51 protein-coding genes and 1 pseudogene are annotated in these 56761 nt (G+C 60.8%); 28 read left to right on the top strand and 24 right to left on the bottom strand.

What is annotated here, in order from left to right:
* Positions 1-262: 262 nt before the first annotated feature.
* A complete protein-coding gene (locus ACQZ40_RS23450) occupies positions 263-1000 on the top strand; it encodes a sulfate transporter family protein (RefSeq protein ID WP_448748757.1) in 738 nt (245 codons plus the stop codon).
* On the opposite strand, the gene nth is transcribed toward ACQZ40_RS23450, so the two are convergent.
* Positions 962-1744: an endonuclease III gene (nth, locus tag ACQZ40_RS23445; RefSeq protein ID WP_035239600.1), complete on the bottom strand. Its 783-nt coding sequence runs from the start codon at positions 1742-1744 to the stop codon at positions 962-964. The two genes, ACQZ40_RS23450 and nth, sit on opposite strands and share 39 nt — an antisense overlap.
* A gap of 37 nt (positions 1745-1781) precedes the next feature.
* Between nth and ACQZ40_RS23440 the strand changes: the two genes are divergently transcribed.
* The 3 genes from ACQZ40_RS23440 to ACQZ40_RS23430 all read left to right on the top strand — a co-directional run bounded on the left by ACQZ40_RS23440 (position 1782) and on the right by ACQZ40_RS23430 (position 3542).
* A complete protein-coding gene (locus tag ACQZ40_RS23440) occupies positions 1782-2264 on the top strand; it encodes a DUF2244 domain-containing protein (protein ID WP_003523126.1) in 483 nt (160 codons plus the stop codon).
* 217 nt (positions 2265-2481) lie between these two features.
* On the top strand, positions 2482-3354 hold the full coding sequence (locus tag ACQZ40_RS23435) for a methylated-DNA--[protein]-cysteine S-methyltransferase (protein WP_080839795.1): 873 nt from the start codon (positions 2482-2484) through the stop codon (positions 3352-3354).
* Positions 3355-3356: 2 nt separating this feature from the next.
* Entirely contained in the window at positions 3357-3542 is a 186-nt protein-coding gene (locus ACQZ40_RS23430; protein WP_448748756.1) for a CopG family ribbon-helix-helix protein, read from the top strand.
* Between the two features lie 149 nt (positions 3543-3691).
* Here the strand turns inward: ACQZ40_RS23430 and ACQZ40_RS23425 are convergent, their stop codons facing one another.
* Entirely contained in the window at positions 3692-4666 is a 975-nt protein-coding gene (locus ACQZ40_RS23425; RefSeq protein ID WP_448748755.1) for a sugar-binding transcriptional regulator, read from the bottom strand.
* Between the two features lie 206 nt (positions 4667-4872).
* Here ACQZ40_RS23425 and tal point away from each other — a divergent pair, with 206 nt between their 5' ends.
* The gene (gene tal, locus ACQZ40_RS23420; RefSeq protein WP_065656345.1) at positions 4873-5838 is read left to right on the top strand and encodes a transaldolase; all 966 of its coding nucleotides are present in this window, start codon (positions 4873-4875) and stop codon (positions 5836-5838) included.
* Positions 5839-5944: 106 nt separating this feature from the next.
* On the opposite strand, the gene ACQZ40_RS23415 is transcribed toward tal, so the two are convergent.
* Complete coding sequence (locus ACQZ40_RS23415) at positions 5945-6718, bottom strand: IclR family transcriptional regulator (RefSeq protein ID WP_448748754.1); 774 nt, start codon at positions 6716-6718, stop codon at positions 5945-5947.
* Between the two features lie 199 nt (positions 6719-6917).
* On the opposite strand from ACQZ40_RS23415, the gene ACQZ40_RS23410 reads away from it, so the two are divergent.
* Complete coding sequence (locus tag ACQZ40_RS23410) at positions 6918-7649, top strand: SDR family oxidoreductase (RefSeq protein WP_065656346.1); 732 nt, start codon at positions 6918-6920, stop codon at positions 7647-7649.
* Positions 7650-7709: 60 nt separating this feature from the next.
* Here the strand turns inward: ACQZ40_RS23410 and ACQZ40_RS23405 are convergent, their stop codons facing one another.
* From ACQZ40_RS23405 to ACQZ40_RS23385, 5 genes are all read right to left on the bottom strand, one after another.
* Entirely contained in the window at positions 7710-7883 is a 174-nt protein-coding gene (locus ACQZ40_RS23405; RefSeq protein ID WP_003499086.1) for a DUF1328 domain-containing protein, read from the bottom strand.
* A gap of 209 nt (positions 7884-8092) precedes the next feature.
* Positions 8093-8947: a metal ABC transporter permease gene (locus tag ACQZ40_RS23400; protein WP_142845222.1), complete on the bottom strand. Its 855-nt coding sequence runs from the start codon at positions 8945-8947 to the stop codon at positions 8093-8095.
* Complete coding sequence (locus ACQZ40_RS23395) at positions 8944-9804, bottom strand: metal ABC transporter permease (protein WP_125146076.1); 861 nt, start codon at positions 9802-9804, stop codon at positions 8944-8946. Before ACQZ40_RS23395 ends, ACQZ40_RS23400 begins: the two co-directional genes overlap by 4 nt.
* The gene (locus tag ACQZ40_RS23390) at positions 9785-10693 is read right to left on the bottom strand and encodes a manganese/iron ABC transporter ATP-binding protein (RefSeq protein WP_185740833.1); all 909 of its coding nucleotides are present in this window, start codon (positions 10691-10693) and stop codon (positions 9785-9787) included. Before ACQZ40_RS23390 ends, ACQZ40_RS23395 begins: the two co-directional genes overlap by 20 nt.
* Entirely contained in the window at positions 10690-11580 is an 891-nt protein-coding gene (locus ACQZ40_RS23385) for a metal ABC transporter substrate-binding protein (RefSeq protein WP_448748753.1), read from the bottom strand. The genes ACQZ40_RS23390 and ACQZ40_RS23385 overlap by 4 nt, the downstream gene beginning before the upstream one ends.
* 314 nt (positions 11581-11894) lie before the next feature.
* Between ACQZ40_RS23385 and ACQZ40_RS23380 the strand changes: the two genes are divergently transcribed.
* Positions 11895-12797, top strand: a complete 903-nt coding sequence (locus ACQZ40_RS23380; RefSeq protein WP_161987898.1) for a hypothetical protein — start codon at positions 11895-11897, stop codon at positions 12795-12797.
* 52 nt (positions 12798-12849) lie between these two features.
* Here ACQZ40_RS23380 and ACQZ40_RS23375 read toward each other — a convergent pair whose 3' ends face one another.
* From ACQZ40_RS23375 to ACQZ40_RS23345, 7 genes and pseudogenes are all read right to left on the bottom strand, one after another.
* Positions 12850-14589 (bottom strand): patatin-like phospholipase family protein, encoded by a 1740-nt coding sequence (locus ACQZ40_RS23375; RefSeq protein ID WP_448748752.1) that lies wholly within the window; start codon positions 14587-14589, stop codon positions 12850-12852.
* A 306-nt stretch (positions 14590-14895) separates the two neighbouring features.
* Positions 14896-16395: a lysine--tRNA ligase gene (lysS, locus tag ACQZ40_RS23370; protein WP_059759522.1), complete on the bottom strand. Its 1500-nt coding sequence runs from the start codon at positions 16393-16395 to the stop codon at positions 14896-14898.
* Between the two features lie 249 nt (positions 16396-16644).
* Positions 16645-18102, bottom strand: a complete 1458-nt coding sequence (gene gltX / locus ACQZ40_RS23365) for a glutamate--tRNA ligase (protein ID WP_448748751.1) — start codon at positions 18100-18102, stop codon at positions 16645-16647.
* 212 nt (positions 18103-18314) lie between these two features.
* The gene (locus tag ACQZ40_RS23360) at positions 18315-20087 is read right to left on the bottom strand and encodes an SLC13 family permease (protein ID WP_448748750.1); all 1773 of its coding nucleotides are present in this window, start codon (positions 20085-20087) and stop codon (positions 18315-18317) included.
* A gap of 221 nt (positions 20088-20308) precedes the next feature.
* Positions 20309-20530: pseudogene (locus ACQZ40_RS23355) on the bottom strand (GIY-YIG nuclease family protein); the annotation flags it as partial.
* A 178-nt stretch (positions 20531-20708) separates the two neighbouring features.
* Entirely contained in the window at positions 20709-21470 is a 762-nt protein-coding gene (locus ACQZ40_RS23350; protein ID WP_448748749.1) for a TerC family protein, read from the bottom strand.
* Positions 21471-21633: 163 nt separating this feature from the next.
* Positions 21634-22320, bottom strand: coding sequence for a TetR/AcrR family transcriptional regulator (locus tag ACQZ40_RS23345; protein ID WP_065656355.1), 687 nt, complete (start codon positions 22318-22320; stop codon positions 21634-21636).
* 162 nt (positions 22321-22482) lie between these two features.
* Between ACQZ40_RS23345 and ACQZ40_RS23340 the strand changes: the two genes are divergently transcribed.
* The 11 genes from ACQZ40_RS23340 (at position 22483) to ACQZ40_RS23290 (ending at position 38260) form a co-directional block, all read left to right on the top strand.
* Entirely contained in the window at positions 22483-23697 is a 1215-nt protein-coding gene (locus ACQZ40_RS23340; RefSeq protein ID WP_220319263.1) for an HlyD family secretion protein, read from the top strand.
* A 34-nt stretch (positions 23698-23731) separates the two neighbouring features.
* On the top strand, positions 23732-25315 hold the full coding sequence (locus ACQZ40_RS23335) for a DHA2 family efflux MFS transporter permease subunit (RefSeq protein ID WP_065656357.1): 1584 nt from the start codon (positions 23732-23734) through the stop codon (positions 25313-25315).
* Positions 25316-25655: 340 nt separating this feature from the next.
* Complete coding sequence (locus tag ACQZ40_RS23330; protein WP_174040428.1) at positions 25656-26678, top strand: LacI family DNA-binding transcriptional regulator; 1023 nt, start codon at positions 25656-25658, stop codon at positions 26676-26678.
* 105 nt (positions 26679-26783) lie between these two features.
* A complete protein-coding gene (xylB, locus tag ACQZ40_RS23325; protein WP_448748748.1) occupies positions 26784-28238 on the top strand; it encodes a xylulokinase in 1455 nt (484 codons plus the stop codon).
* A 243-nt stretch (positions 28239-28481) separates the two neighbouring features.
* Entirely contained in the window at positions 28482-29792 is a 1311-nt protein-coding gene (gene xylA / locus ACQZ40_RS23320; protein ID WP_448748747.1) for a xylose isomerase, read from the top strand.
* A gap of 715 nt (positions 29793-30507) precedes the next feature.
* The gene (locus ACQZ40_RS23315) at positions 30508-31887 is read left to right on the top strand and encodes a GH1 family beta-glucosidase (protein ID WP_448748746.1); all 1380 of its coding nucleotides are present in this window, start codon (positions 30508-30510) and stop codon (positions 31885-31887) included.
* Between the two features lie 368 nt (positions 31888-32255).
* Positions 32256-32885 carry an NAD(P)H-dependent oxidoreductase gene (locus tag ACQZ40_RS23310; RefSeq protein WP_304983188.1) on the top strand — a complete coding sequence of 210 codons (630 nt, stop codon included), beginning with the start codon at positions 32256-32258 and terminating at the stop codon, positions 32883-32885.
* A 368-nt stretch (positions 32886-33253) separates the two neighbouring features.
* Positions 33254-34294, top strand: coding sequence for a methionine ABC transporter ATP-binding protein (locus tag ACQZ40_RS23305; RefSeq protein ID WP_080857906.1), 1041 nt, complete (start codon positions 33254-33256; stop codon positions 34292-34294).
* The gene (locus ACQZ40_RS23300) at positions 34284-34952 is read left to right on the top strand and encodes a methionine ABC transporter permease (RefSeq protein ID WP_004433403.1); all 669 of its coding nucleotides are present in this window, start codon (positions 34284-34286) and stop codon (positions 34950-34952) included. The genes ACQZ40_RS23305 and ACQZ40_RS23300 overlap by 11 nt, the downstream gene beginning before the upstream one ends.
* 33 nt (positions 34953-34985) lie before the next feature.
* The gene (locus ACQZ40_RS23295) at positions 34986-35765 is read left to right on the top strand and encodes a MetQ/NlpA family ABC transporter substrate-binding protein (RefSeq protein ID WP_004433407.1); all 780 of its coding nucleotides are present in this window, start codon (positions 34986-34988) and stop codon (positions 35763-35765) included.
* A 251-nt stretch (positions 35766-36016) separates the two neighbouring features.
* The gene (locus ACQZ40_RS23290) at positions 36017-38260 is read left to right on the top strand and encodes a bifunctional diguanylate cyclase/phosphodiesterase (RefSeq protein WP_448748745.1); all 2244 of its coding nucleotides are present in this window, start codon (positions 36017-36019) and stop codon (positions 38258-38260) included.
* Positions 38261-38387: 127 nt separating this feature from the next.
* Here the strand turns inward: ACQZ40_RS23290 and trhO are convergent, their stop codons facing one another.
* The 3 genes from trhO to ACQZ40_RS23275 all read right to left on the bottom strand — a co-directional run bounded on the left by trhO (position 38388) and on the right by ACQZ40_RS23275 (position 41005).
* On the bottom strand, positions 38388-39332 hold the full coding sequence (gene trhO / locus ACQZ40_RS23285) for an oxygen-dependent tRNA uridine(34) hydroxylase TrhO (protein WP_080853567.1): 945 nt from the start codon (positions 39330-39332) through the stop codon (positions 38388-38390).
* 292 nt (positions 39333-39624) lie between these two features.
* Positions 39625-40533 carry a CHAD domain-containing protein gene (locus ACQZ40_RS23280; protein WP_448748744.1) on the bottom strand — a complete coding sequence of 303 codons (909 nt, stop codon included), beginning with the start codon at positions 40531-40533 and terminating at the stop codon, positions 39625-39627.
* Entirely contained in the window at positions 40517-41005 is a 489-nt protein-coding gene (locus ACQZ40_RS23275; RefSeq protein WP_065655372.1) for a CYTH domain-containing protein, read from the bottom strand. Before ACQZ40_RS23275 ends, ACQZ40_RS23280 begins: the two co-directional genes overlap by 17 nt.
* A 171-nt stretch (positions 41006-41176) precedes the next feature.
* Between ACQZ40_RS23275 and ACQZ40_RS23270 the strand changes: the two genes are divergently transcribed.
* From ACQZ40_RS23270 to ACQZ40_RS23255, 4 genes are all read left to right on the top strand, one after another.
* Positions 41177-41815: a 2-dehydro-3-deoxy-phosphogluconate aldolase gene (locus ACQZ40_RS23270; protein ID WP_142781354.1), complete on the top strand. Its 639-nt coding sequence runs from the start codon at positions 41177-41179 to the stop codon at positions 41813-41815.
* A 108-nt stretch (positions 41816-41923) separates the two neighbouring features.
* Positions 41924-42619, top strand: coding sequence for a tellurite resistance TerB family protein (locus ACQZ40_RS23265; protein WP_004445183.1), 696 nt, complete (start codon positions 41924-41926; stop codon positions 42617-42619).
* Between the two features lie 271 nt (positions 42620-42890).
* The gene (locus tag ACQZ40_RS23260) at positions 42891-43583 is read left to right on the top strand and encodes a GNAT family N-acetyltransferase (RefSeq protein ID WP_220319298.1); all 693 of its coding nucleotides are present in this window, start codon (positions 42891-42893) and stop codon (positions 43581-43583) included.
* Positions 43570-43845 (top strand): hypothetical protein, encoded by a 276-nt coding sequence (locus ACQZ40_RS23255; protein ID WP_174037686.1) that lies wholly within the window; start codon positions 43570-43572, stop codon positions 43843-43845. The genes ACQZ40_RS23260 and ACQZ40_RS23255 overlap by 14 nt, the downstream gene beginning before the upstream one ends.
* Here the strand turns inward: ACQZ40_RS23255 and ACQZ40_RS23250 are convergent.
* From ACQZ40_RS23250 to ACQZ40_RS23240, 3 genes are all read right to left on the bottom strand, one after another.
* Positions 43842-44891, bottom strand: a complete 1050-nt coding sequence (locus ACQZ40_RS23250) for a nickel/cobalt transporter (protein WP_448748743.1) — start codon at positions 44889-44891, stop codon at positions 43842-43844. The two genes, ACQZ40_RS23255 and ACQZ40_RS23250, sit on opposite strands and share 4 nt — an antisense overlap.
* On the bottom strand, positions 44885-45526 hold the full coding sequence (locus ACQZ40_RS23245) for a DUF1007 family protein (protein ID WP_004433429.1): 642 nt from the start codon (positions 45524-45526) through the stop codon (positions 44885-44887). The genes ACQZ40_RS23250 and ACQZ40_RS23245 overlap by 7 nt, the downstream gene beginning before the upstream one ends.
* Before the next feature lie 107 nt (positions 45527-45633).
* On the bottom strand, positions 45634-46812 hold the full coding sequence (locus ACQZ40_RS23240) for a hypothetical protein (protein ID WP_448748742.1): 1179 nt from the start codon (positions 46810-46812) through the stop codon (positions 45634-45636).
* Between the two features lie 270 nt (positions 46813-47082).
* Here ACQZ40_RS23240 and ACQZ40_RS23235 point away from each other — a divergent pair, with 270 nt between their 5' ends.
* The 3 genes from ACQZ40_RS23235 to ACQZ40_RS23225 all read left to right on the top strand — a co-directional run bounded on the left by ACQZ40_RS23235 (position 47083) and on the right by ACQZ40_RS23225 (position 50054).
* Positions 47083-47370, top strand: coding sequence for a hypothetical protein (locus ACQZ40_RS23235; protein ID WP_004433441.1), 288 nt, complete (start codon positions 47083-47085; stop codon positions 47368-47370).
* A 526-nt stretch (positions 47371-47896) separates the two neighbouring features.
* Positions 47897-48544, top strand: coding sequence for an outer membrane protein (locus ACQZ40_RS23230; RefSeq protein WP_142845210.1), 648 nt, complete (start codon positions 47897-47899; stop codon positions 48542-48544).
* Between the two features lie 328 nt (positions 48545-48872).
* Positions 48873-50054 (top strand): MFS transporter, encoded by a 1182-nt coding sequence (locus ACQZ40_RS23225; RefSeq protein WP_220319302.1) that lies wholly within the window; start codon positions 48873-48875, stop codon positions 50052-50054.
* Between the two features lie 28 nt (positions 50055-50082).
* On the opposite strand, the gene ACQZ40_RS23220 is transcribed toward ACQZ40_RS23225, so the two are convergent.
* The 3 genes from ACQZ40_RS23220 to ACQZ40_RS23210 all read right to left on the bottom strand — a co-directional run bounded on the left by ACQZ40_RS23220 (position 50083) and on the right by ACQZ40_RS23210 (position 53596).
* Positions 50083-51075: a WD40 repeat domain-containing protein gene (locus ACQZ40_RS23220; protein WP_004433450.1), complete on the bottom strand. Its 993-nt coding sequence runs from the start codon at positions 51073-51075 to the stop codon at positions 50083-50085.
* Positions 51076-51557: 482 nt separating this feature from the next.
* Positions 51558-52682, bottom strand: a complete 1125-nt coding sequence (locus tag ACQZ40_RS23215; protein ID WP_448748741.1) for a CobW family GTP-binding protein — start codon at positions 52680-52682, stop codon at positions 51558-51560.
* Positions 52683-52795: 113 nt separating this feature from the next.
* The gene (locus ACQZ40_RS23210) at positions 52796-53596 is read right to left on the bottom strand and encodes a creatininase family protein (protein WP_174040446.1); all 801 of its coding nucleotides are present in this window, start codon (positions 53594-53596) and stop codon (positions 52796-52798) included.
* Positions 53597-53675: 79 nt separating this feature from the next.
* Between ACQZ40_RS23210 and ACQZ40_RS23205 the strand changes: the two genes are divergently transcribed.
* From ACQZ40_RS23205 to ACQZ40_RS23195, 3 genes are all read left to right on the top strand, one after another.
* Positions 53676-54185, top strand: coding sequence for a MarR family winged helix-turn-helix transcriptional regulator (locus ACQZ40_RS23205; protein ID WP_035263256.1), 510 nt, complete (start codon positions 53676-53678; stop codon positions 54183-54185).
* Positions 54186-54319: 134 nt separating this feature from the next.
* On the top strand, positions 54320-55342 hold the full coding sequence (locus ACQZ40_RS23200; protein WP_003505469.1) for a LacI family DNA-binding transcriptional regulator: 1023 nt from the start codon (positions 54320-54322) through the stop codon (positions 55340-55342).
* Positions 55343-55681: 339 nt separating this feature from the next.
* Positions 55682-56644 carry a 2-hydroxyacid dehydrogenase gene (locus ACQZ40_RS23195; RefSeq protein ID WP_448748740.1) on the top strand — a complete coding sequence of 321 codons (963 nt, stop codon included), beginning with the start codon at positions 55682-55684 and terminating at the stop codon, positions 56642-56644.
* Positions 56645-56761: the final 117 nt, after the last annotated feature.

Raw genomic sequence — 56761 nt, 5'->3', positions numbered from 1 at the left:
TGCGCGCGCGCAAACGAGCGTGCGAACCGCAATTTGACGGTGGGGGATAGCTTTTCCGGCCTTGTCCTCCACCGGACCGGAATGCGAAATGTAATAGGTATATTATTATATTTTAGAGATACCTTTTATTCAAGAGAAATTCCATCTGCGGTTTAAATCCAGCCATTTGGCATATTTCCGCCCGTCTTGCAGAGCGGGCTGCCAGCGCTTATCTCTCGTCTGGTAAGTGTGTTTCAACGCGAAAGGCGTCGAGGAGTTCCGGATGATTTTTGATGCGGCGAGGCTTGCCTTCCACAATCTCTTTGCCGCCGAAACCCGGTCGGTCTTCTGGAAGGTTCTGGGGCTCACGCTTCTCGTGCTTGCGGCGCTGTGGTTCGCCATCCGCTCGATCTTCATTTATTTCGCCCTGCCGTGGGTGGATACGCTTATCCCCGGCGTGCCGGACTGGGCGGGCTGGTTGACCTTCGTTTTCGCCATTTTCGCCGGCATCGGGCTGGCGCTGGCGCTCGCGCTGCTTATTTCGCCGGTCACCGCCGTCATTGCCGGCCTGTTTCTCGACGATGTCGCCGAAGTGGTCGAGAAAAAGAGCTATCCGAAGGATCCGCCGGGCAAGGCGATGCCGGTCGGCGAGGCCGTTCTGTCGTCCATCAAGTTCTTCGGTGTCGTCATTGCCGGCAACATTGTCGCGCTGTTGCTGCTTCTGGTGCCAGGTATCAATCTCATCGCGTTTTTTCTGGTGAACGGCTATCTGCTCGGCCGGGAATTCTTCGAATTCGCGGCGATGCGCTTCCGCTCGCCCGCCGAAGCGAGGTTGTTCCGCTCAAAACACCGCACCACCGTCTTCATGGCCGGGCTGGTGATAGCGGCCTTCCTGGCGGTGCCGTTCCTCAACCTGTTGACGCCGCTTTTTGCCGCCTCGATGATGGTGCATCTGCACAAGGCCGTCAGCCGGCGCGATCCCTCATTCGCTAGCGGCCGCACCGAACAGCTGCGCGGGTAATTCCACCAGCGGCGCTGGAATATCGAAGGTCTTTTCCGGTGATTTGCAGATATCGGCAATCACGCAGCGTTCGCATTCCGGCTTGCGCGCCTTGCAGCAATAACGCCCATGCAGGATCAGCCAGTGATGGGCATGGAACAGATATTGTTCGGGAATGATGCGGATCAGCCGGTCTTCAACCTCGTCAGGGGTTTTGCCCGGCGCAAGACAGAGCCGGTTGGCAATGCGGAAGACGTGTGTATCCACCGCAAGCGTGGGCACGCCGAAGGCCATGGACATCACCACATTGGCCGTCTTGCGGCCCACACCCGGCAGCGTCACCAGCTCCTCGCGGGTTTTCGGCACCTCGCCGCCGAAATTGTCGATCAGCATCTGCGACAGGGCAATGACGTTTTTCGCCTTGTTGCGGTAAAGTCCGATGGTCTTGATATAACCGATCAGTTCTTCCTCGCCGAGCGCCAGCATCTTTTCCGGCGTATCGGCCACCTTGAACAGCGCGCGCGTGGCCCGGTTCACGCCCACATCGGTCGCCTGCGCGGAAAGCGCCACGGCCACCAGCAGGGTGAAGGGATTGGTATGTTCCAGCTCGCCTTTCGGCTCCGGCCGCTGAATGGAAAAGCGCCGGAAGATTTCGGTGAGCTCGTCCTTCGAATAGGCCGTTTTCACCCGCGCCGGCTTGCGCGCGGATGCCGGATTTGACTTTTTCAATGTTTGGGTGCTGGATCGTTTTTTGGCGACTGTCATGGACTATCTATAGCCAGCCCGCCTTGAGGAAAGCAACGTGGATACGCTCAACGACCAGCCGATTTTCGCGGCGGAACTCGTTCCGCACCGTTCGCTTGGCCGAAGGGGTTTCCGGCTGCTCCTGCTTTTCTCCGGCCTGGCCTGCCTTGTCTATGGCGGCTTCTTCCTCGCCACCGGGGCATGGCCGGTCGGCCTGTTCTTCGGGCTGGATTTCCTGCTGCTTTATGCCGCCTTTCGCGCCAATTACCGGGCGGCGAAGGCGCGGGAAGAGGTCAGCGTCTCGCGCACCAGCCTGTCGATCCGCAAATTTTCTCCCGCCGGGCGGATGGTGGAGCATCGCTTCAATCCCTTCTGGGCGCGCTTCAGGGTGAGGCGGCATGACGAGATCGGCATCGTCTCCATGCATGTGACGGGCGAAGGCCGGGCGACCGATATCGGTTCGTTTCTCAATCCGGATGACCGGGAAAGTTTCGCGAAGGCGTTTGGCGGTGCGCTGGCGACTGTCAGGCGGCGGATGTAAGAGGATAATCCAGCTCTCCCTCCGTCATTCCGGCCCTGAGCCGGAATCCAGCCGACGCGCGTCCGCGCGGCGGAAAAGACTCCTTTCAGCCCAAGGACTTGGGCTGGCTGGATACCGGCTCGAGGCCGGTATGACGGTAGAAATGGAGCAGGGCGCAAGAAACGGGTGGAGACGAAGTCGCTTTAATGGTTTTCTCCTACCCGTTAGGAGATTTGCGATGAACGCCAATATTACGCTGAACGAAGACATCACCCCCATCGGAACGGATTACGACACGGTGCGCGGGGTTATCGAGCTTTTGACGCTGGATTATCGCGAGCAACCCTCCCTCGAAGCCATTGCCGCAGAGCTTGGCCAGTCGCCGACGCAATTGCAGAAGACCTTCACCCGCTGGGCCGGCCTTTCGCCCAAGGCATTCCTGCAGGCCGTAACGCTCGATCATGCCAAGCGGCTGTTGCGCGAAGAGGATTTACCGCTGCTGGAAACTTCCATCGAGGTCGGTATGTCCGGCCCCGGACGCCTGCACGATCTGTTCGTCACCCATGAGGCCATGTCGCCCGGCGAATGGAAGGCCAAGGGCGGCGGGCTGACGATCCGTTACGGTTTCCACACCTCGCCCTTCGGTCTTGCGCTGGTCATGGTGACCGATCGTGGCCTTGCCGGCTGCGCCTTTGCCGATCCGGGCGAAGAAAGGGCGTGTTTCGAGGACATGGCCGGCCGCTGGCCGAATGCGGACTATGTCGAGGATCGCGAAGCGACGGCGCCCTATGCCGCGCGCATCTTCGACCCGTCCATGTGGTCGGCGGACAGGCCGCTGCGCGTCGTGCTGCTCGGCACGGATTTTCAGGTGCGGGTCTGGGAAAGTCTCCTGAAAATTCCGATGGGCCGCGCGGTTACCTATTCGCACATCGCCTGCGATATCGGCCAGCCCACAGCGTCGCGTGCGGTCGGTGCGGCGGTCGGCGCCAACCCGGTGTCCTTCGTCGTTCCCTGCCATCGCGCCGTCGGTAAAAGCGGGGCGCTGACGGGCTATCACTGGGGCCTGACCCGCAAGCGGGCGATGCTCGGCTGGGAAACGGGGAAGGTGTGAGTTTGGTCGACCGTTCCAGCCTCGCAACAAAACGCACCAACGAAGATGCGCTGCCGCGTGGGCTTTCTCCGGCATGGCATGAGAAATGGAGGAGCGGCGTGAGGGCAGGGTTGGCAGAGGCCGCTGCCGGAGAGTTCGTTACTGCAGAAGAGATCGGCGTTGTGTTGAGTAAATATGCCAAGGCATGAAATGCCCGGAGTTCTCGCGTATCGTCATCCTCGGCCCTGTGCCGAGGATCTACTCACGTCGAATAAAATCAATCGGTTGCAGATCCTCGGGACAAGCCCGAGGATGACGGCGGAGGTTGGATGACTGCCCGCGAATGGCCCGACGAGGCCTAAACCAGCTCCATCAACGCTCTTGCCGCCGCCTCGTCTGTAATCAGCGTATTACAGCCGATCCGCTTGATCGTGGCGCGGATGGCGATGGCGCGGTGGGCGCCGCCGGAGGCCAGCACGATGTGTTTGGCCTTGCGCAGCGTGTCGAGATCGATTGCCATGGCGCGCTGGTTGATCGAGTGATCGACCGAGCGACCTTCGGCATCGATGAAATTGAACATGGTGTCGCAAACGCAGCCGGCATCGATGAGTTCCTGCAGCGTCGCTTTCGAAATGAAGCCTTCCGACAGCGAGGTCGAATGCGGGCCGATATCGCCGCAGGAGACGATGGCGAGATCGAGCGTTTCGGCGAGATCGTAAAGCGTCGCAAGCCCGCATTTTTCGATCAGCGCCCGTTTTGTCTCGACGGAATCTACCAGAAGCGGCGCAAGGAACATGTAACATTCCGCTCCGAGCGCGCTCGCCAGCCGCCAGGTGTAATCCAGCGGGTTGGTCTGGTGCACGGCGACGATACCGCCGAGCAGCGAGACGACCTTGCAATTTTCCCGGCGCGGCGGGCGAAAGCTGGAAAGCGAGGCGGTCATGGTGCGGCCCCAGCCGACGCCGATGGTGGCCTCATTCGGCACCGCTTCTGAGAGGAATTGCCCGAGCGCCAGCCCGACGGCTTTGGCCGTGCCTTCGGCGTTCGCCTTATCCGGGGAAGGGATGATCACCGCCTCGTCCAGCCCGTAAGCCGCCTCCAGCCGGCCAGCCAGCTCGACGAAATCCTCAATGCCTTCGTTGATCCATATCTGCACTTCGGAGCGCTTCATCGCCTCGTCCAGAAGGCGGATGACGGTGGAGCGGCTGATGCCCAGTTTCTCGGCGACATCCTTCTGCGTCATGCCCTGATTATAATAGAGCCATGCGGCGCGCAGCCGCAGAGACGCCGCTTCCGAATAGGCCGTATGGGTTTCTCTTCTCAGTTTCGCCACGGTTTCCGCCATTCTTTATGAGCGACCGAGTATCGCAGGCGTGAAACTTATGTCAATTGCGATGCGCAAATGTCTTGACTTTCGACCGTGCCGCTTGCGATAGTCGGAGCCGGACAAACCGCGATTTCGGCCTTGGGCGCACCCCCGGTGCGGGAACGAAATGACGGCTGAGCAAGTTTTCAAGAGATCATGAAGGATCATCAGATATGACATCCAAACTCGAACAACTTCGCGCCATCACCACGGTCGTTGCCGATACCGGCGATATCGAGGCGGTTGCGCGCCTGAAGCCGGTGGATTGCACCACCAACCCCACCATCGTTCTCAAAGCGCTCGGCACACCGGCCTTTGCGGATGCGGTGAAGGAAGCCGTCGCATGGGGCAAGAAGCAGGGCGGCCAGTCTGACGCCGTGGTTGCCGCCGTTGCCGACCGTCTTGCCATTTCCGTAGGCGCGGCCCTTGCCGGTCTCGTTCCCGGCCGTGTGTCGACTGAAGTCGATGCCGACCTTTCCTTCGATACGCAAGCCTCCATCACCAAGGCGCGCCACATCATTGCCGCCTATAAGGAGCGCGGCATCGAGCGTGAACGTATCCTCATCAAGCTCGCCTCCACCTGGGAAGGCATCAAGGCTGCCGAGGTTCTCCAGTCCGAAGGCATCGACTGCAACCTGACCCTGCTGTTCTCGCAGGCACAGGCGATTGCCTGCGCCGAAGCCAAGGTCTTCCTCATCTCGCCCTTCGTCGGCCGTATCCTCGACTGGTACAAGAAGTCCACCGGTGAGACCTACACCGCCGAGACCGATCCGGGCGTCGTTTCGGTGCGCAGCATCTACAATTACTACAAGGCCAATGGCATCAGCACCGTCGTCATGGGCGCCTCCTTCCGCAATGTCGGCGAAATCGAAGCGCTGGCCGGTTGCGACCGCCTGACGATCAGCCCGGCGTTGCTGGAAGAGCTGGACAAGGACAGCGGCAAGCTGGAGCGCAAGCTTTCGCCCGACAATGTCAAGGCAGAGCCGCTGCAGTCGCTCGACGAGAAGGCATTCCGCTGGGCGCTCAACGAAGATGCGATGGCCACCGAGAAGCTCTCGGAAGGCATCCGCCTCTTCGCCAAGGATCTGGTGACGCTGCGCGAAATGGTCCGCAAGGAACTGACGCTGGCTGCGGCCTGATACAAAAAGGGGGAACCATCCACGTTCCCCCTGCGTTTAAGAGATATAAATCTCCAGTCACTCAAAACGCGATCGGATCCCTGCCGGTCGCGTTTTTTTGTGCGCTTCAGAAATTTCCGTTTCCCGTCGCCACTTCGGAAATCCGCTTTGCCGCCTCGCGGATCAGCGCTTCACAGGCCTCGCGTGTCGGGGCCTTGCCGCCAAGCGGGGTAATATAGGGGCAGGTGATGACGGCAAGCGCCGTGCCGTCCAGCGTCAGCACCGGGGCGGAAATATTGCGCACGCCGGCGGTCTGAAGGCTGTCCATGGATTCGAAACCGTTTTTGCGCACCTCCGCCAGCCGCCCGGCAAGGTCCGGCGGCACGGTTTCGCCGCTGCCGCGCACCTGTTCGGTTATCATGATCTGGCGCTGCGCTTCCGTCTGGAAGGCCAGAAGCACATGGCCGGAGCCGGTGTGGAACAGGCTCATCTGCGCGCCGACCCGCATGGACATGGCCCAGTAGGTGGACGATTCCTGTTGGGCGATGACGACGACGCTGCCGCGATCATAAACCGCCAGATGACAGGCCTGCTCGGCGCTTGCCGAAAAATCGCGCATGACCGGTGCGGCGAAAGAAACCAGCCGGCGGATCGGCGCGTGGAAATGCGCCAGCCCGAACATCTTCAGCGTCAATGAGAAGCGGTCTCCCTCAAGTCGCTGCACATAGCCGCGGCGCACCAGCCGGTCCAGCATGCGATAAAGCTCGTTCGGGCTTTTGCCGATAGACTTGGCGATCTCGATCTGCGTCAGCCCGCCATCGGTACGGGCCAGAAGTTCGAGAATGTCCAGACCCTTGTCGAGGGCGGGAGCGCGATATCTTTCGCTGTCGTCGTCGGTCATCTGGCCTCGATGGTGTTTTGCGCGGTCGCCGGGTGGGCAGCCTGAAAATATGGTTGCCCGATAGCCGACATCGACGCAAGTTTGCTTGACGCCATATGAATACCGCGTTTACATATGAATTGTCGATCCATATTTGAGATCATCGAAATTCAGCGGTCCGGTGCCTGAAGGACGGGCGGGCCTTAGCGGGAGGCTATTCATGGTGCAGGATTTTAACGGCCGGACAGTGGTGATCACCGCCGCCGGTCAGGGTATCGGCCGGGCGGCAGCAGAGCGGTTCGTCTCGCTCGGTGCACGCGTCATCGCCACCGATATCAATGAACAGGCGCTTTCGACGCTGAAGGGTGCGGAAACCCGGGTTCTGAACGTGCTGGATGGCGATGGCGTCAAGGATTTCGCCGCCGATATCGGCCATGCGGATGTGCTTTTCAACTGCGCCGGTTTCGTTCATTCCGGCACCATTCTCGATTGCGAAGAGAAGGACTGGGATTTCTCCTTCGATCTCAACGCCAAGGCCATGTATCGCACCTGCCGCGCCTTCCTGCCCGGCATGCTGGAAAAGGGCAAGGGCGCAATCGTCAACATGTCCTCCGTCGCTTCCAGTGTGAAGGGCGTGCCGAACCGTTTCGCCTATACTGCCTCCAAGGCGGCCGTGGTGGGTCTGACCAAGGCCATCGCCGCCGATTTCGTGACAAAGGGCATTCGCTGCAACGCCATCTGCCCCGGCACGGTCGATAGCCCGTCCCTGCATGACCGCCTGCGCGCCACCGGCAATTACGAACAGGCGCTGGCCGATTTCATCGCCCGCCAGCCGATGGGCCGCATCGCCACGCCGGAAGAAATCGCGGCGCTGGTTACCTATCTCGCGTCGGACGAGGCAGGCTTCACCACCGGCCAGATTCACGTCATTGACGGCGGCTGGACTGGCTGAATCTTTTTTAAGGGAGAGAGGAGAGGCGACCGGCGTGGAAAACCGGTCGCCTTTTTTCGTTCAGACGACGGCGCTTCCGGCCATCAGTGCAAGCACGAGGAAGACCAGGAAGATCACCACGGCGATGAAGAACAGGATTCGGGCCACGCCCGCCGCGGCTGCCGAAATGCCGGTAAAGCCGAATACGCCCGCGATCAAAGAGATAACAAAGAAAATAAGAGCCCACTTCAGCATGGCGCTTCCCCTTTTGCATAATTTCCCGAGCCCGCCGCCCCGCGACAGGCTCGGTAAAATGACGCGCAAAAGGCGAAAATGTTCCATACGCCCGCAAAAATCGTTATTTTAGAGTGTTTTCGCTTTTCTTCGAATAGCGAAAACACTCTAACTCTTGTTTTGGCGCATTTCTGGACGGAAAACCGGGGTCCACTTTTCCTGGGAATGCTCTAGAAGCCTGTTTCCCCTGCCGCATCGATCCTCCTCGCCTTCAAGGTGGTGCGGATGAAGGTGGCAACGAAAGCAAGGCTCATGAACATGACGATGGTGGGGGCCGGCGCGCTGTCGATGAGGAAGCTCAGCCATATGCCTGCCAGCGATGAGGTTATCGCCACCGCAATGGCCACCAGCAGCATGGCGGAAAAACGCCGGGTCAGCAGGAAGGCGATGGCGCCCGGTGCGACCAGCATGGCAACCGAAAGGATGATGCCCACGGCCTTCAGCGCGCCGACCACGGTGAGCGACAGAACCATCAGCAGACCGTAATGCAGCACTCGCACCGGCAGGCCGATGGCTTTCGCATGCTGCGCATCGAAGGCGTTGACCAGCAGATCCTTGCGCAAAATGCCGAGAAACAGCGTGGCGAAAAGCGCAATCAGGCCCGTCTCCAGCATATCCGACGGCGCAATGCCCAGCATGTCGCCGAAGAGAATGTGGTCGAGATGCACATCGCTCTGCACCTTCACATAAAGCACCAGCCCCAGCCCGAACATGCCGGAAAAAACGATGCCCAGCACCGTGTCTTCCTTGATGCGGCTGTTTTCCTTGATGAAACCGGTGCCGAGCGCGCAGATCATGCCGGCGATGAAGGCGCCGATGGAAAGCGGGATGTTGACGATATAGGCCAGCACCACGCCGGGCAGCACGGCGTGGGAAACCGCATCGCCCATCAGCGACCAGCCCTTCAACACCAGAAAACAGGAGAGCATCGCCATCGGCACCGCGATCATCAGGGTGATGACGAAGGCATATTGCATGAAGGGCAGCTGAAACGGCAGGATGGCGAGTTCGAGATAGTCGCTCATGGCGTCTCCTCCAGCGCCCTGCGGGCCTTGGCGCGGGAAGCAAGCAGGCCGTGCTTGGGCGCAAAAACGAAGGCAGCAAGGAATATCGCCGTCTGCAGCACGACGATGACGCCGCCGGTCGCGCCATCGAGGAAATAGCTGAGATAAGCGCCAACGAAGCTGGTGGCCGCGCCGATGATGAGGCTCATCAGGATCAGCCGTTCGAAACGGTCGGTCAAGAGATAGGCGGTGGCGCCCGGCGTCACCACCATGGCGACGACGAGGAAGGCCCCAACGGTCTGGAGGGCGGCAACCGTGGAAGCGGCCAGCAGGGTGAAGAAGATCACCTTCAGCACTTCCGGCTTCAGCCCCACGGTGCGGGCGTGGTTCTCATCGAAGAACACCACCATGAAGTCACGCCATTTCAGCGCCAGCACGATGAGGCTGATGCCGCCGATCAGCGCGAGCTGGATGGTGTCTTCGGCGGTGATCGCCAGAATATTGCCGAGCACGATGGTCTGGATATTCACCGAGGTGGGCGACAGCGACACCATGAACAGGCCAAGCCCGAAAAACGAGGTGAAGATCAGCCCGATGATCGCGTCTTCCTTCAGCCGCGTCTTCTGGTTCAGGAACAGCATGGAACCGGCCGCAAGCCCGCCGGAAAGGAACGCGCCGAGCGAAAAGGGCAGGCCCAGCATATAGGCGCCCGCCACGCCCGGAACGATGGCATGGGAAAGCGCATCGCCGATCAGCGACCAGCCCTTCAGCATCAGATAGGCAGAGAGAAAGCCGCAGACGCCGCCCACCAGTGCGCTGACCCAGATGGCATTCAGCATGTAACCATAGGTGAAAGGCTCAAGAAGGCTGTCTATCATCGACTTTTTCTTTCGGAGCCTCAGGGTCGCGCGGGTTCTGGCCGTTCTTGCCGTAGATCACGAAAGGCCGCTCGTCATCGGTAATGACCTTCACCCGGCGCGGATCGGCGTCGTTATGCAGGTCTGCCCCGCCCAGCACGAAGTGGCGCAGGCTGCCGCCGAAGGCTTTTTGCAGGTTCTCCTCGTTGAAGGTATCCACCGTCTTGCCAGATGCCAGCACCGTGCCCTTGACGAAGACGGCGCGGTCACAGAATTCCGGCACGCTGCCGAGATTATGGGTGGAGACCAGCATGACGCGGCCCTCGTCGCGCAGCGCCTTCAAAAGTGCGACGATCTGCTCTTCCGTCGTTACGTCGACACCGGTGAAAGGCTCGTCCAGCAGGATCACCTGACCCTCCTGCGCCAGCGCGCGGGCCAGAAACACCCGCTTCTTCTGCCCGCCGGAAAGTTCGCCGATCTGGCGCTTGCGATAGTCCAGCATATTGACGCGTTTCAGCGCCTCTTCGACCATGTGATGGTCGCGTTTCGAGGGGATGCGCAGGAAATTCATGTGGCCGTAACGGCCCATCATCACTACATCCTCCACCAGCACCGGAAAACTCCAGTCCACCTCCTCGGCCTGCGGCACATAAGCGACGAGGTTTTTCCTGAGCGCTTCCTTCACCGGCAGGTCGAAAATAGAGACGGAGCCAGCGGCGAGCGGCACGAAACCCATGATCGCTTTGAAAATCGTGGACTTGCCGGCGCCATTGACGCCGACAAGTGCAGTGATCGTTCCGCGGGGGATGGAAAAGCTGGCATTTCTTAATGCGGTGTGGCCGTTTCGATAGGTCACTGTCGCATTTTGAACCGTCAGGCCGCCGCCTGATTTTTTACTGCCCATTCTCATGAAGACAGCCCCTTGGCAATGGTTTCGCTGGTCACGCGCAAAAGGTCCAGATAGGTCGGAACCGGGCCGTCCGCCTCGCTCAGCGAGTCCACATAGAGGATGCCGCCATAGGCCGCGCCGGTTTCCTTGGCCACCTGCTCTGCGGGATCGGCGGAAACCGTGCTTTCGCTGAAGATGACGTGGATATTGTGCTCGCGCATGGCGTCGATCACGCCGCGCACCTGCTGCGGTGTGCCCTGGCTGTCGGCATTGACCGGCCACAGGAACAGTTCCTTCAGGCCGAAATCGCGGGCGAGATAAGAAAACGCGCCTTCGCTCGTTACCAACCAGCGCTTGTTTTCCGGCAGAACGGAAAGCGTGTCGCGGATTGGCTGCACGGTGGCTCTGATCTTGTCCGAATAGGCCTTGGCATTGGCGGCATAGACATCGGCATGGGCAGGGTCGATTTCGGTCAGGCCCTTGCGGATATTTTCCACGTAGATCAAGGCGTTATCGGGCGACATCCAGGCGTGCGGATTGGGTTTTCCCTGATAGGCGCCGCCGCTGATGGCCATCGGTTCCACGCCGTCGCTCACCGTCACGCTCGGCACGCCGGAAAGGTTGGCCAGGAACTTTTCAAACCACAATTCCAGATTGAGGCCATTGCGAAGCACCAGATCGGCCTTGCGGGCTTTGAGAATATCGCGCGGCGTTGGCTGGTAGTTGTGAATTTCAGCGCCCGGCTTGGTAATGCTTTCCACCTCGGCCGCATCGCCCGCCACATTGCGCGCCATGTCGGCGATGATGGTGAAGGTCGTCACGACAGTCGGCTTTTCCTGAGCAACGGCAGCGCCGGGCAGAAAAAGCGAAAAAGCGAAAATCGCGTGGCGGATTTTATGGACGTTCACGGGGCTCACCAGATTTTGTTGCGATTAATTCGCAATACCATCTGTTATAAAATCACGCTTGTCAACGCTATTGCAAATCATTCGCAAATTAGTGCATTTCGCAAATGTCCGAAAATGGTGCGTTTTTGCCGGTGTTGCACCGGCGGGATTAAACTTTTTTCAATGAGAAAGCGGCACTATCGCAAGGCTCGGACAGCGTGGTCCGGAGCTTGTCCCGCGTGTGTTCCTCATCCTTCGAGCCACGTTTGGGGGTGAGGGCGTAAGACGGGGTACTTGATGTCAGGATGTTGCGGGTGAAAGCTGTATTCGGACGAATGCGGTTTTCGCGCAAGCTCGTTATGATTGGAGGCGGGATCCTGCTTTTGGCGGGTGCGACCGGCTCTGCTGCCGTATTTATCGGCAGCGAGCGGCTGCTCGGCCCATCCTATGCCTCCACCAACGGGCTTTCCTGCGACGCGGTCCAGACGGTCAATATCCGCAAGAACGGTTCCCTATGGGTCCGCAAATTCATTCGTACCCAGGGCGGTGACGGCACAGAGCGGCTGAAGACTGCGCTTCGTGTCGCAAGGGCGGTTTACGATAAGCAGAAACCCGATCTGGTTCAGGTCTCCGTGCTCGACAAGAACGGTCCGCAGCTGCGCTCGGAAATGCGTGGCCGTGCCATTGCCGCACAGGTGGTTTTCATTCCCGATCCGGCAAAAATTCCCGAAGGCGCGGATGCCCATCGTTATTCGGCCTTTTATTACGATGGCGCCGCCAATGCCAGCGGCCAGTTTTACGGCTTGCGTATCGATCTGCCGCTGGAAGATGCCGAGGCGCTGGCGGCAGGCCTCAGCGATTCGGCCGATTGTGCGACCCCGGCTCTGGATGCCGGTTCTGAAGGCCATGAAGGAAAACCCGCGAAAACTGCGACGGGACACGGCGAAACCAAAGATGACGGCGCGGGCGGCCATGGCGGCGCGCCGGCGGAAGCCAACGAAGGCGGGGCTGCCCATGGCGAAACCCCGTCTCCCGAAGCGCATGGCGAACCGGCTGCCGACGAACTTCTCACCTCGACGCCGGAAGCCGATGGCGGCAGCATCTTCAGCCTGTCCTATCTGAAATCGCTGATCTTCGGCAAAGGCTCGACGACCGCACAGGCGGCGGAAGAAAAGCCGGCTGCCGAAAATGCGCCGGCGGAAGAACCCGGTGCGGAGAAAAAGGCCGCGAGCCACTAAGCGGGCGAGGGCGGTTTCTCCCCGAACCCTTCCGTGGCTCGCATCTGACCTGTCATATATCCGGCCCGATCCGAAGTCGGCCAGCCGGATTTGGAAATTTCTTCCGTTTGTTGACGATTGCCGGAGAGAAACTCTGCGACAGGGCGGCAAAGGCGGCAATGCGGGCGATCAGCTTTTCCCGATCGCCCTTTGTCACGGCTTCGTAGCTCTCGATCTCGTCGATATAACCCGTCAGCCAGTCTTGATATTTGCCTTCGTTCCAAAGGCGCTCAGTCGCAAACACCGTGTCTTCCAGCCGATCATAGGCAACGAGCGTCCGTCGCCAGCGATGCTCGTCGAAATCCAGCGCGCCGTTGGCGAAGAGCGATCCGACCTCGAGGCCGTAGCTCATCAGCTTCGCAGAGCGTTCCGGCGGCATGGTGAGGTTCAGCCCGCCTTCCTCCTCGTTGAGGAAAACGCGGGCGATGCGTTCTCTCTGGCCCGGCATGGTGGCGAGCGACTGATCCTGCCAGTCCTTCGCCGAGCTTAGGATGCTGCCGAGAAAGCCGCTCATTTTTTCCATCTTGTGAACGGGCACGCCGATCCCTTCGCCGGCCGCCTGCGGGATCGTGACGCGCTTACCGCTGCTGGCGATGGATTTCGGCAATTCATCGAGGCTAAGCGCGAAAGTGGGACGCGACGGAAGCAGGGCATCGAAAAGATGAATGGGGAAGTTGCTGCTGATGCCGCCATCGGAGAACCAGATTTTCGCCTTCATGACGGGCCGCGCTTTGCCGCCGAGACGCTGCACGATATCCAGCGTGCCGCGATCGTTGGTATAGGCCGGAATGGCCTTGAACAGCACCGGGAAGCTCAGGCTCATGCGCGTTGCGATGATGACCGGCAACTGGGCGGGCTCCGGAAAAGCCTTGAGTTCGGGAAAGGGGCCGCCCGGTGTTGCGACCTGCTTCAGCCAGTTCATCACGGCCGCGGGAAAGAGCTGGCTCCATTCCGTCGGGTCGTAAGCCACCATGAGACTGGTGGTCGGAAGCGTGTGCGGCCGCCGCATCGACAGGTTCGTCGTCACCATCTTCAGGTTGATGACCGGCTTCTCCGGCTCCGCGCCGATGAGATCGCCGAAGGTCAGCGGTGGCGCGGTTGCTGCGTCGCTGCCGAAAGCGATGTCCTGGATCGATGCATGAAGCCATTCCGTCAGGCCCGGAACCTCGGCATCGGAAACCGTCAGTCCCGAGCAGAAACCGAAGCCGTCTCTTGGCAACCGGTAGAAAACCAACCACAGGATCTGGCCGAGGATGCCGGCCAGCATTCCCACCAATCCCCCGAGAACCGACCCGGCCCAACCGCCGCCCAGAACCCACAAGGCGCCGGCGCCGATGACAATGCCAACTATGGCTGCCAGCGGAAAAGCCAGGAGCAAGCCCAGGACCTTGCCCGGCCAGCCGCCGGCCTGCGCCCACAGCAGGTAACGCATCAGCGGGCGAAAACGGCGCTGCGGCTGGAAAAGCCTGTCCAGAATGGTGGGTATCGTGTCGCAATGAGCCTGCAGGCGGGTGAAGCCATCCGGATCGTTTCTGACGGTGCGGGAATATTCCGCCGCCGCCGCAAAGGCGGCGGCAATCGCCCCGGCCGATGTGCCGCCTATCGAGCGGAAGCGATACCGGCGCGCCAGTTCCAGAACCGCATAGGGATAAACGACGCCGGAGGTGATGCCGCCTTTCATCACCACGTCGCATTCCTTTTCAGGTGCGGCAAACATATCGGGCTGGTATTTGGGAAGCTCATTCTCGGGCATGCGTATCTTCCCCCCGGCGGCTCCTGATCGAAAGCCGTCAAACACAATGCGAATGATGGAGAATGGGTATCACAAGTTGAGGTGAGGTCGCCAGTATATTCTACTAAAAGTTAAATAAACTTGCGCGATCCGTTCGCTGAAAGCCGGATGATTACTTGCGGGCGTCTATCTATGGAGGGGAAAACCGGCAGACAAACGGGCGAAACCTCGCCACACTCCCCGACGTCAAGAAAATACGCCCCTCCCCACCAGCGAGAAAATCGGGGCGCGGAAGGCGGCCGTGAGGCCGCCCCGGGTTTCGTCCGATCAGTCCGCCTTGTTGCGGCGGGCCGGGAAGAGGATGACGTCGCGGATCGACGGCGCGTTGGTCAGAAGCATAATCAGGCGGTCGACGCCGATGCCGAGGCCGCCGGCGGGTGGCATGCCCTGGTCGATGGCGTCGAGGAACTCGTCGTCCAGCTGCTTGTCCTTTTCGCCGCGGGCGTGCGCCTGTTCCAGCTGCTCCACCATCCGGCGGCGCTGTTCTTCCGGGTCGTTGAGTTCGGAGAAGGCATTGCCCACTTCCCAGGCGTTGCAATAGCTTTCGAAACGCTCGACGAGGCGCGGTTCGCCCGGCACTTCCTTGGCGAAGGGCGAGATGTCCTTCGGGAAATGCGTGACGTGGCTCGGCTGGATCAGCGTGCCTTCCACCTTCTCCTCGAAGATGAAGGCAAGGCATTCGCCCCAGGTCCAGTCCTTCTCCACCGCAAAACCGGCAGCCTTGGCGGCGGCGCGGGCTTCTTCGTCGGTCTTGATGGCGAGGAAATCGATACCGGTCGCTTCCTTCACCGCATCAGGCATCGGCACGCGCTTGAACGGACCCTTGAAGGAGATCGTCTGGCCCTGGAATTCCACTTCGGTCGTGCCGTGAAGGGCAATCGCCAGCGTCTCGAACAGCCGCTCCACGAGACCCATGATGTCTTCGTAGTCGGCATAAGCCCAGTAGCACTCCATCATGGTGAATTCAGGATTGTGCCTGGTGGAGACGCCTTCGTTGCGGAAGTTGCGGTTGATTTCGAACACCTTGTCAGTGAGGCCCGAAACCAGCGTGCGCTTCAGGAACAGTTCCGGCGCGATGCGCAGATACATGTCCATTTTCAGCGTGTTGTGGAAGGTCTTGAACGGATCGGCCGTCGCGCCGCCATAGATGGTCTGCAGCATCGGCGTCTCGACTTCGAGGAAGCCTTCGGCCTCCATGAAACGGCGGATGCCAGAGAGGATCTTCGAACGCTGCAGGAAGCGCAGCTTGGATTCCTCGTTGGAGAGAATGTCGAGGTGGCGCTTGCGGTAACGCAGCTCGATGTCGGAGACACCGTGCCACTTCTCGGGCATCGGCAGCAGCGACTTCGTCAGCATGGTGATTTCTTCGGCGTTGATCGTCAGCTCGCCGCGCTTGGTGCGGCGCACCTTGCCGGTCACGCCGATGATGTCGCCGATATCGATCATCGGAAGCAGGTTGCGCGCCGCTTCCGGCGTCGTATCCTTGTGGGAGAAGATCTGCACCTTGCCGGATGCGTCATGGATATCCATGAACATGCCGGAATTGCGCGAGGAATAAACGCGACCGGCCACCGTCACCGTATCGCCGGTTTCGACGTCGGCTTCGATATCGGCATATTTTTCCGCAAGCTCCGCATTGGTCAGCGTGCGGTGGAAATGCGCCGGATAGACATCGCCGATCTGCTCGCGCAGCAGCGCAAGTTTCTGGCGGCGCACTTCGGTGGCGTCGGAGGAGAGGGCGGTGGTTTCGGTCGTCTTGTCGTTCATCGTAATCGCCTTCAGCGGCTTTGTTCGTTGCGGTTACCCTGTGCGCTCCGGGCTTACCCCCCTCTGTCCTGCCGGACATCTCCCCCTCAAGGGGGGAGATCAGATGCCGCGCCCGCCCGTTCCATGGGCAAGGTGTCAGCCGCTTGTCGATCTCCCCCCTTGAGGGGGAGATGCCCGGCAGGGCAGAGGGGGGTACCCCGAGCAGAGGGGTATATTCAGAATGCTGCCGTCACCGCCAGCACATAACTATCAGCTTCCGCTGCCCACCATCGTGGCCACAACGGTAATCGCAGCCTTCAGGCGCTGGCGCACGACGGAGCGGCCGAGCAGCGCCATCGAGTCAAACAGCGGCAGCGAGCGCGAGGAACCGGACATGGCCACAAACAGCGGCGGCGTCACCACGCGCAGCTTCTTGCCTGTGCGTTCGGCGACATCGCGCAGCTCCGCCTCGATCGCTTCCACATTCCAGTCCGTCATCTTCTCGAGGTCGGCGGCAACCGTGGTGAGGATTTCGTGGATTTCCTCGGGTTTGCTCTTCAGCCCGGCGAAGGAAGCCGGCGTCAGGCCGACATCGCTCGCCAGCAGGAAGCCGGCGAGGTTCGGCAATTCGCCGAGTCTTGAAATGCGGCTCTGGGCAAGCTTCAGGCCTTCGGTCAGGCGGGCATTTTCCATCGCCCATTCCAGGGTGCGGGAAATGAACTCCTCCGGCGAAAGCTTTTCGCGCAGCCAGCGGCCGTTCAGCCAGTCCAGCTTCTGGATGTCGAAGATGGCGCCGGCCTTGGACAGCGCTTCTGGGTCGAACTTCGCCGCCAGCTCGTCCATGGTCAGAAGTTCTTCGCCTTCGGCGATCTGGATGAAGAACAGGCCAAGGAAGTTCATCAGCGCTTCCGGCAGGTAACCGAGCGCGGAATAATAGGAGATCGAGGTCGGGTTCTTGCGCTTGGAAAGCTTCGACTTGTCGGCGTTGCGCATCAGCGAAAGATGCATGAACGTGGGCTGGTCCCAGCCGAAATAACGGTAAAGCAGAATGTGCTTGGGCACAGACGCCAGCCATTCCTCGCCGCGCGCCACATGGGTGATCTTCATCAGATGGTCGTCGATGACGTTGGCCATGTGATAGGTCGGCATGCCGTCGGCCTTGATCAGCACCTGCATATCGACCGAATCCCACGGGATCGAGACATCGCCATAAACGCCGTCATGGAAATCGCACGAGCCTTCGGTCGGGATTTTCATGCGCACGACGTTGGCTTCGCCGGCGGCGACGCGGGCGGTGACTTCCTCGGCCTTCAGGTTGAGGCAATGGCCGTCATATTTCGGCGGCTTGCCGGCGGCGCGCTGGGCTTCGCGCATTTCTTCCAGCCGCTCGGGCGTGCAGAAACAGCGGAAGGCATGGCCTTTTTCCAGCAGCTCTTCGGCATAGGGCCAATACATGGCCTTGCGCTCGGACTGGCGGTAGGGACCGTAAGGGCCGCCGACATCCGGGCCTTCCGACCAGGTCAGCCCGGTCCAGCGCAGCGCTTCCAGCACCTTCTGCTCATATTCGAGGGTCGAGCGGGTGGCGTCGGTATCCTCGATGCGCAGGATGAACTCGCCGCCATGTTTCTTGGCGAAGAGATAGTTGAACAGCGCGATATAGGCAGTGCCGACATGCGGCTCGCCGGTGGGGGAAGGTGCGATGCGGACGCGAACGCCGGAAGTGGTCATGAAATTCACTCGTCGTGACGTGGCAGTGACATCGGGGCGGTTTCACCCGTCTGTCACGATGTTTTCGTTTGGATGCGGCAGGAAATCATGTTGGAAGACGCAATGAAAGCGCCTTTTGCACATTCCCGTTCGGCTTCGGCTTAGGCCATATTCTGCCGCAGGCGTCAAGGAAATACGAAGCCCGCGCTGGTTCAGCGTCCTAGCCGAGAGCCCTAGCTCACTGGCCAGACGTAAAGCAGCATGGGAATGCTGGCGATGACGATCATGATCGACAGCGGCAGGCCGAGGCGCGGATAGTCGCTGAAGCGATAACCGCCCGGACCCATGACCAGCGTGTTGCACTGGTGGCCGATGGGGGTGAGGAAATCGCAGCCCGCGCCGATCGCCACCGCCATCAGAAAGGCCTCCGGCCGAAAACCGAGCGTGGTGGCGAAACCGGCGGCGATGGGGGCCATGACCAGCACGGTGGCGGCATTGTTGAGAAAGGGCGTCACCGCCATGGCGGTGAGCAGGATCATGCCCAGCGCCGCAAAGGGCGGCAATCCCTGCGCGGCATGACCGAGCCAGGCGGCGATCAGTTCGCTCGCCCCGCTGGTGCGGAGCGAGTCGCTGACGGGAATAAGGGCGGCGAGCATGACGAGGATCGGCCCGTCGATGGATTTATAGACCTCGGTGAGCGGGATGGCGCCGACCACGATCATCATGAAGGCAGCGGCGAAAAAGGCGACGGAGACCGGCACCAGCCCGCTGCCGGCGGCGATCATGGCGGCGGCGAGCACGATGACGGGCAGAAGCGCGCGGCGCTGCACGCCCAGCAGGATTTCCCGCTGCGCCAGCGGCAAGAGCGAAAATTCCTGCAATACCTGCGGCAGGTTCTTGCGGCTGCCCTGCAAAAGAATGACGTCGCCCGCCTGCAATGTCAGCTCGGAGAGCCGCTGGCTGACGCGCTGGCCGCGCCGGCTCACCGCGATCAGATTGACGCCACGCGTATAGGACAGCGCGAGTTCACGCGCCGAAATGCCGTTCAGAACCGATTCATTGCTGATGACCGCTTCCATGGAAATGAGATCTGCGGTTTTTTGGCCGTTTTCCATCAGCGGCTTGCCGGAAAGCAGAAGCTTCGCCTGCGAGACGATGCGGTCCAGCCCCTCCGGGCTGCCTTCGAGGAGAATCGTGTCACCCGCCTTCAGCGTCACGTCGGGGAAGGGGGAGATGCGCCGCGGCCCGCGCAGGATGGTGCTGGCGATCACATCGCCGTCGGCCTGTTTCAGCAATTCGCGCAGCGGCTTCTCCGCATGGGTGCTGTCGCCGGGCAGGGTGGCTTCAGCGGTATAGGCGGACTGGTCGAGAATATCCTCCACCGACGCCTGCTGGCGGTTGCGCACCGGCAGCAGCCGGTAACCGAAGGTCAGGAAGATGATGCCGATGACGGTCAGTCCCGCGCCGACGGGCGTGAAGTCGAACATCGAAAAACTCTGCCCGGTCATTTCCTCGCGCAGCCGCGACACGACGATGTTGGGCGAGGTGCCGATCTGCGTCATCAGCCCGCCCAGCAGGGCGGCAAACGCCATGGGCATCAGATAATAGGAGACCGGGCTGCCGGATTTGCGGGCGAACTGGAAGGCGACCGGCATCATGATGGCGAGCGCGCCGATATTCTTGATAAAGGCCGACATGACGGCGACGACGATCATCAGGAAGGCGAGCTGCAGGCTCTTGGAGTGCATTTCGGGAAAATATTTCTTGATCGTCATATCGACGATGCCCGACCGCGCCACGGCCGAGCTGACCACCAGCGCACTGCCGACGATGATGACGATATCGTCCGAAAAACCGGAAAAAGCTTTTTCGAAAGGCACGACGCCGAGCGCGACGGCCACGAGCAGCGCACTGCAGGCGACGACATCGTAACGCAGCCTGTCCCAGATGAACGCGACCATCATGCCGGCGATGACGGTGAAGGCGAGAATCTGGTCTGTCGTCATGCTGGCTTATGCTTTCGAAGGAGAGTCGGCGGGAATGACTCTATCGATGAGGATATCGAAGAACGCAAGCCGGGGTGAAGCGGTTCCGGGCTGGATGTCATTCCTATCTCTTCGTCATGCCGGCCGTGAGCCGGCATGACGGAGCGGAGGCATCGTCAGAGAAGAAAATGGGCAATGTCGTCCCAGGCTGGATTGAGATCTTCAATCAACTTGATCTTCTATGCCCGCGGCCAGTTTTTTATCGTCTTTTCTCTCGCAATTGCGTCCGTGACGAGATCGTATGTTTCGAACCACACAAGCGTCTTAACGCCATAACGCGTTGTGAATCCGGGGGTCAGGTTGTTCTGATGTTCATATAAACGGTGAGAAAGGTCGCTTGTTACGCCAGTATAGAGCGTCCCGTTTCTTTTGGATGCAAGAATATAAACGTAACCTTGGCGCATGAGAAAAGCATGCGCAAAGGTCATTGTTTTGGCAAGAGGCGAAATTATTTCCGTCATACCGGACTTGATCCGGTATCCAGCCGCCGCGCGTCTGCGCGGCGAGAAGAGTCCTTTCAGCCCAAAGACTTGGGCTGGCTGGATTCCGGCTCAAGGCCGGAATGACGGTGGCGAGATGCCGTTAGTGCGTATCGCCTGCCGCCTCCGCCTTCTTCCGACGCTTCGCATTGCGGGCCAGCATGTTGAGCAGTTCCACCAGCGCCGAGAACGCCATGGCGGCATAGACGTAGCCCTTCGGAACATGGAAGCCCATGCCTTCGGCGATCAGCGTCGTGCCAATCATCATCAGGAAGGCGAGCGCCAGCATGACGATGGTGGGGTTGCGCTCGATGAAGTTGGCGAGCGGCGTTGCGGCCAGCAGCATGACGGTGACGGCAACGACGACGGCGACGATCATGATCGGCAGATGCGGTGTCATGCCGACGGCGGTGATGATGCTGTCTACAGAGAAAACAAGGTCGAGCAACAGGATCTGGCCAATGGCGGCTCCGAAATTCATCGCGGCCGGGCCACCCACCATGTCTTCCTTGTGATCTTCCGGGTCGACATTGTGGTGAATTTCCTTGGTCGCCTTCCATACCAGGAAGAGACCACCCGCTATGAGGATCATGTCTTTCCACGAGAAGGGGTGGCCGAAGGCTTCGAAAACCGGCGTGGTGAGCTGCACGATCCATGCGACGGTGCCGAGCAGGCCGAGGCGCATGACGAGCGCAAGGCCTATACCGATCTTGCGGGCTTTTTCGCGCTGTTCGGGCGGCAGCTTGTTGGTGAGGATGGAGATGAAGATCAGGTTGTCGATGCCGAGCACGACCTCCATGACGATCAGTGTGACGAGCGCCACCCAGGCGGCGGGGTCAGATAGAAGAGGGAGAATGGACTCCATCAGGTAGGTTTTCCTTTCAGCAACAAGGCCAGCCGAAACATTCGGTGGGTGGAATTTATAGCGCAATACGCGAGAAACAAGGAGTTGATGGCTCCGGGGCGCAAGATTTCATCGAAATTTCGCGCAGGCCGCGTATTGGCGTTCACGCCGTTGCTGAATGATCTCAGGCCTTGTCTGTTCCGTAAGCCGCCATGAATACGTTGATGGCGCTGCTGATAACCCGGTCCAGTTCCTCGTCGGGAACCGGGCCTTCCAGTTCGCCGAACAGCCGCAGCTTGAAGAAGGTGCCGGTGGAAAGCTCGATATATTGCCGGGCGGCCAGCTCAGGATCGTCCACTTTCAGATGGCCGATCTCGACCTGATGTTCGATGAAGTCCAGGAGCACGGTGCGCACGTTGTTCGGAGCCGAAAGGAAAAAGCGCTGCGCCAGTTTCGGCATGCGATCGATGACGCCGAGCACCGAACGCATGGCGGGAATCATGTCCGAACAGATCATCTTGTTGGCAAAGGCCTTGCCGAACTGTTCCAGCCCCTCGCGCACCTCCTCGGTGCCCTCGAGAATATGGCGCATGGAGGTGGCGAATTCGTTGCGATGGTGGTCGACGAGCGCGACGAACAGATCCTCCTTGTTGGAGAAATAGACGTAGATCGTGCCCTTGGAAACGCCGGCTTCACGCGTGATGTCGTTCATGCTGGCCGCGTCGAAACCCTTGCGCTTGAACACACGCCAGGCGCCCGCCAGAATCTGCTCGCGTTTGGCCGGGTCTTCACCCGCCGCAAAACGCCCGGCGGCATTGCCCGGACAGCCCGTTTCCGTTTCCGTCTCCATATCCCTGTCTTCACCTGCCATCGCTACCGTCTCTTAGCATCGCAATGGCGTAAAAAAAATTAACCGAACGTCGAACCAATCGGTTCGATAACACTTGATATGTGTCAGGAAAGAGATTATGTCAATCGAACCGAACGGTTCAGTTCGAAAAACTTTCTTCAATTTATCACGGTAAGCTCTCTCATGTCGGCCCAGAAGAATAATGCGGTTCGCGCCGTCAACGATGCGGAAGAGGCGGATATCTCCGCCAAGGCCGAGACCTCTCCGGCAAAGCCGGCTGAGGCCGCGCCGCCGCAGCAGCCCCAGACCATTGCGGCGCCGAAGCAGAAGAAGCGTTCGAAGCTTCTGCCGGTCATCGCGGTTGCCCTTCTCGCCGGCGCCGGCTGGTACGGTTACAACTGGTGGGTTGACGGCCGCTTCATGGTGTCGACGGACGACGCCTATATAGAAGGCGATATCGCCGTCATCGCACCGAAGGTTTCGGGCTATGTCGCCAAGGTGAACGTGGTCGAGAACCAGGAAGTCAAGGCGGGCGATCCGCTGGTGACGCTGGACGACGGCGATTATCGCATCGCGCTCGATCAGGCCGAAGCCCAGATCCGCACCGAGCAACTGTCACTGAAGCGCATCGATGCGCAGATCGTCGGCGGCGAAGCTTCGCTGGAACAGGCCGTCGCCCAGAAGGGTGCGCTGGATGCCGCCCTTCGCGGTGCCGAAATCACCCAGAAGCGCGCCAGCGAGCTGCAGGCGAAGGATGTCGGCACGGTTGCCGCTTCCGACAATGCGCAGGTCGCGCTCGATCAGGCCAAGGCGAATGTCGTGGCCGGCGATGCCGCCATCTCCTCGGCCAAGGCCAATGTGGAACTTCTGCGCGCCCAGCGCGAGGAAGCCGAAAGCACGATCCGTTCGCTGCAGCTTTCCCGCGACAAGGCCGCCCGCGATCTTTCCTTCACGGTTCTGAAGGCGCCCTATGACGGTGTCATCGGCAATCTGGCGGTTCAGAACGGCGATCTGGTTTCGGTCGGCAAGCGTCTGGCTTCGCTGGTGCCGATGAACGAGCTTTATATCGACGCCAATTTCAAGGAAACGCAGCTTGCCCGCGTCGTGCCCGGTTCGAAGGTGCGCGTGCATGTCGACGCCTTTGACGACGCGACGATCGAGGGCACGGTGCAGTCGATTTCGCCCGGCTCGGGCTCGGTTTTCTCCATGCTGCCGCCGGAAAATGCGACCGGCAACTTCACCAAGGTCATCCAGCGCGTGCCGGTTCGTATCGTCTTCTCAAAGGAAGACCTTGCAAAGCACAATCTGCGCGCGGGCCTCAGCGTCGTTGTCGATGTCGATACCCGCACGGCGCCGGAAGGCACCAGAACGGCGCAAGTTAACCCGGAAGCCAAGTAAGGCGCATCGCTGATGCGCCGTTGAGGTCAAGATCATGGCGGCTACGGTTGTCGGTACGGGCGGGGCGTCCATCCCCGCCGATCCCCCGATGGACAGGCGCAGGCTCATCGCGTTTTTCGCGATGGTCTTCGGCATGTTCATGTCCATCCTCGACATTCAGATTGTCTCCGCGTCGCTCGCGGAAATCCAGGCGGGTCTCGGCGCGGGTTCCGATGAGATCGCCTGGGTGCAGACCTCCTATCTGATCGCCGAAGTCATCATGATCCCGCTGTCGGGCACGCTGGCGCGCATTCTCTCCACGCGCGTGCTCTTCGCCACCTGCGCGGCCGGTTTCACCATATCGAGCGCGCTCTGCGCCACAGCCACCAATATCGACCAGATGATCGTCTACCGCGCGATCCAGGGCTTTATCGGCGGCGGCATGATCCCCTCCGTCTTCGCCGCCGCCTTCACGATCTTCCCGCCCTCGAAGCGTTCGGTCGTGTCACCGATCATCGGTCTCGTCGCCACGCTTGCGCCCACCATCGGCCCGACGGTCGGCGGTTATCTCTCCAATGCTTTTTCCTGGCACTGGCTGTTCCTCGTCAACATCATCCCCGGCATCATCGTCACCATCCTCACCTGGAGCCTGATCGATTTCGACAAGCCGGAAAAGTCGCTGTGGAAGAAGTTCGACTGGTGGGGGCTGATCTCCATGGCCGTCTTCCTCGGCTCGCTGGAATATGTGCTTGAAGAGGGCAACAACAAGGACTGGTTCAACGACGAGCATATCGTCATGGGAACGGTCGCCATGGTCATCGGCGCGGCCGTGTTCTTCTGGCGCGCCTTCAAGGTGGAATTCCCTGTCGTCGATATCCGCGCCTTCGCCGACCGCAACTTCTCCATCGGCTCGCTTTTCTCCTTCGTCATGGGCATCGGGCTATACGGGCTGACCTATCTTTACCCGCTCTATCTCGGCCGGGTGCGTGGTTACGATGCGCTGATGATCGGCGAGACCATGTTCGTCTCCGGTCTTGCCATGTTCTTCACCGCGCCGATTGCCGGCAAGGTCTCCACCAAGCTCGATCCGCGGGCGATGATGGCCATCGGCTTCATCAGCTTCGGCTGCGGCACATGGATCATGACGCATGTGACGACCGACTGGGATTTCTACGAGCTGCTGATCCCGCAGATCCTGCGCGGTTTCGGCCTGATGATGTGCATGGTGCCGATCAACAACATCGCGCTCGGCACCCTGCCGCCGGCCCGCATCCGCAATGCGTCCGGCCTGTTCAACCTTACCCGTAACCTCGGCGGCGCGGTCGGTCTTGCCATCATCAACACCATGCTGTCGCAGCGCACGGACGACCATTATGTGCGGCTGGCCGAACATGTGAGCTATTCCAACCCGCAGGCGCTGGAATGGCTGAACAGTGTCGGCGCCAACTACGATTCCTACGGGCTGGACGGCGCGTCCGTCGCCGTCAAGAAACTGGTTGGCATGGTCTCGCAGCAGGCATGGATATTGGCCTTCGCGGATGTGTTCTTCGCGCTGACGCTGTTGTTCTCGAGCCTGATCTTCATGACCGTGCTGATCCAGAAACCCAAGGCAGCGCCGCCGCCAGACGCGGCGCACTAACAAGAATCCCCTCCCATCCACCGCAGAGCTGGGGCCGTCGGAAATGACGGCCCCTTTTTTGTTTTGAATATGGAGCGAGCGGGGGCGGCATATTTCTTCTCCCCGAGGGGGAGAAGTCCGCGGCAGCGGGATGAGGGGGCAAGGGTAGAGATATTCGGGGAGCTGGCCCCCTCATCCGACCCTTCGGGCCACCTTCTCCCCCTCGGGGAGAAGAAACGCGCGGCACCGTTTCGCGAAGAGCCGCCAACCCGATACCGCTTTCCGCGAAATATGAGGTACGTACATCATTTTTCAGTTTACCTCGACTGCAAAGCTGGATATGCAAGGGGAGGGAGGAGCCATGAAGCCGACAGTTCACGATATCGCCGAGCGGGCGGGCGTCAGTCTCGCCACCATCGACCGGGTGCTGAACATGCGCCCCGGCGTGCATGCGGCAACGCGGGCACGGGTGGAGGCGGCCATTGCCGAGCTTGGTTACGTGCGCGATATCGCGGCTGCCAATCTGGCCAAGGGCCGCAATTATTCGCTGGTATTCATCCTGCCGGGCAATGACAATTCCTTCATGGCGACGTTGCGCGCCGAAGTGCGGGCCGCAGCGGCACGGGCGCATCTGGAACGCACGGCGATCCGCGTCATCGAGGTGCCGCCCTTCAATGCCTCCGCGCTGACGGAGGCTCTGGAAGTCGCGCGGCGGGAAAAGCCCTCGGGCGTCGCCTTCGTCGCCACCGATTCCGAAGATGTGGCGGAAGCCGCCGACCGGCTGGCCGAAGACGGCATCGCCACGGTGACTCTGGTGTCCGATCTTTCCGGTTCGCGGCGGGATCATTATGCCGGCGTGGACAACGTCGCGGCCGGGCGCACGGCGGCGAGCCTGATGGGACGTTTTCTCTCCGGGCGCGGCGGCGATATCGCGGTTGTCGCCGGCTCCATGCTGGTGCGCGACCATCGCGAACGTCTGGAAGGATTTCGCGCCGTCATCGAATCCGAGTTCCCGCAATTGCGGCTGCTGCCGGTGCTGGAGGGCAGGGACGATCCGCTCACGGTCGAGACGCTGGTGCGCAAGGCGCTCGGCAATGCCGAGCTCTCCGGCATCTACAGCCTCGGCGCGGGCAATCGCGGCCTCATCCGCGCGCTTGGCGCGGCCGAGGGCGAAAGAGCGCTTTCGGTCATCGCCCATGAACTGACGGAAAACACCGCCAATGCGCTGCGGGAAGGGCTGCTGGATGCCGTGCTCAACCAGGATGCCGGCCACGAGGTACGCAGCGCCATCCGCGTCTTGAAGGCGCGGGCCGACGGTCTGCCCGTCATCGCCGCGCAGGAACGTATCCGTATCGACATATTCCTCAGGGACAATCTGCCCTGATGAGAGCATTTCCAGGAAAAGTGGCCGCCGGTTTTACGTCCGGAAATGCGGCGACTTTTAAAAAACGCTGAAAGCGGCGCATGGCGCGCCGGAATGGAGAAATACATGTATCTCGGTCTCGATCTTGGCACATCCGGCGTCAAAGCCCTGCTGATGGACGGCGATCAGAAAATCATCGGCTCGGCCAACGGCTCGCTGGACGTTTCGCGCCCGCATCATGGCTGGTCGGAACAGGACCCGGCCGACTGGATTGCCGCGACGAAAACCGCCGTTGCCGGCCTGAAGCAGAAGTTTCCGAAGGAGCTTGCCGCCGTCAAGGGCATCGGCCTTTCCGGCCAGATGCATGGCGCAACGCTGATCGATGCGGCCGGCAAGGTGCTGCGTCCCTGCATCCTGTGGAACGACACGCGCTCTTATGCCGAGGCCGCCGCGCTGGATGCCGATCCGCGCTTCCGCAAGATCACCGGCAACATCGTTTTCCCCGGCTTCACCGCGCCGAAACTTGCCTGGGTGGCGAAGAACGAACCTGAAATCTTCGCGAAAGTGGCCAAGGTGCTGCTGCCGAAGGATTATCTGCGTCTGTGGCTGACGGGCGAATACATCTCCGAAATGTCCGATTCCGCCGGCACTTCCTGGCTCGATACCGGCGCGCGCAAATGGTCTTCCGAGCTTCTTGCCGCAACCGGGCTGGATGAAAAACACATGCCCTCACTGGTGGAAGGCACGGATGAGGCGGGCGTGCTGCGCGCCGAACTTTGCTCCGAATGGGGCATTTCCGGTCGCACCGTCGTTGCCGGCGGCGCGGGAGACAATGCCGCTTCCGCCTGCGGCATGGGCACGGTGAAGGAAGGCCACGCTTTCGTGTCGCTCGGCACATCCGGCGTGCTTTTTGCCGCCAATGCATCGTACCTGCCGAAGCCGGAAAGCGCCGTGCACGCCTTCTGCCATGCGCTGCCCAATACCTGGCACCAGATGGGCGTCATCCTCTCCGCCACCGATGCGCTGAACTGGTATTCGCGCCTCACCGGCCAATCCGCCGCCGATCTGACCGGCGAGCTGGGCGAAACGCTGCTTGCACCGACCGGTGTCACCTTCGCGCCCTATCTCTCGGGTGAGCGCACCCCGCACAACGACGCCGCCATCCGCGGCTCCTTCATCGGCCTTTCGCATGAAAGCGACCGCAAGGCGCTGACCCAGGCGGTGCTGGAAGGCGTGACTTTCGCGATCAGGGACAATCTCGAAGCGCTGAAATCGGCCGGCACGTCCATCTCCCGCGTCACCGCCATCGGCGGCGGTTCGCGTTCGGCCTATTGGCTGGCCTCCATCGCCACCTCGCTCGGTGTGCCCGTCGATATTCCGGCCGAGGGCGATTTCGGCGCCGCCTTCGGTGCGGCCCGCCTCGGCCTCATCGCTGCGACCGGGGCCGATCCGGTGGCGGTTTGCGCGCAGCCGGAAACGGCGCGGACCATCGAGCCGGTGGCGGCGCTGGCCGGCGCCTATGAGGAGGCTTACCGGCGCTATCATGCGCTTTATCCGGCTATTCGGGCGCTTTCGCATTGAGACACGGCGTGTGCGGCTTCACCCCCCCCTCTGCCCTGCCGGGCATCTCCCCCTCAAGGGGGGAGATAGACAAGCGGCTACATCTCGTCCTTATGCGAGGCTGAGTATGGAGCGATCGATAGCGTCCTGCTGATCTCCCCCCTTAAGGGGGAGATGTCCGGCAGGACAGAGGGGGGTGAGCAGCAAACGCCGACCCTGAAATTTCAGAACACCATCTAAACCCACCCCAAGAGGAGGATCACCATGAGCACAGGTTTCTTCGGCGATATTGCCAAGATCAAATATGAAGGCCCCGACAGCACCAACCCGCTGGCCTTCCGCCATTACAACCCCGATGAGGTCGTCGCCGGCAAGCGCATGGAAGATCACCTGCGTTTTGCGGTGGCCTATTGGCACACCTTCACCTGGCCGGGCGGCGACCCCTTCGGCGGCCAGACCTTCCTGCGCCCATGGTTCGAAGATACGATGCAGGCGGCGAAACTGAAGGCGGATGTGGCTTTCGAATTCTTCTCGCTGCTCGGTTCGCCGTTTTATTGCTTCCACGACGCCGATGTGCGCCCGGAGGGCCGGAACTTCGCGGAGAATACCAGGAACCTCAACGAGATCGTTGATTATTTTGCCCAAAAGCAGGCCGATACCGGCGTGAAGCTTCTGTGGGGCACGGCGAACCTCTTCTCCAACCGTCGCTTCATGTCGGGTGCGGCGACCAATCCGGACCCGGATGTTTTCGCTTTCTCCGCCGCGACCGTGAAGACCTGCATGGACGCCACCAAGAAGCTCGGCGGCGCGAACTATGTTCTGTGGGGCGGCCGCGAAGGTTACGAGACCCTGCTCAATACCGATCTGTCGCGTGAACTCGACCAGCTCGGCCGCTTCCTCAATCTGGTGGTGGAATATAAATACAAGATCGGCTTCGAAGGCACGATCCTGATCGAGCCGAAGCCGCAGGAGCCGACCAAGCACCAGTATGACTACGACGTCGCCACCGTTTACGCCTTCCTGCAGAAGAACGGTCTGGAAAAGGAAGTGAAGGTCAATATCGAGCAGGGCCACGCCATTCTCGCCGGCCACTCCTTCGAACACGAACTGGCCATGGCCAATGCCTTCGGCATTTTCGGCTCCATCGACATGAACCGTAACGACTACCAGTCGGGCTGGGATACCGACCAGTTCCCCAACAACGTGCCGGAAATGGCGCTCGCTTATTACCATGTTCTGGCCGGTGGCGGTTTCAAGAACGGCGGCACCAACTTCGATTCCAAGCTACGCCGTCAGTCGCTCGATCCGCAGGACCTGCTGATCGGCCATATCGGCGGCATGGATTGCTGCGCCCGCGGCCTGAAGGCGGCGGCGAAGATGATCGAGGACGGCGCGCTGTCGAAGCCGCTTGCGGAGCGTTACGCCAAATGGGATTCGGCTGAAGCCCAGAAGATGCTGCGCGGCGAGCTGAAGCTGGAAGAGATCGCCGCCCTGGTGGAGCGTGAGGATATCAATCCCGAGCCGAAGTCCGGTCGTCAGGAATATCTCGAAAACGTGGTCAATCGTTACGTTTGACGCGCTGGAGGGGGCGGCGGCAGCGTCGCCCCCTCATCGCCTCGCTTCGCTCCGGCACTTCTCCCCGGCGGGGAGAAGAACAAGCTCCACACTCCTTGCCACGCTGAGGGCACGGCATATTTCTTCTCCCCGCCGGGGAGAAGGTGGCCCGAAGGGCCGGATGAGGGGGCTTGCTCTCCGATCTGTTCCAAAAGATGCGGACAACTCCGCGCCAAGCCTCCTTCCTTTCCAGTCACTTCCCGAAAAATACGTCCCCTTCCATCCCCACCCGCCATTTCCGCCGCATCATTCCTCCCGCAACCGGAACGGAAGGGCGATACGCGCGGCGCCTTTCGCGAACCGGAGGCCGGCATCGACAAGCATGGTTCTGGCAAACCGTGTTTCGGAAAGGCATTCCGCCGGGCCAGAGGCGGGAAGGACCGATCCGATAGGTGTCGTGAAAAGGCTGTGACTGACGGGCTGCCCTGATGATGCGGCCCGGTGAATGCAACGACTCCTCCACCTCCCATCTTCTACCCGCATTCGCCGGGTCGATGCCTTGCGCCGCCGGCAAACCGCTGCGGCGGTACTCCCGCATGCAAAGCGCTTTGGACTTGTTAACTGCGCATCCTGAAACGTTGTAGATTCCTGCCGCCCACGACTGTACCTGCCGGCCGACATGGTCTAAACCGCTGCTGATCTTTTCACGCTCGATGGACAGAGAAGGGCCTCGCAGATGACCGATCCAAAAACGCTAGCCGCCCGTTTCCCCGGCGATTTCCTGTTCGGCGTCGCGACCGCCTCTTTCCAGATCGAAGGCTCCACGAAGGCAGATGGCCGCAAGCCCTCCATCTGGGACGCCTTCTGCAATATGCCGGGCCATGTCTTCGGGCGTCACAATGGCGATATTGCCTGCGATCACTACAATCGCTGGGAGCAGGATCTCGATCTCATCAAGGACATGGGTGTCGAGGCCTATCGTTTCTCCATCGCCTGGCCGCGCATCATTCCGGATGGTTTCGGCCCGATCAACGAGAAGGGGCTGGATTTCTACGACCGCCTCGTCGATGGCTGCAAGGCGCGCGGCATCAAGACCTATGCGACGCTTTACCATTGGGACCTGCCGCTGACGCTGATGGGCGATGGCGGCTGGGCCTCGCGCTCCACCGCGCACGCTTTCCAGCGATACGCCAAGACCGTGATGGCCCGCCTGGGCGACCGGCTGGATGCGGTGGCGACCTTCAACGAACCCTGGTGCGCGGTGTGGCTCAGCCATCTCTATGGCATTCATGCGCCGGGCGAGCGCAACATGGAGGCAGCCCTTGCCGCCATGCATCACATCAATCTCGCCCATGGTTTCGGCGTGGAAGCCTCTCGCCATGTCGCGCCGAAAGTGCCGGTGGGGCTGGTGCTGAACGCCCACTCCGTCATACCGGCTTCCGATAGCGACGCCGATCTCAAGGCCGCCGAACGAGCCTTCCAGTTCCACAACGGCGCGTTTTTCGATCCGGTCTTCAAGGGCGAATATCCGGCTGAGATGATGGAGGCGCTGGGAAGCCGCATGCCGGTGGTGGAGGCGGAAGACCTTTCCATCATCAGCCAGAAGCTAGACTGGTGGGGCCTGAATTATTACACGCCGATGCGCGTTGCCGACGATGCGACACCCGGCGCGGAATTCCCCGCCACGACACCGGCCCCCGTCATCAGCGATGTGAAGACCGATATCGGCTGGGAGGTCTATGCCCCGGCGCTCCAGTCGCTGGTGGAGACGCTCTACAAGCGTTACGACCTGCCGGATTGCTACATCACCGAAAACGGCGCCTGCTATAATATGGGCGTCGAAAACGGCGAGGTGGATGACCAGCCGCGTCTCGACTATTACGCCGAACATCTCGGCATCGTCGCCGATCTCATCCGCGACGGTTATCCGATGCGCGGTTATTTCGCCTGGAGCCTGATGGATAATTTCGAATGGGCCGAGGGTTACCGCATGCGCTTCGGTCTGGTGCATGTGGATTACGACACGCAGGTGCGGACGCTGAAGAACAGCGGCAAATGGTATAGTGCGCTGGCTTCGGGCTTTCCGAAGGGGAACCATGGTCTGGTGAAGCCGTAACGGTCACCTCCCTCATCCCTGTGCTCGTCACAGGGATCCAGCCAGCCCAAGTCCTTGGGCTGAAAAGAGTCTTTCCGCCACGCAGACGCGTGTCGGCTGGATTCCTGTGACAAGCACAGGAATGAGGGTTGGGGGACGGCCGTGCATGAACTTTACGCGCCGCATCCGGTAGCAGGCGACGTGTCAGCGCCCGTCGCAATAAAGTTCTCCCGCCTTATTATCAGTTTTCCAAACTTTTTTATCGGTTACCCCGCGGTGCCTGCTTGCGCCCGCCATCCTGCCTCCTATGTCAGACGGGCTACGAAAGCGTAGCACCCGTTCTGGCGTCCAAGGGGCAGGGCGGGGTGGTCCTCCCAGGGAAAACGAACATGCTTATCGAAAAACTCAACTGGCGTTATGCCACCAAGAAAATGGATCCTTCCAAGGCCGTGTCGGAAGACAAGGTCGAGCGTATTGTCGAGGCGGCGCGGCTTGCGCCCACCTCCAGCGGTCTTCAGCCCTTCGAGGTGATCGTGGTCACCGATCCTGAAGTGCGCGCCAAGATCCGCGAGATCGCCTGGAACCAGGCGCAGGTGACCGACGGTTCGCATCTGCTGGTCTTTGCGGCATGGGACAATTACACCGAAGAGCGGATCAACCACATGTTCGATCTGGTCAACGAAGAACGCGGCATCAAGAATGAAGGCTGGGAAGCCTATCGCCAGATGCTGCTTTCCACCTATCCGCAGCGCGACCAGCAGGTGAATTTCGAGCACGCCGCCCGTCAGGCCTATATCGGCTTCGGCATGGCCGTGGCGCAGGCCGCTTTCGAGGGCGTGGATTCCACTCCGATGGAAGGTTTCGATCCGGCGAAGCTCGATGAAATCCTCGGCCTGCGTGAAAAGGGCCTGCGCTCCGTCACCATCCTGCCGCTCGGTTATCGTCAGCCGGATGGCGACTGGCTGGTGAACCTGAAAAAGGTCCGCCGCCCGCTCGAGGAATTCACCAGCCGCGTGTGATTTTCATATCGTCGCGAAATCTTGACTGCCGCAGGGCCGCCTCCGCGGCTTTGCGGTAGATTTTTCCTCTCTTTTCAGATAATTGAAAAAACATCCCTGTTAAAAGGTGGCGTGTGCGGGCAAGTATGCGCCATCGAATTGCCGATCCCCGGCATTTCTGAGTGAAAGCCTGACGAAATGACCCGGAAAATCAGCTGTCATCGAATGTGCCCGAAGGCTGCATGAAGAGAGCGGTTCAGCACCGCAACAGGATTTTTTGAGACCCGATCCGTCACGCATTCCCAGAGTTTACAATGAGTTTTCCATCCAGCGCGGCATCCCCCGCGCGCCAAGAACAGGCGGTCCCTGAAGGGTCGGCAAAGGAGCCTATGGTCACGTTTGAAGGCGTGACCAAGACCTTTGGCGGCGCCGGCGGCAAGCCTGGTTTCGCAGCCCTTGCCGGTATCGACTACGTGGTGCCGAAAGGCTCCATCACCGGCATCATCGGCCGCTCCGGTGCGGGCAAATCCACACTCATCCGTCTCGCCAACGGCCTTGAAAAGCCCTCGACCGGCCGCGTGGTCGTCGATGGCGTCGATGTCGCGGCGCTCGATGAAAAGAGCCTGCGCACGCTGCGCCGTTCCGTCGGCATGATCTTCCAGCACTTCAATCTTTTGTCGTCGCGCACCGCTTTCGATAATGTGGCCCTGCCGCTCGAAATCGCCGGCATGGGCAAGAAGGAGATCGAAACGCGCGTTGCGCCGCTGCTCGATCTCGTCGGGCTTTCGGACAAGGCCAATCGTTATCCGGCGGAACTCTCCGGCGGCCAGAAGCAGCGTGTCGGCATCGCCCGTGCGCTCGCCACCCAGCCGAAGCTGCTCCTTTCCGACGAGGCGACATCCGCGCTCGATCCGGAAACGACGCAATCCATTCTTGAACTGCTGAAGCGCATCAATGCCGAGCTGGGGCTCACGGTGCTGCTCATCACCCACGAGATGGAGGTGGTGAAGACCATCGCCTCGCAGGTGGCGGTCATCGACAGGGGCCTGATCGTGGAAGAAGGCACGACCTTCGACATCTTCACCGCGCCGAAACACGAGACGACCCGCAGCCTACTGTCGTCCTCGGTCGGCGTGAAGCTGCCGCATTGGGTCACTTCGGGCCTGAAACCGCAGGCGGCGGAAGGCGACCGTGTTCTGGTGCGCCTGGTGTTTTTCGGCGAGACGGCCTTTCAGCCGCTGACGGCGCGCCTCGTCGCCGAAATCGGCCCTGATGTGAACATTCTTGCCGGCACCATCGAGGAAATTTCCGGCCAGCCCTTCGGCTCGCTGGTCGTCTCCTATCCGGCCTCGGCGGATGTCACCGCCCGCGCCAATCGCTTTTATGCTGAGACCGGTCTTCACACGGAGGTGCTCGGTTATGTCGCCTGATATGCTGTTCAGCCTTCTCTCCAAGGGCCTGTTGCAGACGCTGCACATGGTCGCCGTTGCCGGCATCGTCGGCTCGCTGATCGGCGTGCCTATGGGGGTTTTCCTTGCCACCAGCGGCAAGGGCGAGCTGTTTCCGGCGCCGATGACCAACCGGATCCTCGGCCTCGTCGTGAACGCTGCGCGCTCCACGCCCTTCATCATTCTGGTGGTGGCGATCATTCCCTTCACCCGCCTCGTCGCCGGCACCTCCATCGGCACCAGCGCGGCCATCGTGCCGCTGACGGTCGCGACCGTGCCCTTCATCGCAAGGCTGGTGGAAGCGGCGATCCGCGAGGTGGACAAGGGGCTCATCGAAGCCGCGCGTGCCATGGGTGCGACACCGCTGCAGATCGTGACCAAGGTTCTGCTTGCCGAGGCGAAGCCCGGCATCACGCTGGCGCTCACGCTCACGCTGGTCAGCCTCATCGGTTATTCGGCCATGGTCGGCGCGGTCGGCGGCGGCGGGCTGGGCGATCTCGGCATCCGCTACGGTTACCAGCGCTTCATGCCGGATGTGATGCTGGTCGTGGTTCTGGTGCTCATCGTGCTGGTGCAGCTGGTGCAGAGCGCCGGCGACAGGCTGGCCCGCAGCTTCGACAAGCGGACCCGGAAGAATTAACTGCGTTTATAATAACAACCCAAGGAGACACCCATGAAGAAACTCATTCTCGCGGCCTCGCTCGCCGCTCTCTTCACCGCCGGTCAGGCGCTGGCCGAGACCATCAAGATCGGCGTAACCCCCGCCGAGCACGCGCAGATCATGGAGCAGGTGAAGAAGATCGCGGCCGCCAAGGGTCTCGATATCGATATCGTCGAATTCTCTGACTATGTCGTGCCGAACCAGGCGCTGGCTGATGGCGAGCTGCAGGCCAACTCCTTCCAGCACCAGCCTTACCTCGACAACCAGATCGCTGACCGCAAGTTCGATCTCGTCAGCGTCGGCACCACCATCACCACCCCGATGGGCGTTTATTCGAAGAAGGTGAAGAACCTCGACGAGCTGAAGGACGGCGCAACCGTCGGCATTCCGAACGACCCGACCAATGGCGGCCGCGCGCTGCTGGTTCTCGCTTCCAAGGGCGTGCTCAAGGTCAAGGAAGAGGCTGGCCTCAAGGTAACCCCTGCCGACATCACCGAAAACCCGAAGAACATCCAGATCGTCGAACTCGACGCCGCCCAGCTGCCGCGCTCGCTTGACGATACCGACGCTTCGGTCATCAACACCAACTACGCGACGGCTGCCGGCCTGAACCCGAAGAAGGACGCCATCGCCATCGAAAGCGAAAAGTCCCCTTACGCGAACGTCATTGCCGTTCGTGCGCAGGACAAGGACAAGCCGTGGGTGAAGACGCTGGTTGAATCCTACCAGAGCCCGGAAGTGAAGGCTTTCATTCTGGAAAAGTACAACGGCACGGTCATCCCGTCCTGGTAAGCAGCTACAGCACTAGATCAGACCGGTATTTAAGGCGAAAACCGCTGACACTTTTCGCCATCCCGGTTTAAAAAATCACGACCTCTCCCGTTCGCGGGGGAGGTTTTTTCTTTTCCGGACGGGCGCAAATCCGCCTTCCATGAAAAACCCGGGGCATTTCAGGGAAGGATTTTTCAGCGCCTCTGCCAGACTGTCGTTTTATACCCGTAGTTTTTTGGGGCGGGGCCACAATGCGGCTTAACCGCTTTTGAATGTTTCCTTCGCAAGATGAGGCTTTCGAAGGGGATTTTATGCGGATTGCGCCGCGCAACATTGGGGACTATTTGCCGGTCGGGCGCAGAACCGCCGTGGGCGTCGTATTGTCCACCTTCGCGCTGGTGCTTATCATCGTCACCGCGCTGGTTTTATCCGCCTTGAGCCAGGTCCGGGAAAAGGCCAACCTGCTCGACAATGCCCGTTCGCGCGAGACGACGGCGGGCGCCCTCGTCACCTTTCGTGAGCAGCTCGGCGCGACGCTGAATGACTACGCCGCCTGGGACGATGCCGCCGAATATGTCTATGCCCCTGATCGTTTCGACTGGGTGGCAAGCAATTACGGCGAGATGACGGTCAATAACGATCTCTTCGATACGGCCGTGGTCATCGATGAGGACGGCAAGGTCCGCATGGCCTATCAGGACGGCAAGCCGGTGGCATGGAAGCCGGACGCCTATTTTGCCGGCGGTCTCAGGGAAATGATCGAGCGCGTGCGCTCCATGCGTCCGGGCATCACCTCGCAGGTGACCGGTTTCGTCAAGACCGGCGATGGCGTCGCCGCCGCGGGGGTTGCGCTCGTGCGGATGAAGTCCGGGGCGCTGCCGCCTGTCGGTGCGGAGCGGCGTTATCTGGTTTTCGCCCGTCATCTCAAGCAGGCGACGGTGGATAAGCTTGCGCGCAATTACGTCATCGACGGTCTGGAACTGCAATATGGCGACGGCCCTGCCGCCAACCATGTGGATATCGTCAATCCGCTGGGGGAGGTGCTGGCGCGGCTCGTCTGGCGCTCGCACCTGCCGGGAGACGTCAGCTTTCATGAGGCGCGTCCGGTCGTCTTTACCGCGCTTGGCATTGCCGGCACGTTTTTTCTGGTGCTGCTCATCATCGGTTCGGCCACGCTCGACCGCCTGAAGGCGGATGAGGCAGCGGCGCGGGAGGAGGCGCTGCGCGACCGGCTGAGCGGGCTCAGCAACCGCGCCGGGCTCTTCGCCAGGCTGAACCGCATGGTCGACAGGGGCCGCCATGACAAGACGGATATCAAGCTGCTCTATCTCGATCTCGACGGTTTCAAGGAAATCAACGATTCCTACGGCCATGCCGCCGGTGACCGGCTGATCAAGGGCGTGGCGGCGGCGCTGAGGGTGCTGGTGCCGGAAGGCGCGGTGCTGGCGCGGCTCGGCGGCGACGAATTCGCCATCGCCATTCAGGGCAACGACGTCTGGGCCGAAGGCCGCAAACTGTGTCTGGCGCTTCTCGAACTCTTTACCGAGCCTTTCAGCATCGGTGAAAGGGTGGCGAGCATCGGTTGCAGCATCGGCACCTCGGTTTCCCGCGCCGGCGATATCAATGGCGAGGAGTTGCTGCGGCGTGCCGATATGGCCATGTATCAGGCCAAGGAGAACGGGCGCGGGCGTTACGTTTCCTATGAGCTGAAGATGGATGCGCTGCGCGAGGAGAAGCTGCAGCTCGAAGCCGATCTTCGCTCTGCCATTTTGAACGATGAGATACAGGTGGTCTATCAGCCGGTCGTCAGCGCCGCCACGCGCTGTATTACCGGGGTGGAGGCGCTGGCCCGCTGGCAGCGGCCGGGATATGGCTTCGTGCCGCCGGATATCTTCATTGCCGCTGCCGAAACCAGCGGCCTTATCGACCGGCTCGGCCTTCTCGTCCTGCACAAGGCCTGCGAGACGGCGCAGCAATGGCCGTCCATCAAGCTCTCGGTGAATATCTCTCCCGTGCAGTTCCGCAATCCTGCCTTCTCCGGCCATGTGGCCGATATCCTTGATGCGACGCAGACGCCGCCCGAAAGGCTGCGGCTGGAAATGACGGAAGGTTATTTCATCCAGCATCCGGAGCGGGCGAGTGCGGCCATCGACAAGCTGAAACAGCTTGGCCTGCATATAGCGCTCGACGATTTCGGCGCCGGCTTCGCGAGCGTCGGTTATCTGCGCCGCTTCGGTTTCGACCGCATGAAGATCGACCGTTCGCTGATCATGGCGCTCGACAAGGGCGGCCGCTCGCTGGAAATGCTGCAGGCCACCGTGGCGCTGGCAAAGTCGCTCGATATTCCGGTGACGGCTGAAGGCGTGGAAACGGAAGAGCAGGCGGCCATCCTGCATCTGTGCGGCTGCGATGAGTTGCAGGGTTACCTGTTCTCGAAACCGGTCGCGGCGGAAGAGATCACCGCCATGCTGGATGGGCAGGACGCACCGCTCTTTGCGTTGCGGGCAGGGGCGTGAAGGTCGCACGGGTTTATTTCAGCGATTTTTGATGGCCTGAAAGTGCGGCCCCTTTCTTCTCCCCGCCGGGGAGAAGAACGTCAGGCGCAACACGCTCGATCCACATGCAATCGCGGTGCAGTCCGGCTTACCGCCCCAGATGCCGCTCGCCGCGCTTCTTGGCCAGTTCGATCTGCTGCTGCCGGTCGCGGAAGCGCTGGCGGTCCTCTTCGCTGCGGTCATCGTAGCAGCTCGGGCAGGACACGCCTTCCTCGAATTTGGGGGATAGGCGCACTTCCGGTGTGATCGGATTGCGGCAGGCGTGGCAAAGCTGGTGGTCGCCTTCGGCAAGGCCGTGCACCACGGAGACGCGCTCGTCGAAGACGAAGCAGGCGCCTTCCCACAGGCTTTCTTCTTCCGGCACTTCTTCCAGATATTTCAGGATGCCGCCCTTGAGGTGATAGACCTCGTCGAAACCCTGTTCCTTCATGAAGGCGGTGGCCTTTTCGCAGCGAATGCCGCCGGTGCAATACATGGCGATCTTCGGCTTGTTATGCAGGCCGGGATTGTTCTTCACCCAGTCGGGAAATTCGCGGAAGGTTTTCGTCTGCGGATCGACCGCGCCCTTGAAGACGCCGATGGCGGTCTCGTAATCGTTGCGGGTGTCGATGACGATTGTATCCGGATCGGAGATCAGCTCGTTCCAGTCGCGCGGGTCGACATAGGTGCCGACGATGCGGTTCGGATCGATATCCGGCACGCCCATGGTGACGATCTCTTTCTTGAGCTTCACCTTCAGCCGCACGAAAGGCATGTGCGAGGCGCGGCTTTCCTTGTGCTCCAGCGCGGCGAATTCCGGCTGGGCGCGCAGGAAGGAGAGCACGGCGTGAATGCCCGCATCCGGCCCGGCAATGGTGCCGTTGATACCTTCGGCGGCAAGCAGCAGCGTGCCCTTGACGCCGTTTTCCTGGCAGAGCGCAAACAACGGCTCGCGCAGGCTCTCGAACCGCGGCAGGCGGGCGAAATGATAAAGCGCGGCCACAAGGAAATCACCAGAGACTTCCGGGCGGGGGAGAATGGTCGTGTCGGTCATGGGCGCTGAAATACAGCGACGGCGGCCGCAAAGCAATATTTATCGGCGGGTTCGGGTATTTTGAAAATCGTCAAATCGGGAGGGTTTGCGGGCTTCCTATCGCTCCTGCCGCCGTGTGCAGGCAACAGGGTGTTGCATTGGCACCTCCGTCATTCCGGCCTTGAGCCGGAATCCAGCCGACGCGCGTCTGCGCGGCGGGACAAGTCTTTTCAGCCCAAGGACTTGGGCTGGCTGGATTCCGGCTCAAGGCCGGAATGACGGAGGTGGGCGAGCGCCGAAAGTGGCGTTTGGGCTATCTCGCCGCCTGCCGCCACAACAGGCCGACGATGCGGCTTTCGGTGCGGGCGGATTCGGAAAACACCTCGTTTGCCAGCGCAAGGCCTTCCGTGCGCAGCGCCTGCTGCCTCTCGATGATCGCATCGAGCAGCAGGGCCAGCCGCTCGCCATTGCCGAAACGCTCCGGTTCGCGGTCGGCGACGGCGGCAAGAACCGAGAGATCGTGCTCGTGGCCGAGAATATCCACCAGCCGCTTGGTATCGGCCCGCTTGGCGCGCATGGCGGAGGGCCAGAGCCGGCGCATCAGGCCAAGATGCATCCAATAGGCCTGCCCGGACTTGCGCAATTCATGGAAATGCTCGGCGTCGGCCTGCTTATGGCAGTCGGTGAGCGCCTTGCGCGCCCTTTTTCTCTGTTTCGCCCAGGCGCTTTTCAGCAGCCGGGCGGTGTCTTTCAACTCATCCGGCAGCGACAGGTCCTCGAGCTTCTGGCGCGCTTCCACGCAGCCGGCAATGGCGGCGGCTATGGCCTCGTCGAGACCGGCCTCGTGTTCTATGGCGTCGTCGCGGCGCGCGCGCAGCATCGCGGTGATCGAGCGCAGCGCTTCGCCCTGCGCATCGGAACGCGCGAAGGCCTCGAGATATTCCGCTGTTTCCACCAGCGCCGTTGCATCGCGCGCAAAGGCGAGGGAGCGGGCGATATCGCGAATACGGGCGTTTTCCTCGCGGCCGAAATCCGGTGCCGCCTTGCGGATGAGGCGATAGAGGGCGCGCAGCCGCTTGAACCGCTTGCGGGCGTCGTGCACGGCCTCGTGGGATCCGGACGGCTGGTCGCGAAGGATCGTGACCGTATCGTCGATCAGCTCCAGCCCGGCCCGGCGGATTTCATTGTCGAAGGGCTTTTTCGGATCAATTCTGAAGGGCATCCGGCAAGTCTCCGTTCGGACAGTCCATGGCGAGCGACTGGTTGGAGAAGCGCTTGTCTCCGGTGACTTCCCTGCCCAGCCAGGACGGCAGATCGGGATCGGCATTCTCGTCGTTCATTTCCACTTCCGCCACCACCAGCCCGTGATATTTCCCTTCGAAAACATCCACTTCCCAGGTGAAGCCGCCATGATCGACGGTGTGGCGGGTTTTTTCGATCACAACCCCCGGCGCGCTCGCCATCAGCTCTTCGGCGTCCTTGAGGGGGATGGAATATTCATATTCGTCGCGGACAAGCGCGCTTGCGCCGATCTTGATGGTGAGGGTCGCATCGCGCTGGTCGACGATCCTGACCCGGACCGAGCGGTTTTCCATCGAGGCGACATATGCCTGCCGGAAAGCCATGCTATGCGTGACCTCATTGCGCCATTCACCGCCTGCAACAAGAAACTTCCGTTCAATTTCCTTGGCCATGCTGTCTCCGCGAACTGGGGCGCCAGATTATCGCAATATGATAGTGCGATGAAGCGAATTGATTGAAGTATCTGGATAAAAATGCGGCTGGCGCGCCTCGACATGAAAGCCGAGGCAGGCTAATCGGTAGACGGAATTTCAATCGTTTCAATTGCGCAAGGGAGGCTCATCTTGGCCCAGGACTCCGAAAAACTGCTCTCCATCCTCAAGCTCCAGCCGGTCGTGCCGGTGCTGATCGTGGATGACGCCGCTTCCGCCGTGCCGCTTGCGCGCGCTTTGGTCGCAGGCGGCCTGAAGGCGATCGAGATCACCATGCGCACACCGGCGGCGCTCGATGCCATCCGCGCGGTTGCGGCGGAAGTGGAGGGTGCGAATGTCGGCGCCGGCACCATTCTCAATGCGAAGGATTTCGAAGCGGCGGCGGAAGCCGGCTCCACCTTCATCGTCAGCCCCGGCATCAATAAAAGCGTGCTGGAAGCCGCGCGCGGTTCGAAGGTGCCGTTGCTTCCGGGTGCTGCCACCGCCAGCGAAGTCATGGCGCTGCGCGACGAGGGTTACAAGGTGCTGAAGTTCTTCCCGGCCGAACAGGCCGGCGGCGCACCTTATCTCAAGGCGCTGTCCTCGCCGCTCGCCGGCACGGTCTTCTGCCCGACCGGCAGCGTGTCGCTCAAGAACGCCAATGACTATCTCTCCCTGCCGAACGTCGTCTGCGTCGGCGGCTCCTGGGTTGCCCCGCGCGAACTGGTGGCGACGGGTGACTGGGCGGGCATTACCAAGCTTGCCGCCGAAGCCGCCGCACTGCGCGCCTGATTTGCATTCTGTCAAACCCGTTCACGAAGGCGTGAGCGGGTTTGACATTTGTATTCGGCCCACGGCTTCCTATCTCCCCTGTAGATTTGACCTCTACAGGAGATTTTGATGTTCGACGCCAAGAAGCTTCTTGAACAATTCCTCGGCTCGCAGGTGCCGGGCCTTTCGGGAAGCGTCCGTGACAGAGCCGGGCAGGCCGCCGATATCGCCAAGAATAATCCGCTCAAGGCCGGCGCGCTCGCCGCCGCCATTCTGGGCACCAAGACCGGCCGCAAGCTTGCCGGCAATGTTGCCACCATTGGCGGCGTTGCCGCCATCGCCGGTCTCGGTTACCTCGCCTACAAGAATTACAAGTCCGGCCAGGCGCCTGAAGCAGCGCCGAAACCCGAGCCGGAGCTTCTCGCCCCGCCGGCCGATTCCGCCTTCCACCCGCAATCGCCCGCCCTTTCCAATGATTTTGCGCTGAAGCTCATCCAGGCGATGATCGCCGCCGCCAAGGCGGACGGTCATATCGATGAGAAGGAGCGCGCCAATATCATGGACAAGGTGCAGGTCTCCGGCCTCGATAGCGAAGCCGAGCGTTTCCTCGAAAAGGAACTGGCCGATCCGCTCGACATCGACGCGCTGGTGGCTGCCGCCCGCACGGAAGAGCAGAAGGTGGAGCTTTACACCGCCTCGCGGCTTGCCATCGAGGCCGATACGCGGGCGGAGCGGGGCTATCTCGATCTTCTGGCAGGGCGGCTTGGGTTGCCGGATGCGCTGGTCGATCATATCGAGGCGACGGTGGTGGCGGCGAAGGTTTGAGGTAGGCGTTTAGCCTCGGCGGGCGCGGTTCACCCCCCTCTGCCCTGCCGGGCATCTCCCCCTCAAGGGGGGGAGATCAGCCAGAAGGAAACGCTCGCTTACTCGCAACGTTGAAGATGGCCAAGAGATCGCCTCGGGTCGATCTCCCCCCTTGAGGGGGAGATGCCCGGCAGGGCAGAGGGGGGTGAACCGCGCCCGCCGACCTGATACATGCACTGTTGTCATCCCGCCCCGCTTGCCCTAATCCTTCTCCCAGCAAATGGGGAAGAGAATGCGCGATCTGAGTGATTTCAAGGGATGTCCGCCGCCGCAGCCGGTGGTGTTGAAGGGCCGTTACGTGACGGCGGAGCCGTTTGATCGCGAAAAACATCTCGCAAGGCTCTGGGCCGCACTTGGTGGCGAGGGCGTGAATGAACTGCTCAAATATTTCCCGCAAAGCGCCTTTCCCGATGCCGACGCTTTCGGCGACTGGCTCGTCGGCGCAGGGCAGAAGCTCAACTGGGTCACGCTGGTCTTCGTTGAAAACGCCACCGGCGATATCGTCGGCATGGCGAGCTACATGCGGCCCGATCCCGCCAATGGCGTGGTCGAGGTCGGCTCCGTCGCCCATGGCGCGAAGATGAAGCGCTCGCCTCTTTCCACCGAGGCGCATTACCTGATGGCGAAACATGTTTTCGAGGATCTGGGGTATCGCCGTTACGAGTGGAAATGCCACAATGAAAACGAGCCCTCCAAGATCACGGCGAAGCGTTATGGCTTCACCTTCGAGGGCGTTTTCCGCCAGCATATGATCTCGAAGGGGCAGAACCGCGATACGGCGTGGTTTTCCATGATCGACGGCGAATGGCCGCTGATCGGCAAGGCCTTCGAAGCCTGGCTTGCGCCGGAGAATTTTGCGGCCGACGGCGCGCAGAAGCGCAAGCTTGAGGATATCCGTGCGGAGTTTGCCGATGCCATTGCCTGAAAAGCCTGCGCCTGAACACTCGGCGCCTGAAAACCCGGCGCCTGAAAAGCCGAGCCCCGGCAAGAAGGATTGGTCTCCGGCCTTCGCCGCCGCCCTCATCATCGTCGGTTTTGGGCTGGTCTTCTTCGTCATGCCGAAGATCATGCTGTGGCTCGGCGATTATTCGCCCTGGCTCGCCGCTGCCTTCGGCACGGTGGCGGTGCTGTGTTTCTTCCTGCTGTTCTGGCTGCGCGCCCGTTACCAGCGTCGCCGTGACGGTTAGAGCTTAAGCGACGCGCCGAGCAGCAACAGCCCCATGATGAGCACGAACAGCGCACCGGCGATCTCTATCGCATGGCTGATGCCGGCCGCCCTGCGGCTGCCGGGGCCGGCGAAACGCACGGCGAGGCCTTTTGCCGAGACGGCCATGATGGCGAGCAGCGATACCGTTATGGCCGTGCCGAGCGACATGGCGAGGACGGAGAGCACACCGCCGAGATAAAGCCCGTTCAGAAGCGCGAAGCTCATGACGATGATCGCGCCAGAGCAGGGCCTGAGCCCCACGGCGATGATGGCGGACCATGCCTCGTGCAGGCTGAAGTTCTTGCCCTTCAGCAGCATGGGATCCGGCGCGTGGGATTTACCGCAGGCGGTGCAGAGATCGCCCGTGCCGTCATGGTCGTGATCGGCAAAAACCGGCTTGCCCTGGAACCGCAGCCCCGTGCCCATGCCGCTGGTTCGGGCCACCGATGCCTCGCCCGCCGTGGCGAAGACGGGAACGGGTTCCCGCCGGATGCGCAGCGACCAGAGTTTTCGCACCAGCAGCCAGGCGCCGAACAGCGCCACCATGGCGAAGCTGGCGATTTCCATCGCCTGCGTCGCCTTCGTCATGGTGATGGAGGTGCCGCGCAGCACGAGCCAGGCCGCACCGACGAGGCCGATGGCGACCGCACCCTGAATGAGCGCCGAGACGAAGGAAATGAGAATGCCGCGTTTCAGCTGCGTCTCATTGGCGATCATATAGGACGAAATGACCGCTTTGCCGTGGCCGGGGCCGGCGGCATGGAAAACGCCATAAGCAAAGGAGAGGCCGATCAGCGAGCTGAGCGCCCAGCCATCCTCACGCATGGCCTTCAACGCGCCGGTCAGTGCCCGATAAAACATCTGCTGGTGCACGTTGATCCATTGCATCAGCGGGGCGAAGGGGCCGCCGACGGAAAAGGAAGGCTCGGCCGAGCCGATGCCGAGCGGCGATTGCGCATGGGCCGCACCGGCCGCGACAATGAGGCCAACGGCGACGGCGAAGAGGCCGGCCCTGCGGCTCAGCATGAGACCTCCAGCCGGGTGGCGAAGAGCTTGGTCATGTCGGTGCCGGTCGGATCGTTGAAGAAGGCGTCGGTGAGCGTGCCCTGGTTCTGTGAGATCACCTCGTCGGGATCGGGGCGCACCACGTGGTGCTTGCAGGCATTCAGATCCTTACCCTGCGTGGCGATATCGCCGTCCTTGGCGAAATCGATTGCCGTATACATGGTCGGATCCCAGGCACCGAAGCTGAGCTTGCCCTTGACGGCCAGAGGCTTGGTCGGCTTCACCGAGAAGAACATCAGGATCTGCTGATCCTTATAGTCCACGTGAATGGCCTCGGGCTTCGAAAATTCCACCGGTTTTCCATTGGCGGTGATGAAGGTGTAGTAGGAATATTCGGCGAGCGATTCCAGCACGGTATTGCCGATCTCGGCCAGCTCGTCCTTGTCGAGCTTCAGATCGCTGTTCTTGTCGTAATCCATCACCACGCTTGCCGAGAACATCTCGTCGAAACGCCAGATGTTGCGCACTTCCTGAACGGTGCCGTTCGGCCCCTCGACGATTTCCATGCGGGCTTCGGCAAAGATATGCGGATGCGCCGCCGCGGCGACGGGAACGCAGGCAAGGCCGGCCGCGAGGAGCAAAAAGCGTCTGTTCATTATCCGGTCTGTCCTGCCTTCGAATCTGGAAGGCCTGACTCTAACAGAAATTGGGACCGAATTTCGACCTGATGCGGCTGATCCTTCGCGCGGGCCGACACTAAATTTCAGAAGGTGCCGCTGAAACGCGAGGTGATGCTGGAGCCGCTATAGGCAAGATCGGTATCGCGCTCGCCATGCAGCAGGCGGTTGAACTCCACCTCCAGCTTGCTGTTCTTGCCGGTATCGAAGGAGAGTGTCGCGACCAGCCGGCGCTCGCTGGTATCGTAATTATAATAGATCCAGTCCTTGTGGACCCGGTGCAGCGCAAGATCGAGCCCCACCCTTTCGGTGAGCCTGCTTTTGATGACGAATTGAAAGCGGCGATGGAATTCGGCAATCGGGTCATCCGGGTCGAAAAGCGCATAGTCCTGCGAAAAGCCCGCGCCGAAGGCGATGCGCTCGGTGGCCTTCACCTCGGCCTCGGCCCGCAGATAGGGGCGGGTGCGCTTTACCTTGTCGCTGATCTCATCGCCTGAAATGGAGGTGAAGCCCGCTTCGGCCAGAACCGCGAAACGGTCGGAGAACCTGTAACCATAGGCCAGAGAGCCTCGCAGCGTATTGGCCGGAAAACGTTCATATTTTTCCTGCTGCCCCTCCGGCACGGCGATACGGTCGTAAGCAAGCGTCAGCCCTGCCTCGCCGCCGCCGAGCGATCGTGCATGTTCGGCCTTCAGCGATAAAAGCGCCTCGTTCGCTTCCAGTCGGGTGGGCAGGAAATAGGCCGGGCGGAACCGCGCCTTGCCTTTCATCAGGCTGGCGACACTTGCCGTCAGCGTGTTCTTGCCGCCAAGGGCGAGGATGCCGAGCTGGGAAGACGCCTCCAGCTTGTGATCCAGCTGTCGGTAGCCAATGTCTTCTTCCGGCAGGTGCAGGAAAATATCGCCGGCATCGCTGCGGGTGCCGCGCAGCTCAAGGGCCCATTCCAGCTTCTCGGAAAATCGTTTCGTCAGCCCCAGCGCCGCGATGGTGTTATGTTCATTGGCGAAACGATAGCGGGGCAGGCGAACCTCTTCCTGCTCGAGCGAATAACGCAGCTCTGCCCCCTCCAGCACGATCTTGCCGTTGAGCCCGAAGCCGGCGCGCAGCGAAATCGCGCTCAGCCGGTTGGTGTCGGCGAAATAATTGCTGTCATAAGCAATGCCGGATTTATAGGTAACATTGTGCTCATCGGCCTTTTCCCCCGCCCGCGCGCCGCAGGCGCAGGCAAGCCCGAGAACAAGCGCGATATATCCCCCCACCCTCATTCGCATCTCCGGTCTCTAATTAAGCAATATCTTATATTTGGATGGTTAATAAAGTTTCCCGCACCGCTTTACTGTCGCGATACAGGTGCCGACCGGCATTGTTCGAACAAGAGGTGGAAGCGCGAAGATGCGATATGTAAAATTTTATTAAAATCACAAGTATTAGTGTTAATCGTTTATTGTAATATTAGCCTTTGCTTGAATTAGAATACTCTAAATATACAGTTCAGTTACGCCAGATGGCGTGATCAAACAAAAGAGGAGAGAGAAATGATTGCAAAGTTCGCTTGTGTAGCCGCTATTCTTACTGTCGCTTCCGTTGGTCAGGCCAATGCGGGCGGTCTTCTGGGAGGCATCCTGTCCGGCAACAGCAACAAGGGCGGCGCCCTTGTCGTCGTCTCGCCCAGCATCGATCTGGGTGTCAGCGGCATCCTGTCCAATAACGGGATCCTGAACGGCAACAAGACCGGCATCCTGAACGGTGTGCTGAACGGCAACAAGACGTCCGTCGATGTCATCGACAACAAGAATGACGGCGGCAAAAAGCGCCGCCACTAACCGAAAGGTGGAACGGGATGGCGAAACCATCGGGCTTTTCTCCATCCCGCTCCAACGCAACAGCTCGAAAACCATCAGGGATTTTCGACGCAGACGATGCGCGCAGCGCATAAGCCGGCAATGATCCTCGAGTTGCGTGTGTTTCACGCATGGCGTTTCCGGCAAGAACAAACGGCGCATCGCATGACTGGAAGAGGGCCTCGCGGCCCTCTTTTTTTATTCTGGATGCTCCATCAGCACCTTGTGTCCGCCGATCCGTGACGGCTTCGGAAACGGGTGTGCGCCGATGCATATTTATATTTTTATATTCTAATTTCTGTATTGGTAATAAATGAAATTATAAAGTAAAAATATGATCTATATTTTAAAATACTTTCAATTTTGCTGCTGTTGTTACTTGCTTTTAACTTTTGGATGTTTCAATTAACACGTGTCCACGACTCGCCATTTGTGATTGTGATTTCGGTGGCGGGTATGTTCGCGGCTCGCATTTCGGCGGGTAAGGAAGTTTTGAAGGAGCTATTTCATGTTGAAACAATCATTTCTCGCGCTCGCCGCGCTCGGCGTTCTTTCCGGCGCAGCCATTGCTGCCGATGCCGTCAGCGACGTTCCGGCAGCACCTGTCGTCAACGATGCCGCGCCTGCCTTCTCCTGGGACGGTTTTTACGCCGGTGTTTCGGGCGGCTATGGCTGGGAGCGGTTGAAAACGACTGAAGACGGTGAGACCGACAAGCACAGTTTCGATGGCGCTCGCTTTGCGGGCTTTGCCGGTTACAATGCCGAAGTCGCGCCGTCCGTCATTCTCGGTGTCGAGGGTGATCTCGGTTATGCCTGGGGCAAAAAGACGATCAACCTCAGCAAGGTTTCCTCGGGCCTGAACGGCTCCGCGCGCCTGCGTGCCGGCTATGCGGTCGACCGCGCCCTGATCTACACCGCCGGTGGTTACACCGCGACGGACAGCGAGATCAAGACGCCCTTCGGCAATACCAGCAAGATGCTGAATGGCTGGACGATTGGCGCCGGCATCGATTACGCCTTCACCGACAACGTATTCGGCCGTCTCGAATATCGTTACAACGACTTCGGCAAGGAAACCTATACTGTCCGGGGCATTTCCGCCGATGGAAAGCTCAGCGAACATGTCGTCAGCGTCGGTCTCGGCGTAAAGTTCTGATTTGCGGATTTTCGTTTCCGAAGAGGGTCGCCCATCTTTACGGCGGCGGTATCGGGGGCGACAGTTCGACGCATATCGATCCATGACCTGCCCGGCGGCAAGAAAAACCGCCGGGCAGGTGCTTCTAATTGAGTGACACGGGCTTGCGGTTGAGAGCTTGCGTCCAGCCCCAGGGCGGCAGCCAGGCCCGGCATAAAAGAAGCGGCTTCACCTTTAACCGGCAATGAAACCGCATCCTGCTTTCCAAGCAGGCTTGAACCACAAGCCGTTTTGATGTGATGGTGGTCGCCGCCATCCCGTCCCGCCTCCCAGCCTTCAGTCGATTCCCATGCTCCAGAAAAGCACTTCGCCGGGCGCTTTCGATCGTCAGGCCTATTTGATCGCCCTGCTGGTTTTTATTGCCGGCAGCACCAATGCGGCTGTTGTGCCATTTATCGGTTTTTACATCATCCAGGTGCTCGGCCATCCGCCGGCGACCGTCGGTTTTTACAGCGTGACGGCGGCGCTGGCTTCGATTGCCGCCAGCCGTGTTTATGGCGAGCGTGTCGATGCCGGGGTGCGGGTGAGGCCGTTGTTGATGCTTTCCGTGTGCGGCGCTTTTGTCGCGGCGGCTGCGGCGAGTTTCGGGCATCTGGCGCTGCTGGTGGCGATAACGGCGACCGGCATGGGGCTTTCCAATGCCGCCAGCACGCTCATTTTCAGTTACGGCCGGTATCATGGCCGGGTGAAGGCGCTGGATACGGCCGCCTATAATGCCTTCCTGCGAACGATGGTGTCGCTGGCATGGATGCTGGTTCCCGCTGCCGCCTATCTGATCTTCGATCTTGCCGGCGCGAAGGCCGTGTTCGTGAATGCCATGCTGATGGCGGTCGTCTGGGGCGGGCTTGCCCTTACGGTCGTGCCGCGCGACCAGACCAGCCCGATGGAGCGGCGACAGGCGGGTGACGACGGTACGGGGCGCAACCTGCCGCTGCTTCTGGCGGCGGCCGCCAGCTTCTGCATGTCTTTTGCCCATGCTCTCTGCGCCTCGGCCCTGCCGGTGTTTCTGGTGCGGGAGGTCGGCCTGCCGGATTACGTGCCGGGCCTGTCGCTCAGCGTCAAATGCGCCATGGAGGTTCTGTTCATCCTGCTTGCGCCGCGAATGATGCGCCGCTTCAGCGCCCGCCTGCTTCTGGGCGTTTCGGCGGTGATGGCCATCGTCGCCTTCAACGTCATCGCCTCGGTCACCACATTGCCGGCCATGATCGCGGGTGCGGCGCTGGAAGGCGCCTATTACGGCCTTTGTGCCGGCACTTGCCTTACTTTCGTGCAGGGCTTTGCGCGCGGCCGCACGGCCCGGGCGACGGCGCTCTACATGAACTCCATTTTCCTCGCCGCGCTTTTTGCGGTGCCGCTGATGGGCTTCGTATCGCAATATGCGAGTTTCGGCGTCTCGATCCGGCTCGCTTCGGTTGGCGCGGGCGCGGCCCTGCTGCTGTTGTTTTTGACGCGGCGGCAGGTGGGGGAGTAGGGCGGCCTGTTACCCCCGTGTCCATCCCTCAAGCCGAAATGTCGATGATCCCGCAATCCCCGGCTTCGGAGGCGAAGGCAAGCAGCTTGCCCGTGGCGCTCCAGTCCATGCCGGTGATGGCGCCCTTGCCGGGGCGACGCAGCAGGGCTTCCTTGCCATCGGCAAGGCGAACGCCGAGGATCATGCCGTCGATGAAGCCGATGGCGAGCACATCTTCCACGGGGTGGAAGGCGACATTGGTGACCATGATGTTGGCGCGGCTGCCGAGTTCTTCCGGGGCCTTGCCCATCGGGCCGTCCTTGCCGGCAAACGGCCAGACGATGGCGGCCGGCGCGCCGGAAGAGGCGAGCCATTTGCCCTTTGCCGACCAGGAGACGGATTTGACCTTGGCGGGATAACCCGTCATGCGCATGTGGCGCGCTTCCATGCCGCCCTTGGTGGCTTCCATCTTCCAGCCGTGCAGGGCATTTTCCTGCATGGTGGTGACGAGGAACTTGCCATCGGGCGAGAAGGTGACGCCGGTATGGGCGCCCTTCCATTCGAGATCGACGGGATCGCCGGCGGTCGCCACCCAGTGCAATGTCACACCGTTATAACGGGCAACGGCAATGCGCAGGCCCTTGGGCGCAAACGCGATGGCCTCCACCGTGCGCTCTTCCTTGAATTCCTTGACCGTGCCGTCCGACAGCCGGACGAAACTGGATTTGCCGACGCCATAAGCGACAGCCTTCTGCGGTCCGCCGGCAACCACGCCCACCCATTTGCGCGGCACGTTGGCGATTTCGCCGATGCTGCCGTCATGGCCGATGCGCAGCACACGGCCGTCCTCGCCGCCGGAAAGCAGCGTGGCGCTATAGGGATCGCGCACGCAGGTCAGAAGTCCGTCATGCGCCTCAGTCACCTTCTCGCCGCCATCCAGCCGGTGAATGGTGCCGGCGGCGGTGGCAAACAGGGGAATGTCGCCGAGAAAATGGGTCGAGACCACGTGGCCTTCGATATCAAGCGGGGCAACAGTCGGCATGGGGCATCGGTCTTTCGTATCTGTGTCGGATGGGCGGGGGCGTTGCTCCCGCTCGCTGGCATGGTTCTAGAGCATTTCCGGCAAAAGCGGAACCGCTTTTACGTTCGGACGATTCGTGAAATCAAGGAGATAGAGCGATTTGTGGTAGAGGAACCACCCTACACGACAGTTAAAATCATTGACGCGCCGGCGCTCCGGGCTCACCCCCCTCTGTCCTGCCGGACATCTCCCCCTCAAGGGGGGAGATCGGCAAGACGCTTTCTTGTCACTTCATTCTCGACCGTCGAGAGGTGCGAAACCTCGCCACGGGCCGATCTCCGCCCTTGAGGGGGAGATGTCCGGCAGGACAGAGGGGGGTGAGCCCGGAGCGCCGGAGTGTCAATGATTTTCAACTGCCGTATACGGTGTCGAAGAACGCGCGTCGGGCGGATGACGGACGCAGCCGCACCCCGGTCTGGCACCGGGGTGACGGGGCCGAACGATCAGGCCGTCGCGAGGCAGGCGTTGAAGCTCTTTTCCAGCTTCTCGCGGTCCAGTTCGCGGCCGATGAAGACGAGGCGGCTTTCGCGTTTTTCGTCTTCCTTCCACGGGCGCTGGTGGTCGCCCTCGATGATCATGTGCACGCCCTGCACCACGTAACGTTCCGCATCGCCCTTGAAGGCGATGATGCCCTTGAGGCGCAGAATGTTCGGGCCATCGGTCTGGGTGACCTTCTGGATCCACGGGAAGAACCGCTCGGGGTTCATCTCGCCGCCGCGCAGCGAGACCGACTGCACCGTCACATCATGGATCGGCGAAACCGCGCCATGGTGGTGATGATCGTGGCCATGGTCATGATCGTGGTGATGATGCCCATGATCGTGGTCATGGTCATGGTCATGATGATGGTGGTCATGATCGTGGTGGTGATGATCGCAATCAGGGCCGCAGACATGATCCTCATGGCCGTGCTCGAGGAAATGCGGATCGTTTTCCAGCGCGCGCTCCAGATTGAAGGCGCCCTGATCGAGAACCCGGGCGAGATCGACACCGGACCGGGTGGTCTTGTAGATGCGTGCGGAAGGATTGATGGCGCGCACGATATCCTCGATGCGGGCGACTTCCTCCGGCGAAACGAGATCGGTCTTGTTGACGACGACGACATCGGCAAAGGCGATCTGGTCTTCGGCCTCGCGGCTGTCCTTCAGGCGCAGCGGCAGATGCTTGGCGTCAACGAGGGCAACGACGGCATCAAGCTCGGTCTTGGCGCGCACGTCGTCATCCATGAAGAAGGTCTGGGCGACGGGAACCGGATCGGCGAGACCTGTCGTTTCGACGATGATACCATCGAAACGGCCGGGGCGGCGCATCAGGCCTTCCACGACGCGGATGAGGTCGCCGCGCACCGTGCAGCACACGCAGCCATTGTTCATCTCATAGATTTCTTCATCGGACTCGACGATCAGATCGTTATCGATGCCGATCTCGCCGAACTCATTGACGATGACAGCGTATTTCTTGCCGTGGTTCTCGGAGAGAATGCGGTTGAGAAGCGTCGTCTTGCCGGCGCCGAGATATCCCGTCAGGACGGTGACTGGAATGGGCTTGGCTATAGCTGTTTCGGTCATGGAAAACCCCGCGTGGAGAGAGGCCGTCAGGCCTCAGGAATATGTGTCGTCGTCCATATAGGCGCGACGTCCGGGCAGTTCAAAGAGATTTTGGCCGAATTCGGCCATGTCGCTCAAATTTTGTTATGAAATAACGTTATGTCAAAAGCGTGGATATCTTCAAGCAGTTCGACAAGGCCTTTTACGGCATGGGAAATCAGCCTTTCGCCCTTTTCCGCAGTGGCGGCGGCGGCGTTTCCGGCAACGCCGTCGGGGTTGAGGTCGCTCATCAGCCAGCCGAATGCATGCGGGCCATAGGCGCGCAGGTGTTTGAAGCGGCTGGCGAAATCGCTCTGGCGGGAGGGAAAGTTTTCGGCCTTCTGCATCGCCACCCGTTCGGGATGAAGCGCCAGCATGACCGATGTTTCGATATCGCCGCCATGGATGTCGACCGCCTTGTCCTCCGGCTTCACGATATCGACCGGCACGCCGAAACGGGTCCAGCTCGTTGCCACCGCCAGCATGCCGAAACGGGCGCGGGCCTCGGTGGCGACGACGGTCATCAGCGGTGAATTGCCGCCATGGGCGTTCAGCATCACGAATTTGCGCACGCCCTTTTTATATTCCGCTTCGGCGATGCCGAGCCAGCGCTCGATGGCCTCATCGTAACGCAGCGTTTTCGTGCCCGGTACATTCATGTGTTCGATGGAATAGCCGACCGGTTCCACCGGCAGGAAGGAGATGGGCAGGTGGGCGGGCAGGGCGGCGGCGAGACGGGCGGCGATGCCTTCGGCAATCAGCGTATCGGTCTCGAACGGCAGGTGCGGCCCATGCTGTTCATGCGCGCCGAGCGGTAGCACGGAAATTGCAGCTGTTGCGCGAAGATGCGGGTCTGTTACGTTTTCGTCGTGATAATGCGTGTATGAGTTTGGCATATGGCAGTCCGCGCGTGCATTCGTTAAGGATTTCCAGCAACATATATCGGTTCCGCCACAGGGTAAAAGGCACTCGCATATGAGCAAGGACAAAACCGGGCATAAGGACAAAAGCGCCAAGAAGGAAAAGGGCGGCAAGAAAGTAAAGGACGCCAAAAAGAGGGATGAGAATTTCAACCCCGAGGAACTGGCGCAATCCATCACCCAGGCGGCCCGCTCCATGCGCACGGCGCTGAGCCACAGCCTTGCCGAAAGCGGGCTTTATGCGGGCCAGGACGGCGTTATCCTGGCGCTGGCGCAGGAAGGCAGCCTCACGCCGGGGCAGATCGCCCAGAAACTCGGCGTCAAGGCGCCGACCATGACACGCACCATCGGCCGCATGGAGGCCCAGGGCTTCGTGGAACGCAGCGGCGACGACGAGGATGGCCGTGTGACGCTGGTGAAGCTGACGGAAGCGGGTTTGAAAAGCGTCGAACACATCAATGTTTCCATCGCCAATTGCGGCGCAAGAGCCGTCGAGGGGCTTTCGGCCAAGGATGTGCGCAACATCGTTAAACTCTTGAAGGCGATAGACGCCAATCTTCAATAAGTTTTGCTGAAATTTTTAAAAGAACCATCTGTTTTGTGGGTATTCCTTAAACGGGTTGCGGATTTTGTTTAAATTGTTTAATTGCAATTTAAACGGAGCCATCCGTCACTGACACGCGTTTGGGGAGGAATGCCGTGGCCCAAAAGGTCAAACTGTCCACGATTGCCGAAAGCCTCGGTCTTTCGACCGCCACCATTTCTCTTGCATTGCGCGACAGCCCGCTGGTCGCTGCCGATACGCGGGACAAGATCAAGGAACAGGCGCGGGCGCTGGGATACATCTACAACCGCCGCGCCGCCAGTCTGCGCACCTCGCGTTCCGGCATTGTCGGCGTGGTGTTCCACGATGTGATGAACCCCTTCTATGGGGAAATTCTGAAAGCCATCGAAAGCGAGCTGGACCGCAGCCGCCAGACCTTCATTCTTTCCAACCACTACGATTCGGTGGAAAAACAGCGCACCTTCATCGAAACGCTGCTGCAGCTCGGCTCGGACGGCATCATCATGTCGCCGGCCATCGGCACGCCGATCGAGGACATGACGCTGGCCGAAGAAAACGGCATGCCCGCCATTCTGGTGGCGCGCTCGATGGATGGCGTCGACATGCCGACCTATCGCGGCGACGACAGCTATGGCATTTCGCTTGCCACCAACCACCTGATCAGCCTCGGCCACCGCACCATCGCCATGGTTGGCGGCACCGACCAGACATCGACGGGCCGTGACCGTTATCAGGGTTACGTCAATGCGCTGCGCAAGGCCGGCATCGAGGTCGATCCGAACCTGCGCATTCCCGGCCCGCGCTCCAAGCAGGGCGGTTTCGAGGCTGCCGTGCATTTCCTCTCGCTGCCGCAGAAGCCGACGGCGGCCGTCTGCTGGAACGATCTCGTCGCCATCGGTCTCATGAACGGCATTTCCCGTGCCGGCCTGGTGCCAGGCGTCGATATTTCCGTCACCGGCTACGACGATCTGGAAGAGGCGGCGATTGCCACACCGGCGCTGACCACCGTGTCCAACGGCCAGGCCGAGGTGGGGCGCTTGGCGGCCCGCGCGCTGCTGGACCGGCTGGCGGGCAGCCACGAGCCTGATGGCATTCACCTCATCAAGCCGGAAATGCGCATCCGGCAATCGACCGGGCCGGTGCGACCGCGGGTGTGAGGCTTCAGACGATGGGAAATGGTGCGCGTTCTGTGCATTGCACCTTTCCGTCATTCCGGCCTTGAGCCGGAATCCAGTCACCGCGTGTCTACGCGGTGAAAAAGACTCTCTCAGCCCAAGGACTTGGGCTGGCTGGATGCCGGATCCAGTCCGGCATTACGGTGAGGGCGCTTAAAAAAATCGGCATGAAACTTCCGTCTGCCCCCATAGCATCCCCTTATTGCCCTTTTCACAGCCGTCTTTGTTTGAAAAGATCGCCGCCCAGAGGAGTGGGATGGCGGAAGGTTCGCCTGAAAGCCGCTCCGGCTATCGGAATGTTATCAGGAGGAATATCCGCTCATGTCTGACAAAAAGGCCGTCGTTCTCGTTCCCGGCAAGATAAACCCGCGCGTTCTCGAACGCCTCGAAGGCAAGGTCGAGATCGTGACTGTGCCTGCCGGCGCCGAGCCGGTTCTGCCTGATGGTGCGGCCGAGCGTGTTAACGCCATTGCCGTTTCCGGCGTCGTCAACGCCAAATGGATCGATGCGCTGCCGAAGCTCGAGATCATCGCCAATTTCGGCGTGGGTTATGATGGCGTCGACGCCAAACATGCCGCCACACGCGGCATCGTGGTGACCAATACGCCTGATGTGCTGAACGACGAGGTGGCGGATACAACGATTGCGCTTTTGATCAACACCGTGCGCCGTCTTTATCAGGCCGAGACCTGGTTGCGCGACGGCAAATGGGTTGGCGAAGGTCCGTTCGCGCTGTCGCCGTTTTCGCTGCGCGGCCGCAAGGTGGGTCTCTTTGGCATGGGTCGCATCGGGCAGGAAATCGCCAAGCGGCTGGAGCCTTTCAAGGTGGAGATCGGTTACCACACCCGCAGCAAACGGGATGGCCTCTCCTACACCTATTACGGCTCGCTGAAGGAGATGGCGGAAGCCGTCGATATCCTCATCTGCATCGTGCCGGGTACGCCGGAAACGCATAAGGCGATCAACGCCGAAATCCTGACGGCGCTGGGGCCTGAGGGCGTGTTCATCAATGTCGGGCGCGGTTCCAGCGTCGATGAGGATGCGCTTCTGCAGGCGCTTAAGAGCGGTGCTGTGGGCGCTGCCGGTCTCGATGTGTTCTATGCCGAGCCGAAGGTGCCGGAAGCCTTCCTGTCGCTGCCGAACGTCTCCCTGCTGCCGCATGTCGCCTCCGCTTCGATCCCGACGCGCAACGCCATGGCCGATCTGGTGGCCGATAATATTCTCGGCTGGTTCAGGGATGGCAAGGTGCTGACGCCGGTGCCGGAAACGCCGGTCAAGGGGTGAGGCCGTAACCTCCACACACCGTCACCCCGGACTTGTGTGGACGTATTGTGGTTTACTTGATGCATAGGCCGGGATGCGCATCCCGGCCTATGCAGGCAGGCGGCCGTATTTCCGGAC

The organism is Agrobacterium sp. 16-172Ci (assembly GCF_053522725.1).
Note: the sequence above shows the minus strand (reverse complement) of the source record. Positions and strands in the feature narration are given on the sequence as shown.

Bases quoted from the DNA above. Each gene is read 5' to 3' on its own strand.
- ACQZ40_RS23450 (WP_448748757.1), top strand. From the start codon at position 263: ATGATTTTTGATGCGGCGAGGCTTGCCTTCCACAATCTCTTTGCCGCC.
- nth (WP_035239600.1), bottom strand. From the start codon at position 1,744: ATGACAGTCGCCAAAAAACGATCCAGCACCCAAACATTGAAAAAGTCA.
- ACQZ40_RS23435 (WP_080839795.1), top strand. From the start codon at position 2,482: ATGAACGCCAATATTACGCTGAACGAAGACATCACCCCCATCGGAACG.
- tal (WP_065656345.1), top strand. From the start codon at position 4,873: ATGACATCCAAACTCGAACAACTTCGCGCCATCACCACGGTCGTTGCC.
- ACQZ40_RS23415 (WP_448748754.1), bottom strand. From the start codon at position 6,718: ATGACCGACGACGACAGCGAAAGATATCGCGCTCCCGCCCTCGACAAG.
- ACQZ40_RS23410 (WP_065656346.1), top strand. From the start codon at position 6,918: ATGGTGCAGGATTTTAACGGCCGGACAGTGGTGATCACCGCCGCCGGT.
- ACQZ40_RS23405 (WP_003499086.1), bottom strand. From the start codon at position 7,883: ATGCTGAAGTGGGCTCTTATTTTCTTTGTTATCTCTTTGATCGCGGGC.
- ACQZ40_RS23400 (WP_142845222.1), bottom strand. From the start codon at position 8,947: ATGAGCGACTATCTCGAACTCGCCATCCTGCCGTTTCAGCTGCCCTTC.
- ACQZ40_RS23395 (WP_125146076.1), bottom strand. From the start codon at position 9,804: ATGATAGACAGCCTTCTTGAGCCTTTCACCTATGGTTACATGCTGAAT.
- ACQZ40_RS23390 (WP_185740833.1), bottom strand. From the start codon at position 10,693: ATGAGAATGGGCAGTAAAAAATCAGGCGGCGGCCTGACGGTTCAAAAT.
- ACQZ40_RS23380 (WP_161987898.1), top strand. From the start codon at position 11,895: ATGCGGTTTTCGCGCAAGCTCGTTATGATTGGAGGCGGGATCCTGCTT.
- ACQZ40_RS23375 (WP_448748752.1), bottom strand. From the start codon at position 14,589: ATGCCCGAGAATGAGCTTCCCAAATACCAGCCCGATATGTTTGCCGCA.
- lysS (WP_059759522.1), bottom strand. From the start codon at position 16,395: ATGAACGACAAGACGACCGAAACCACCGCCCTCTCCTCCGACGCCACC.
- gltX (WP_448748751.1), bottom strand. From the start codon at position 18,102: ATGACCACTTCCGGCGTTCGCGTCCGCATCGCACCTTCCCCCACCGGC.
- ACQZ40_RS23360 (WP_448748750.1), bottom strand. From the start codon at position 20,087: ATGACGACAGACCAGATTCTCGCCTTCACCGTCATCGCCGGCATGATG.
- ACQZ40_RS23350 (WP_448748749.1), bottom strand. From the start codon at position 21,470: ATGGAGTCCATTCTCCCTCTTCTATCTGACCCCGCCGCCTGGGTGGCG.
- ACQZ40_RS23345 (WP_065656355.1), bottom strand. From the start codon at position 22,320: ATGGCAGGTGAAGACAGGGATATGGAGACGGAAACGGAAACGGGCTGT.
- ACQZ40_RS23340 (WP_220319263.1), top strand. From the start codon at position 22,483: ATGTCGGCCCAGAAGAATAATGCGGTTCGCGCCGTCAACGATGCGGAA.
- ACQZ40_RS23335 (WP_065656357.1), top strand. From the start codon at position 23,732: ATGGCGGCTACGGTTGTCGGTACGGGCGGGGCGTCCATCCCCGCCGAT.
- ACQZ40_RS23330 (WP_174040428.1), top strand. From the start codon at position 25,656: ATGAAGCCGACAGTTCACGATATCGCCGAGCGGGCGGGCGTCAGTCTC.
- xylB (WP_448748748.1), top strand. From the start codon at position 26,784: ATGTATCTCGGTCTCGATCTTGGCACATCCGGCGTCAAAGCCCTGCTG.
- xylA (WP_448748747.1), top strand. From the start codon at position 28,482: ATGAGCACAGGTTTCTTCGGCGATATTGCCAAGATCAAATATGAAGGC.
- ACQZ40_RS23315 (WP_448748746.1), top strand. From the start codon at position 30,508: ATGACCGATCCAAAAACGCTAGCCGCCCGTTTCCCCGGCGATTTCCTG.
- ACQZ40_RS23310 (WP_304983188.1), top strand. From the start codon at position 32,256: ATGCTTATCGAAAAACTCAACTGGCGTTATGCCACCAAGAAAATGGAT.
- ACQZ40_RS23305 (WP_080857906.1), top strand. From the start codon at position 33,254: ATGGTCACGTTTGAAGGCGTGACCAAGACCTTTGGCGGCGCCGGCGGC.
- ACQZ40_RS23300 (WP_004433403.1), top strand. From the start codon at position 34,284: ATGTCGCCTGATATGCTGTTCAGCCTTCTCTCCAAGGGCCTGTTGCAG.
- ACQZ40_RS23295 (WP_004433407.1), top strand. From the start codon at position 34,986: ATGAAGAAACTCATTCTCGCGGCCTCGCTCGCCGCTCTCTTCACCGCC.
- ACQZ40_RS23290 (WP_448748745.1), top strand. From the start codon at position 36,017: ATGTTTCCTTCGCAAGATGAGGCTTTCGAAGGGGATTTTATGCGGATT.
- trhO (WP_080853567.1), bottom strand. From the start codon at position 39,332: ATGACCGACACGACCATTCTCCCCCGCCCGGAAGTCTCTGGTGATTTC.
- ACQZ40_RS23280 (WP_448748744.1), bottom strand. From the start codon at position 40,533: ATGCCCTTCAGAATTGATCCGAAAAAGCCCTTCGACAATGAAATCCGC.
- ACQZ40_RS23275 (WP_065655372.1), bottom strand. From the start codon at position 41,005: ATGGCCAAGGAAATTGAACGGAAGTTTCTTGTTGCAGGCGGTGAATGG.
- ACQZ40_RS23265 (WP_004445183.1), top strand. From the start codon at position 41,924: ATGTTCGACGCCAAGAAGCTTCTTGAACAATTCCTCGGCTCGCAGGTG.
- ACQZ40_RS23260 (WP_220319298.1), top strand. From the start codon at position 42,891: ATGCGCGATCTGAGTGATTTCAAGGGATGTCCGCCGCCGCAGCCGGTG.
- ACQZ40_RS23255 (WP_174037686.1), top strand. From the start codon at position 43,570: ATGCCATTGCCTGAAAAGCCTGCGCCTGAACACTCGGCGCCTGAAAAC.
- ACQZ40_RS23250 (WP_448748743.1), bottom strand. From the start codon at position 44,891: ATGCTGAGCCGCAGGGCCGGCCTCTTCGCCGTCGCCGTTGGCCTCATT.
- ACQZ40_RS23245 (WP_004433429.1), bottom strand. From the start codon at position 45,526: ATGAACAGACGCTTTTTGCTCCTCGCGGCCGGCCTTGCCTGCGTTCCC.
- ACQZ40_RS23240 (WP_448748742.1), bottom strand. From the start codon at position 46,812: ATGAGGGTGGGGGGATATATCGCGCTTGTTCTCGGGCTTGCCTGCGCC.
- ACQZ40_RS23235 (WP_004433441.1), top strand. From the start codon at position 47,083: ATGATTGCAAAGTTCGCTTGTGTAGCCGCTATTCTTACTGTCGCTTCC.
- ACQZ40_RS23230 (WP_142845210.1), top strand. From the start codon at position 47,897: ATGTTGAAACAATCATTTCTCGCGCTCGCCGCGCTCGGCGTTCTTTCC.
- ACQZ40_RS23225 (WP_220319302.1), top strand. From the start codon at position 48,873: ATGCTCCAGAAAAGCACTTCGCCGGGCGCTTTCGATCGTCAGGCCTAT.
- ACQZ40_RS23220 (WP_004433450.1), bottom strand. From the start codon at position 51,075: ATGCCGACTGTTGCCCCGCTTGATATCGAAGGCCACGTGGTCTCGACC.
- ACQZ40_RS23215 (WP_448748741.1), bottom strand. From the start codon at position 52,682: ATGACCGAAACAGCTATAGCCAAGCCCATTCCAGTCACCGTCCTGACG.
- ACQZ40_RS23210 (WP_174040446.1), bottom strand. From the start codon at position 53,596: ATGCCAAACTCATACACGCATTATCACGACGAAAACGTAACAGACCCG.
- ACQZ40_RS23205 (WP_035263256.1), top strand. From the start codon at position 53,676: ATGAGCAAGGACAAAACCGGGCATAAGGACAAAAGCGCCAAGAAGGAA.
- ACQZ40_RS23195 (WP_448748740.1), top strand. From the start codon at position 55,682: ATGTCTGACAAAAAGGCCGTCGTTCTCGTTCCCGGCAAGATAAACCCG.